The sequence below is a fragment of the Marinilabilia salmonicolor genome (assembly GCF_003003035.1).
GTDB classification, from domain to species: Bacteria; Bacteroidota; Bacteroidia; order Bacteroidales; family Marinilabiliaceae; genus Marinilabilia; species Marinilabilia salmonicolor_A.
In genome coordinates this window covers 1-57,671 of sequence record NZ_PVTS01000003.1, presented here as the reverse complement: position 1 = coordinate 57,671, position 57,671 = coordinate 1, and the positions used below count along the sequence as shown (strand labels likewise).

At 43.5% G+C, this 57,671-nt stretch carries 46 protein-coding genes (1 of these 46 running past the window's edge); 17 read left to right on the top strand and 29 right to left on the bottom strand.

From position 1 onward, the window contains the following. The 9 genes from BY457_RS03625 to BY457_RS03585 all read right to left on the bottom strand — a co-directional run. Positions 1 to 305: the 5' portion of an alpha-isopropylmalate synthase regulatory domain-containing protein gene (locus tag BY457_RS03625; RefSeq protein WP_106151975.1), read on the bottom strand. The gene continues 1,240 nt to the left of window position 1, outside the view; only the first 305 of its 1,545 coding nucleotides appear in the window; it begins with the start codon at positions 303 to 305; its stop codon lies off the left edge, out of view. A gap of 69 nt (positions 306 to 374) precedes the next feature. Beyond that, positions 375 to 968: a 3-isopropylmalate dehydratase small subunit gene (gene leuD, locus BY457_RS03620; RefSeq protein ID WP_106151974.1), complete on the bottom strand. Its 594-nt coding sequence runs from the start codon at positions 966 to 968 to the stop codon at positions 375 to 377. Positions 969 to 1,030: 62 nt separating this feature from the next. Beyond that, positions 1,031 to 2,431: a 3-isopropylmalate dehydratase large subunit gene (gene leuC / locus BY457_RS03615; protein WP_106151973.1), complete on the bottom strand. Its 1,401-nt coding sequence runs from the start codon at positions 2,429 to 2,431 to the stop codon at positions 1,031 to 1,033. 184 nt (positions 2,432 to 2,615) lie between these two features. Continuing rightward, positions 2,616 to 4,112, bottom strand: a complete 1,497-nt coding sequence (locus tag BY457_RS03610) for a 2-isopropylmalate synthase (RefSeq protein WP_106151972.1) — start codon at positions 4,110 to 4,112, stop codon at positions 2,616 to 2,618. Between the two features lie 161 nt (positions 4,113 to 4,273). Beyond that, the gene (gene ilvC / locus BY457_RS03605) at positions 4,274 to 5,326 is read right to left on the bottom strand and encodes a ketol-acid reductoisomerase (protein ID WP_106151971.1); all 1,053 of its coding nucleotides are present in this window, start codon (positions 5,324 to 5,326) and stop codon (positions 4,274 to 4,276) included. Between the two features lie 23 nt (positions 5,327 to 5,349). Continuing rightward, entirely contained in the window at positions 5,350 to 5,904 is a 555-nt protein-coding gene (ilvN, locus tag BY457_RS03600; RefSeq protein ID WP_106151970.1) for an acetolactate synthase small subunit, read from the bottom strand. Positions 5,905 to 5,984: 80 nt separating this feature from the next. Then, on the bottom strand, positions 5,985 to 7,697 hold the full coding sequence (ilvB, locus tag BY457_RS03595) for a biosynthetic-type acetolactate synthase large subunit (protein WP_106151969.1): 1,713 nt from the start codon (positions 7,695 to 7,697) through the stop codon (positions 5,985 to 5,987). Positions 7,698 to 7,862: 165 nt separating this feature from the next. Further along, positions 7,863 to 9,689 carry a dihydroxy-acid dehydratase gene (gene ilvD / locus BY457_RS03590; protein WP_106151968.1) on the bottom strand — a complete coding sequence of 609 codons (1,827 nt, stop codon included), beginning with the start codon at positions 9,687 to 9,689 and terminating at the stop codon, positions 7,863 to 7,865. A 705-nt stretch (positions 9,690 to 10,394) separates the two neighbouring features. Continuing rightward, complete coding sequence (locus BY457_RS03585; protein ID WP_106151967.1) at positions 10,395 to 11,126, bottom strand: hypothetical protein; 732 nt, start codon at positions 11,124 to 11,126, stop codon at positions 10,395 to 10,397. Positions 11,127 to 11,343: 217 nt separating this feature from the next. On the opposite strand from BY457_RS03585, the gene BY457_RS03580 reads away from it, so the two are divergent. Both BY457_RS03580 and BY457_RS03575 read left to right on the top strand, forming a co-directional pair. Then, positions 11,344 to 12,243 carry a diaminopimelate dehydrogenase gene (locus BY457_RS03580; protein ID WP_106151966.1) on the top strand — a complete coding sequence of 300 codons (900 nt, stop codon included), beginning with the start codon at positions 11,344 to 11,346 and terminating at the stop codon, positions 12,241 to 12,243. A 432-nt stretch (positions 12,244 to 12,675) separates the two neighbouring features. Continuing rightward, positions 12,676 to 13,494 carry a 2,3,4,5-tetrahydropyridine-2,6-dicarboxylate N-succinyltransferase gene (locus tag BY457_RS03575; protein WP_106151965.1) on the top strand — a complete coding sequence of 273 codons (819 nt, stop codon included), beginning with the start codon at positions 12,676 to 12,678 and terminating at the stop codon, positions 13,492 to 13,494. A gap of 335 nt (positions 13,495 to 13,829) precedes the next feature. Here the strand turns inward: BY457_RS03575 and BY457_RS03570 are convergent, their stop codons facing one another. The 3 genes from BY457_RS03570 to BY457_RS03560 form a co-directional block, all read right to left on the bottom strand. Further along, positions 13,830 to 15,029, bottom strand: coding sequence for an aspartyl protease family protein (locus tag BY457_RS03570; RefSeq protein WP_106151964.1), 1,200 nt, complete (start codon positions 15,027 to 15,029; stop codon positions 13,830 to 13,832). 70 nt (positions 15,030 to 15,099) lie between these two features. Beyond that, positions 15,100 to 15,228, bottom strand: a complete 129-nt coding sequence (locus BY457_RS19190; RefSeq protein ID WP_258176565.1) for a hypothetical protein — start codon at positions 15,226 to 15,228, stop codon at positions 15,100 to 15,102. A 308-nt stretch (positions 15,229 to 15,536) separates the two neighbouring features. Continuing rightward, complete coding sequence (locus tag BY457_RS03560; protein ID WP_106151962.1) at positions 15,537 to 15,893, bottom strand: hypothetical protein; 357 nt, start codon at positions 15,891 to 15,893, stop codon at positions 15,537 to 15,539. 404 nt (positions 15,894 to 16,297) lie between these two features. Here BY457_RS03560 and BY457_RS03555 point away from each other — a divergent pair, with 404 nt between their 5' ends. Together BY457_RS03555 and BY457_RS03550 are read left to right on the top strand one after the other, a co-directional pair. Continuing rightward, positions 16,298 to 16,867, top strand: a complete 570-nt coding sequence (locus BY457_RS03555) for an L-threonylcarbamoyladenylate synthase (RefSeq protein ID WP_106151961.1) — start codon at positions 16,298 to 16,300, stop codon at positions 16,865 to 16,867. A 162-nt stretch (positions 16,868 to 17,029) separates the two neighbouring features. Then, the gene (locus BY457_RS03550) at positions 17,030 to 17,452 is read left to right on the top strand and encodes an acyl-CoA thioesterase (protein WP_106151960.1); all 423 of its coding nucleotides are present in this window, start codon (positions 17,030 to 17,032) and stop codon (positions 17,450 to 17,452) included. 82 nt (positions 17,453 to 17,534) lie between these two features. Here the strand turns inward: BY457_RS03550 and BY457_RS03545 are convergent, their stop codons facing one another. The 3 genes from BY457_RS03545 to BY457_RS03535 form a co-directional block, all read right to left on the bottom strand. Continuing rightward, positions 17,535 to 18,209, bottom strand: coding sequence for a hypothetical protein (locus BY457_RS03545; RefSeq protein ID WP_106151959.1), 675 nt, complete (start codon positions 18,207 to 18,209; stop codon positions 17,535 to 17,537). Positions 18,210 to 18,412: 203 nt separating this feature from the next. After that, positions 18,413 to 18,943, bottom strand: a complete 531-nt coding sequence (gene rimM / locus BY457_RS03540; RefSeq protein ID WP_106151958.1) for a ribosome maturation factor RimM — start codon at positions 18,941 to 18,943, stop codon at positions 18,413 to 18,415. 137 nt (positions 18,944 to 19,080) lie between these two features. Next, positions 19,081 to 21,108, bottom strand: coding sequence for a transketolase family protein (locus BY457_RS03535; protein ID WP_106151957.1), 2,028 nt, complete (start codon positions 21,106 to 21,108; stop codon positions 19,081 to 19,083). A 498-nt stretch (positions 21,109 to 21,606) separates the two neighbouring features. Here BY457_RS03535 and BY457_RS03530 point away from each other — a divergent pair, with 498 nt between their 5' ends. The 6 genes from BY457_RS03530 (at position 21,607) to BY457_RS03500 (ending at position 28,692) form a co-directional block, all read left to right on the top strand. Further along, positions 21,607 to 22,728, top strand: coding sequence for a 4-phosphoerythronate dehydrogenase (locus tag BY457_RS03530; protein ID WP_106151956.1), 1,122 nt, complete (start codon positions 21,607 to 21,609; stop codon positions 22,726 to 22,728). A gap of 59 nt (positions 22,729 to 22,787) precedes the next feature. Further along, positions 22,788 to 24,242 (top strand): decarboxylating NADP(+)-dependent phosphogluconate dehydrogenase, encoded by a 1,455-nt coding sequence (gnd, locus tag BY457_RS03525; protein ID WP_106151955.1) that lies wholly within the window; start codon positions 22,788 to 22,790, stop codon positions 24,240 to 24,242. 299 nt (positions 24,243 to 24,541) lie between these two features. Next, the gene (locus tag BY457_RS03520) at positions 24,542 to 24,772 is read left to right on the top strand and encodes a metallophosphoesterase (RefSeq protein ID WP_106151954.1); all 231 of its coding nucleotides are present in this window, start codon (positions 24,542 to 24,544) and stop codon (positions 24,770 to 24,772) included. 284 nt (positions 24,773 to 25,056) lie between these two features. Further along, the gene (locus tag BY457_RS03515; protein WP_106151953.1) at positions 25,057 to 26,103 is read left to right on the top strand and encodes a glycosyltransferase family protein; all 1,047 of its coding nucleotides are present in this window, start codon (positions 25,057 to 25,059) and stop codon (positions 26,101 to 26,103) included. 400 nt (positions 26,104 to 26,503) lie between these two features. Then, a complete protein-coding gene (locus BY457_RS03505; RefSeq protein WP_106151952.1) occupies positions 26,504 to 27,982 on the top strand; it encodes a DUF5687 family protein in 1,479 nt (492 codons plus the stop codon). A gap of 11 nt (positions 27,983 to 27,993) precedes the next feature. After that, positions 27,994 to 28,692 (top strand): ABC transporter ATP-binding protein, encoded by a 699-nt coding sequence (locus BY457_RS03500; RefSeq protein WP_106151951.1) that lies wholly within the window; start codon positions 27,994 to 27,996, stop codon positions 28,690 to 28,692. A 357-nt stretch (positions 28,693 to 29,049) separates the two neighbouring features. Here BY457_RS03500 and BY457_RS03495 read toward each other — a convergent pair whose 3' ends face one another. From BY457_RS03495 to priA, 8 genes are all read right to left on the bottom strand, one after another. Next, positions 29,050 to 29,742 carry a zinc metallopeptidase gene (locus BY457_RS03495; RefSeq protein ID WP_106151950.1) on the bottom strand — a complete coding sequence of 231 codons (693 nt, stop codon included), beginning with the start codon at positions 29,740 to 29,742 and terminating at the stop codon, positions 29,050 to 29,052. A gap of 150 nt (positions 29,743 to 29,892) precedes the next feature. Further along, complete coding sequence (locus tag BY457_RS03490; protein ID WP_106151949.1) at positions 29,893 to 31,401, bottom strand: MBOAT family O-acyltransferase; 1,509 nt, start codon at positions 31,399 to 31,401, stop codon at positions 29,893 to 29,895. After that, complete coding sequence (locus BY457_RS03485; protein ID WP_106151948.1) at positions 31,398 to 32,804, bottom strand: hypothetical protein; 1,407 nt, start codon at positions 32,802 to 32,804, stop codon at positions 31,398 to 31,400. The genes BY457_RS03490 and BY457_RS03485 overlap by 4 nt, the downstream gene beginning before the upstream one ends. Positions 32,805 to 32,939: 135 nt before the next feature. Beyond that, a complete protein-coding gene (locus BY457_RS03480) occupies positions 32,940 to 34,502 on the bottom strand; it encodes a lytic transglycosylase domain-containing protein (protein WP_106151947.1) in 1,563 nt (520 codons plus the stop codon). Positions 34,503 to 34,629: 127 nt separating this feature from the next. Further along, the gene (locus BY457_RS03475; protein ID WP_219885131.1) at positions 34,630 to 35,337 is read right to left on the bottom strand and encodes a DUF5683 domain-containing protein; all 708 of its coding nucleotides are present in this window, start codon (positions 35,335 to 35,337) and stop codon (positions 34,630 to 34,632) included. Positions 35,338 to 35,354: 17 nt separating this feature from the next. Continuing rightward, a complete protein-coding gene (locus BY457_RS03470) occupies positions 35,355 to 36,239 on the bottom strand; it encodes a ParB/RepB/Spo0J family partition protein (protein WP_106151946.1) in 885 nt (294 codons plus the stop codon). A gap of 23 nt (positions 36,240 to 36,262) precedes the next feature. Beyond that, positions 36,263 to 37,063, bottom strand: coding sequence for a ParA family protein (locus BY457_RS03465; RefSeq protein ID WP_106151945.1), 801 nt, complete (start codon positions 37,061 to 37,063; stop codon positions 36,263 to 36,265). A gap of 373 nt (positions 37,064 to 37,436) precedes the next feature. Beyond that, complete coding sequence (gene priA, locus BY457_RS03460; protein WP_106151944.1) at positions 37,437 to 39,908, bottom strand: replication restart helicase PriA; 2,472 nt, start codon at positions 39,906 to 39,908, stop codon at positions 37,437 to 37,439. A 206-nt stretch (positions 39,909 to 40,114) separates the two neighbouring features. On the opposite strand from priA, the gene BY457_RS03455 reads away from it, so the two are divergent. The 3 genes from BY457_RS03455 (at position 40,115) to BY457_RS03445 (ending at position 43,507) form a co-directional block, all read left to right on the top strand. Continuing rightward, complete coding sequence (locus tag BY457_RS03455) at positions 40,115 to 40,774, top strand: 2-aminoethylphosphonate--pyruvate aminotransferase (protein ID WP_106152171.1); 660 nt, start codon at positions 40,115 to 40,117, stop codon at positions 40,772 to 40,774. A gap of 276 nt (positions 40,775 to 41,050) precedes the next feature. Next, complete coding sequence (locus BY457_RS03450; protein ID WP_106151943.1) at positions 41,051 to 42,406, top strand: UDP-N-acetylmuramate--L-alanine ligase; 1,356 nt, start codon at positions 41,051 to 41,053, stop codon at positions 42,404 to 42,406. Between the two features lie 78 nt (positions 42,407 to 42,484). Beyond that, positions 42,485 to 43,507 carry a DUF4097 family beta strand repeat-containing protein gene (locus BY457_RS03445; protein WP_106151942.1) on the top strand — a complete coding sequence of 341 codons (1,023 nt, stop codon included), beginning with the start codon at positions 42,485 to 42,487 and terminating at the stop codon, positions 43,505 to 43,507. Positions 43,508 to 43,578: 71 nt separating this feature from the next. Here BY457_RS03445 and BY457_RS03440 read toward each other — a convergent pair whose 3' ends face one another. Both BY457_RS03440 and BY457_RS03435 read right to left on the bottom strand, forming a co-directional pair. After that, positions 43,579 to 44,880, bottom strand: a complete 1,302-nt coding sequence (locus BY457_RS03440) for an acetyl-CoA hydrolase/transferase family protein (RefSeq protein WP_106151941.1) — start codon at positions 44,878 to 44,880, stop codon at positions 43,579 to 43,581. Positions 44,881 to 45,184: 304 nt separating this feature from the next. Further along, entirely contained in the window at positions 45,185 to 45,808 is a 624-nt protein-coding gene (locus tag BY457_RS03435; protein ID WP_106151940.1) for a 30S ribosomal protein S16, read from the bottom strand. Between the two features lie 507 nt (positions 45,809 to 46,315). Between BY457_RS03435 and dnaE the strand changes: the two genes are divergently transcribed. Both dnaE and trxA read left to right on the top strand, forming a co-directional pair. Further along, entirely contained in the window at positions 46,316 to 50,116 is a 3,801-nt protein-coding gene (dnaE, locus tag BY457_RS03430; RefSeq protein ID WP_106151939.1) for a DNA polymerase III subunit alpha, read from the top strand. Positions 50,117 to 50,298: 182 nt separating this feature from the next. Beyond that, entirely contained in the window at positions 50,299 to 50,616 is a 318-nt protein-coding gene (gene trxA, locus BY457_RS03425; protein ID WP_106151938.1) for a thioredoxin, read from the top strand. Between the two features lie 99 nt (positions 50,617 to 50,715). Here the strand turns inward: trxA and BY457_RS03420 are convergent, their stop codons facing one another. The 4 genes from BY457_RS03420 to BY457_RS03405 all read right to left on the bottom strand — a co-directional run bounded on the left by BY457_RS03420 (position 50,716) and on the right by BY457_RS03405 (position 54,988). Further along, on the bottom strand, positions 50,716 to 52,119 hold the full coding sequence (locus BY457_RS03420) for a NupC/NupG family nucleoside CNT transporter (protein WP_106151937.1): 1,404 nt from the start codon (positions 52,117 to 52,119) through the stop codon (positions 50,716 to 50,718). Positions 52,120 to 52,276: 157 nt separating this feature from the next. After that, positions 52,277 to 52,879 carry a bifunctional nuclease family protein gene (locus BY457_RS03415; protein WP_106151936.1) on the bottom strand — a complete coding sequence of 201 codons (603 nt, stop codon included), beginning with the start codon at positions 52,877 to 52,879 and terminating at the stop codon, positions 52,277 to 52,279. A gap of 103 nt (positions 52,880 to 52,982) precedes the next feature. Beyond that, on the bottom strand, positions 52,983 to 54,005 hold the full coding sequence (locus tag BY457_RS03410) for a hypothetical protein (RefSeq protein ID WP_106151935.1): 1,023 nt from the start codon (positions 54,003 to 54,005) through the stop codon (positions 52,983 to 52,985). Continuing rightward, entirely contained in the window at positions 54,002 to 54,988 is a 987-nt protein-coding gene (locus BY457_RS03405) for a lysylphosphatidylglycerol synthase transmembrane domain-containing protein (RefSeq protein WP_106151934.1), read from the bottom strand. Before BY457_RS03405 ends, BY457_RS03410 begins: the two co-directional genes overlap by 4 nt. Before the next feature lie 256 nt (positions 54,989 to 55,244). On the opposite strand from BY457_RS03405, the gene rsmA reads away from it, so the two are divergent. Together rsmA and mgtE are read left to right on the top strand one after the other, a co-directional pair. After that, on the top strand, positions 55,245 to 56,021 hold the full coding sequence (rsmA, locus tag BY457_RS03400) for a 16S rRNA (adenine(1518)-N(6)/adenine(1519)-N(6))-dimethyltransferase RsmA (RefSeq protein WP_106151933.1): 777 nt from the start codon (positions 55,245 to 55,247) through the stop codon (positions 56,019 to 56,021). A gap of 31 nt (positions 56,022 to 56,052) precedes the next feature. After that, positions 56,053 to 57,417, top strand: a complete 1,365-nt coding sequence (gene mgtE / locus BY457_RS03395) for a magnesium transporter (protein ID WP_106151932.1) — start codon at positions 56,053 to 56,055, stop codon at positions 57,415 to 57,417. Positions 57,418 to 57,671 lie beyond the last annotated feature (254 nt).

Below are 57,671 nucleotides of genomic sequence, written 5' to 3'. Positions count from 1 at the left end.
TTGGTAAGCAGGTTCAACACCCTGCCCCCGGCTTCCTGAATCCAGTCCAACGATATATTGTTGTCAACAAAGCCCAGGACCTCAATGCGGTCCAGACAATTGTGGGATTCTGCCCATTTGGTTAGTCGTTTGACAGCTTTCAATTCACCGTCAGAAACCCTGGCAGAGGCCACTTCAATGCGGTCAACCTTTACCTCCTCCAGCAACAATCGGGCTATGGCCAGTTTCTCGGCATCGTTGAACGACACCCCCGTTGTTTGTTCTCCATCCCTGAGGGTGGTATCCATCACTTCTATGGTTCTCATCGGCATTGGTTGGTAGCCCCGGCCGCTGAAAGAAAATCAGTGGCCGGGGATGGTTTGTATTCTGACTTTTTAGCTGTTTGCTTTTTCCCAGGTCTCGATTTCATTGCTGATATTCAGCAGGTAATCGATGTCGTCGAAGCCATTGAGCATACATTTCTTTTTATAAGGATTGATGTCGAATGACTCGCTGGGGCCGTTTGGCTGAAGTGTAATCTTCTGGTTTTCCAGATCAATTTCCACTTTTGTTGCAGGGTCTTTTTCAATGGCCTGAAACAATTCTTCCAGAAATTCTTTGGAAACCTGAACCGGCAACAATCCGTTGTTGAGTGAATTGTTTTTGAATATGTCGGCGAAGAAACTTGAGACCACAGCTTTAAAACCATAGCCTGCGATTGCCCATGCGGCGTGTTCGCGGCTTGATCCGCTACCAAAGTTCTGTCCTGCAACGAGAATCTTTCCGGAGTAGGTGGGGTCATTCAGTACAAAATCCTTTTTGGGGTTTCCGGACTTGTCATACCGCCAGTCGGCAAACAGGTTGTCGCCGAATCCTTCGCGGGTGGTGGCTTTCAGGAATCGGGCAGGTATTATCTGGTCTGTATCCACATTTTCGATGGGCACAGGCACGCAGGTCGATTCCAGTTTTACAAATTTATCTATTGGCATAATTTGTTCTCTTAAAAATGTTATCAATCTTTTACATCAGATCTGTTCCTGTGTTTTCGGACCTACAAAAAATCACGGGGATCAGTAATCTTTCCTGTAATGGCAGTTGCTGCAGCTGTCAGCGGACTGGCCAGCATGGTGCGGGCTCCGGGCCCCTGACGGCCTTCAAAATTCCGGTTAGAGGTGGAAACAGCATAGTTACCTTCCGGAATCTTATCATCGTTCATGGCCAGACAGGCAGAACATCCGGGCTGACGCATTTCAAATCCGGCTTCTTCCAGAATCTGCCGGATGCCTTCTTCCTCGGCCTGGGCTTCCACCTGGTGACTACCGGGAACAATCCATGCGGTAATATTATCAGCCTTTTTCTTTCCTTTAACGAAAGCTGCAAAAGCACGAAGGTCTTCTATACGACCGTTGGTGCAACTACCAATGAACACATAGTCCACTTTTTTGCCAATCATGGCATCACCCGGCTCAAAGTCCATGTATTGCATAGACTTCTTAAAGGTGGCTTGCGTAGATTTCTCAATCTCTTCGAAGGTCGGGATTGATTTGCTGATGCCAATGCCCATTCCAGGGTTGGTACCATAGGTAATCATCGGTTCAATGTCCGAAGCTTTGAAGACAAGTTCCTTGTCGAACGCTGCATCTGCGTCTGAAGGCAGCTGTCGCCACTCTTCAACTGCTTTGTCCCACTCAGCTCCTTTGGGTGCAAACTCACGACCTTTTATATATTCAAAAGTGGTTTCATCGGGAGCAATCATACCACCACGGGCACCCATCTCGATACTCATATTACAAATGGTCATTCTTGCCTCCATGGACAGGTTGCGGATGGCCGAACCTGCAAACTCCACAAAATATCCGGTGGCACCACCAGTGCCAATCTGAGAAATGATGTAGAGAACGATGTCTTTGGATACAACCCCTTTGCCCAATTCACCATCGATGTTGATGCGCATGGTTTTGGGTTTATTCTGGAGCAAAGTCTGAGTAGCCAGTACCATTTCCACTTCGCTGGTTCCTATTCCGAAGGCAATGCTTCCGAAAGCTCCGTGGGTGGAGGTGTGACTGTCTCCGCAGACAATGGTCATTCCGGGCTTGGTAATTCCCAGTTCGGGCCCTATTACGTGGACAATTCCGTTCCACTTGTGGTTCAATCCGTAAAGGGGCACACCAAATTCCTCGCAGTTCAGCGCCAGCTTGTTCACCTGAAAACGACTGAGTTCATCCTGAATGGGCTGATCTTGTTTAAGCGTTGGAATGTTGTGGTCTGCCGTTGCAACTGTTTTTTCAGGTTTTCTTACCTGTATGCCACGGTCTCTGAGGCCTGCAAAAGCCTGGGGACTGGTCACTTCATGTACAAAATGACGGTCGATGTATAAAACACTTGGTCCACCATCCACTTTGGTTACCACGTGCTTGTCCCATATCTTTTCGAATAATGTTTTTCCTGCCAAGGTATTGTTGTTTTAATGGTTACAAAATCAATTAATTTATATCACAATAGTTTGTTGAAATATTCCAAGGTTCTAAAAATTCTACTTTTTAAGACAATGCGAATATTTTTGATAAAATTCAGAATGTCAATGTTGTACGATTTTTCTAACCTCTAATCTCTAAAAATGTAACAATCTATTGCTATCAGGCAATTTTGCCGACTGCATCGAGGAATGCTTCCACAGATGCGGTTATGATATCGGTATGGGCAGCAAATCCGTAGAATATCTGGCCTTTGTGCTCTACCTGAACATGTACTTTACCTAAATCGTCGCTGCCTCGTGTGATTGCCTGAATCAGGAATTCTTCCAGACGAACTCTTCTTTTGATCAGAGCTTTTACTGCGGTAAATGCAGCGTCGATGGGTCCGTTTCCGGCTGCCGTTTCTGTAAATACATCACCATTGAAGCTGATACGCACTGTGGCAGTGGGGACTGTTGATTTTCCGCAGACAACCTGAAGCAGTTCAAGCTGCAGAGGCTTATTGGATTTGTCCTGCTCGCGTCCCGCCAGAATCTGGAGATCTTCATCTGTGATGTCCTTTTTCTTGTCGGCCAGTTCCAGAAACTTCTGATAAACATCGTCCAGTTCGGTGGGGTCAAAATCATATCCCAGTACCTGCAGACGATGTTTCAATGCTGCACGTCCGCTGCGGGCTGTCAGTACGATAGAAGATTCTTTGACGCCGACTTCTGCAGGATCAATGATTTCATAGTTTTCGCGATTTTTCAAAACCCCGTCCTGGTGAATACCGGATGAATGTGCAAAAGCATTGCGCCCCACGATAGCCTTGTTGGGTTGTACCGGCATGCGCATAAGTGCGGATACCAGGCGGCTGCTTTTGATGATTTCTTTACTGTTGATTCCGGTCTCCAGATCTAAGTCCTTGTGACTTTTGATGGCCATGGCGACCTCTTCGAGTGAGGTGTTTCCGGCTCTTTCGCCTATCCCGTTGATGGTTACCTCCACCTGACGGGCTCCGTTAAGAATTCCGGACATTGAGTTGGCAGTTGCCATTCCCAGGTCGTTGTGACAGTGAGTGGAGAGTATTGCTTTGTCCACATTGGGAACATTGTTCATCAGGAAGGCAATTTTTTCGCCATACTCATGAGGAAGACAATATCCGGTCGTATCCGGAATGTTGACAACTGTAGCTCCTGCTGCAATAACAGCCTCCACCACCCTTGCCAGGTATTCATTGTCGGTACGGCCTGCATCTTCGGCATAAAACTCCACATCGTCGATGAAGTTTCGGGCATATTTGACTGCCTCAACAGCTCGCTCAATAATTTCTTCGGGATTGGACTTTAGTTTGTAGTTGATGTGATAAAAAGAGGTTCCGATACCTGTGTGAATCCGTCCCTTCTTGGCGAATTTAAGGGCATCGGCAGCCACTTCAATGTCTTTTTTTACTGCGCGTGTCAGAGCGCAAATGGTTGGGGTGCTGACGGCTTTGGATATTTCGACGACGGAGTTGAAGTCTCCCGGACTGGAGACCGGAAATCCGGCTTCGATAATGTCCACTCCGAGTTTCTCCAGTTGCTTGGCCACCTCAATTTTTTCGATGGTATTCAGCTGGCAGCCCGGGACTTGTTCGCCATCCCGCAACGTGGTGTCGAAAATATAGACTTTATTGCTCATGGTTGATTGTTTTTTCAGTCCGGTGATTTCCCGGTTAATGAATGGTTCCGGAAATGGATTTCTCCGGTTTCCGGAACCATAATGATTAAAGTTTAGTCGGCATGAATGGTGAATGAGCCGGGAGATTGGGTTAAAGGGGGCTCATTCACGCATTCGTTGCACTATTTTTTCTGATTTTCGGGACGAAGCTGACGAACTGCAGCTCCTGCATTCCACATTTCAGATTCACGCAGCTCTTTGAGCTCTTCTTCGAGCTTTACCCGATAGTCGCTCTGGCTGTTGGCATCGATGGAGCGCTGAGCTTCGTTTCCTTTGGCTACTTCGCTGTAAAGCTCTTTGAATACCGGCATGGAAGCATCGCGGAATTTTTTCCACCAGTCGAGTGCTCCTCTTTGGGCTGTGGTGGAACAGTTGGCGTACATCCAGTCCATTCCGTTTTCAGCTACCAGTGGCATCAGGCTCTGAGTCAACTCTTCAACAGTTTCGTTAAAGGCTTCTGAAGGAGAGTGTCCGTTGGATCGCAGAACTTCATACTGAGCTGCAAAAATTCCCTGGATGGCTCCCATCAGCGTACCTCGTTCTCCTGTCAGGTCGCTGTACACCTCTTTCTGGAAAGTGGTTTCAAAAAGATAACCGCTTCCTACGCCAATACCTAAGGCCACTACACGGTCAAATGCTTTGCCGGTGGCGTCCTGGAAGATGGCGTAGCTGGAGTTCAGTCCGCGTCCTTCAAGGAACATGCGACGAAGGCTTGTGCCCGAACCTTTAGGTGCAACCAAAATCACGTCAACGTCTTTGGGAGGGATAATACCTGTACGCTCTTTGTAAGTCACACCAAATCCGTGTGAGAAATAGAGGGCCTTACCGGGCTTCAGGTACTTCTCAACAGTCGGCCAAACAGCAATCTGACCGGCATCGGAAAGAAGATACTGAATGATGGTTCCTTTGTCGAGGGCTTCCTCGATGGGGAAGAGGGTTTTTCCTGGTTCCCAGCCATCAGCAACGGCTTTGTCCCATGTTTTAGAGTCTTTACGCTGACCAACAATTACGTTAAAGCCATTGTCTTTGAGATTGAGGGCCTGTCCGGGTCCCTGTACACCATAACCGATAACGGCAATGGTTTCGTCTTTCAATACTTCCTGTGCTTTTGCCAATGGGAACTCTTCGCGGGTTACCACATTTTCTTCGGTTCCTCCAAAGTTAATTTTTGCCATGATTAATCTGTTGTTAACTGTTATTAGTTTAATTGAGTTTGATCTGTTTCAAGCTTCTTAAGGTAATTCTCTAAAAGCTCTTTCTTCGTTTTGGTAATTGCAATTCGTCCTGACCGCACAAATTGTGAAACGCCGTAAGGGTCGAGTTTTTCGAACAGCTCCTGGGTCTCTTCTTTGTGTCCGGTTTTTTCAATGACCGTAAATTCAGGGGTGATTTCCAGAATACGTGCGCCATATCGACGAACCAGTTTTTCTATTTCATTTCCGCCAAGCAATGAGCCGGTCGAAACTTTGTAAAGTGCGATCTCCTGATGGATGATTTCATCCGCTCTGAAAACAAACACTTTTAATACGTCGATGCGTTTCTCGATTTGTTTGGCCAGTTTTTCAATGTGATCTGCCGTAGCAAACACCACAATGGTAAATTTGTGAATGCCGGTGATGGCAGATTCGGAAGTGGTTAAGCTTTCGATATTGATATGTCGCCGGGTAAACACTGTGGTGATCTGGTTGAGCAGTCCCACATGGTTTTCGGAATATACGGAGAGTGTGAACTCTTCTTTATCTGGTGTCTTCATTTTCTTGATCTTTTATGTTGGTTTTTCCACAAACAAAAAGGGAACGTCTGATAAAGGTTCTACAGGGTTCCCTTGGCTTTCTACTCCAGGCGGATGTCAGATACTGAGGCACCTGCCGGAACCATAGGGAATACGTTTCCTTCTTTTTCAACCAAAACTTCCATCAGGAAAGGGCCTTCTGTTTCGGCCATTTGTTTGATGGCGCCATCCAATTGCTCCCGTTCGGTAACTTTAACCGCAGGTACATGGTATCCTTTTGCGATGGTCTGGAAGTCAGGATTAATTAATTCTGTGGAAGCATATCTCTTGTCGAAGAAGAGTTCCTGCCACTGACGTACCATTCCCAGAAAGTTGTTGTTCAAAAGAACAATTTTCACGGGAATTTTGGTTTGGAAAATGGTTCCCAGCTCCTGTATGGTCATTTGAAAACCGCCATCACCAACAAAAACGCAAACCGGGCGCTCAGGCGCTCCCAACTTGGCCCCCATTGCAGCCGGAAGACCGAAGCCCATGGTGCCCAAACCGCCTGAAGTGACTACACTTCTGCTTTGCCTGAACCGGAAGTAACGGGCTCCCATCATTTGGTGTTGACCTACATCCGTAACCATCACGGCATCATCATTAAATATAGAGGATACCTTTGAGATGACTTCTCCCATTCTCAGACCTTTGTCATCGGGGGCTGTTTCTTTTTCAATGATACGTTTGTATTCAATTCTGGAGCAGGCTTCAAATTCGGCCAGCCATTCAGAATGTTCATTTTTAGTGATTTTACCTGTAAGCAGGGGCAGTGATTTCTTAACATTTCCCAATACAGGAACATCTGCATGAACATTTTTGTTGATTTCTGCCGGGTCAATTTCCAGGTGGATAACCCTTGCATTGGTGGCATATTTGGTCAGGTCGCCTGTAACACGGTCATCAAAGCGCATTCCGATGGCAATAATCAGATCTGCTTCATTGGTTTTGATGTTTGGGCCGTAATTTCCATGCATTCCTAACATTCCCACATTGAGCGGGTGTTCGGTAGGCATTGCAGAAAGTCCCAGCAATGTCCATGCTGCCGGAATACCTGATTTCTCCAGAAATTCAAGTAATTCTTTTTCGGCATTTCCCAGTACAACGCCCTGACCAACCAAAGCCAGTGGTTTGCGGGAGAGGTTGATTAACTTGGCAGCCTCCTCTATTTGATGAAAATCGATGGGGCTCTCCGGAGAATAACTGCGGATTGCTTTGACCGGCTCATATTGATATTCCAGCTCATTTACCTGGGCATCTTTGGTGATGTCCACGACTACCGGCCCGGGACGTCCCGAACGGGCAATGTAGAATGCTCTTGCCATTGCTGCAGGAATATCCTCCGCTCTGCGAACCTGGTAATTCCATTTGGTAACAGGCTGTGTCACTCCAACAACATCTGTTTCCTGGAAAGCATCGGTACCAAGCAATGATGAGACTACTTGTCCGGTGATGACTACCAGCGGGGTTGAATCCATCATGGCATCTGCCAGTCCGGTAACTGTGTTGGTAGCTCCGGGGCCTGATGTTGCAAAGCAAACTCCCACTTTCCCGGTAACACGGGCGTAGCCCTGCGCGGCATGTACAGCACCCTGTTCATGGCGGGTAAGTACATGATGAAGCTGATCATGATAATTATAAAGAGCATCATAAATTGGCATGATCGCCCCGCCAGGATAACCGAAAATCATTGTGGTTCCTTCATTGATCAATGATTGCATCACTGCTTCAGATCCGCTCATCCTTTTTGTCTCCTTGGTTTTTTCTTCCTTCATTAGTAATTGAGATTGTGGTTCCATAACATTCATGGTTGCGTTTGAGAAAAATTGATTAAAAAAACCTGCTCTCCATATTTTTAGGGGGTACAAGGTTATGTTAGATTTCACTCGTTGTCAAGATGTTTAACAAATGGTGATCGCCAACTGACCTCCCAACCCTCTTTATATCATTCTTACTGCTCCTTTGTCTGCCGATGAGACCATTGATGCATATGCTTTGAGAGCTTTTGAAACCTGCCGCTCTCTCGGGCCCGGTTTAAAAGCCTTGTCTCCTTTGGCCATTTCTTTTTGTCTGCGCTCTTCCATTTCTGCTTCTGATATTTCAACATTGATGCTTCTGCCCGGAATATCAATTACGATCTTGTCGCCTGTCTCTACGAGTGCAATTTCTCCTCCGGCAGCAGCCTCGGGTGAAACATGGCCGATTGATAAGCCTGAAGTACCTCCGGAAAAACGACCGTCAGTAACCAGGGCACACTCTTTGCCCAGATGACGTGATTTTATGTATGAGGTGGGATAAAGCATCTCCTGCATTCCCGGACCTCCCTTAGGGCCTTCGTATTTTATGATCACCACATCACCCGCTTGAACCTCCCCGTCGAGGATGGCATCACAGGCACTGTCCTGAGACTCATAAACCTTTGCAGTGCCCTCGAAATGAAGTATGGATTCATCTACCCCTGCTGTTTTTACAATGCACCCTTTGGATGCAATATTGCCAAAGAGTACTGCCAGTCCGCCATCTTGAGAGTAAGCGTTTTCCACGCTCCGGATGCATCCATTTTTGCGATCCAGATCGAATTCTTCATAAATGGCATTTTGTGAGCCCAGTACCAGGTTTCGGAAACCTCCCGGTGCACTTTTGTACTTTTCTTTGGCTTTATCGGTAACCTCTTTGCTGAGCAAATCATACTCTTTGAGTGCATCGGCCAGTGATGGATAATCTATCCGGTGAACCGAAGTATCCAAAAGTTTGTGGCGGGCCAATTCTGCCAGTATCCCCAAAATTCCACCAGCGCGGTTTACATCTTGTATATGATAATGACTGTTTGGGGCAACTTTTGAGAGAACCGGGGTATGTCTTGACAGTTGGTCTATGTCTTGCATGGTGAAATCAACTCCGGCTTCGTGGGCAATTGCCAGCAGGTGAAGCACGGTGTTTGTGGATCCCCCCATAGCAATGTCCAGTGTCATGGCATTCATAAATGCCGGTTTTGTTGCGATAGATTTGGGTAATACTGAGTCATCTCCATCCCGGTAGTGACGGTAAGCCAGATTCACAATCTTGTTTGCGGCCTCTTCAAATAATTTTTTGCGATTGGCATGTGTGGCAACGATGGTTCCGTTTCCGGGGAGTGCCAGCCCAAGCGCCTCATTTAAGCAGTTCATAGAGTTGGCGGTAAACATCCCGCTGCAGGAACCGCAGGTGGGACATGCATTCTGTTCAACTGCCAGCACATCGCTGTCCGAAACATTGTCATCGGCTGCCATTACCATCGCGTCAATAAGATCCAGGGCCGTTCCATTGTTGTTGCCGGCTTCCATGGGGCCACCGGAAACAAATATGGTGGGGATGTTCAGTCGCATGGAAGCGATGAGCATACCGGGGGTTATTTTGTCACAGTTGCTGATGCAAATCATCGCATCGGCCCGGTGTGCATTTACCATATACTCTACGCTGTCGGCAATGAGATCGCGCGAAGGCAAGGAGTATAACATCCCGTCGTGTCCCATAGCTATACCGTCGTCCACAGCAATGGTATTAAATTCGGCAGCAAAGCAACCCTGTTTTTCCACGATTTGCTTAATTTCCTGGCCTATGTGATGTAAGTGAACGTGCCCCGGTACGAATTGGGTGAAAGAGTTAACAATGGCTACCAGTGGTTTGCCCATTTGTTCATCTTTCATGCCGTTTGCACGCCACAGGCTTCTTGCTCCTGCCATTCTTCGGCCTTGCGTGGTGGTATTACTTCTTAATGGTCGCTTCATAATAATTAAACTGTAATCTTCTGTATAAATTAAAAACCCCTCTCACGCAGAAGTGAGAGGGGTTTAAAAATCGGTTGCTTTATTTAGCTATACACCATTCTCACTTCTGCCTGGTTGTCCCACGAGAATAATAATATTGACGAGAATGAGTGATAGAAAAAGGTTCATATTCAAAGTTCAAATTCATTTGTTCTTTGCAAATGTATATATTTTGACAATACCATCAAGCATTTTGTAACAAAAAAATGAATTTTTCTTGCAATTTAATGAGAAATTGCCCGCTAAGACTGATGAAATCGTAGTTTTTGGAGGTGAAAAATTTGAACATTTTTTTGTTTCGGTGTTTTAAGGTGTTGCTTTTTGCTTGTAAGTGTTTGTCTGTAATGTGTATGATGTGTTTATTGATGGTCTTGAAAATATTGAACAATGCAGTTGCCCCTTTCTTTTCATTATGATCAATGGATTATTATTCTGTGAGAATTAATAAATATTCAGTTTTGGGTATGATGGGAAACAGCTGAAAGGAATGTTTTGTTCTACTTAGTGCCTGTCCATAAACTAAGCAAATTCTGTTTTTAGAGCTGTTTCTGGTCAGAAAGTGCCAATTGCCAGGCTTGCGAAGCCGCTAAAAACGGAGTTTACTTATCGTAAATGAGTATTTTGGCGGCAAGCTTAATGAGGCAAGTGGTGCTTTATGGACAGAAATTACTCATTTGTCATTTTGTATTCTTCCCAAAGTCTTAAAACTTTATTGCGAATCGTGAGCAGGTTGTCCTTTTCTGACATTTTCATTCTCTGATTACAGAAGATGATGAATGAATCCATTTCCTGATCTTTAATTTCAATCCAGTCATTGAGCATTCCTGATGCGATTACCTTCTCCCAGGCCGATTTTTGGTTCATACTGTTAAGCACCTTTTGTGATCTCCTTTGGCTTTTACCTTCTTTGCTGAAAACGGAGTGGGCCAATGTCAACGGACTCATTATCATCCCAACGGATGGTTTTGGAATGGATTTGTCCGGTTCTGCGTCCGGATCCACGTTAATTCCGAAGTTTCCCGGTAGATTGAGACGCATTTCGCGCTCTTCTGCCCTGACAACTATCTCTTTCAACAGATAACTGGCAGGAGAAAGAAAAATGCTGTCCGTTGCCTGTCGGTTGATAAAATCAGTGGCTTTCATGGTTCTGGGTTCAAACCCCATGGAGACGATTCTGATTGAGTCATCAGCAGGCAGAGAGATCCTGAATTGCCCGTTTGAATCTGAAGTGTAGGAGAGGTAGCTGTTAAAGCTGACCAGTTGCACGTAACCAAGCGATTTTTTGTTCTCTATATTATATAGTGTGCCTGATGCAATGATTGTATTTTTTTTCTGTCCTTGTAATGATTGTAAGCAAAGCAAAGAACATCCGGCAATTATAAGAACGATTATTTTCATAAAGAGGGTGTTTATGGGAGCAGGTTAACTCTTTTCAAAAAATGTGCCATCTGATAATTTGAGGGAGTAAATGCCAGGTAAAATTAAAAAAGCTAACAAAAATCAATGAAAACAAACCGGAATGTAAGCGTTTCTGGTTCTAAAACAATAATTTGAAATCCTCGCTAACAATTTGTATATTTGTACTTTGAAATAATATAAATCAAAATTAAACAGTATGAGTAAGATTCAAGTAGCAGTAGTTAGTTACGGAAATATTGGAAAATTTGCAGTAGAAGCAGTGAATGCAGCTCCTGATATGGAACTGGCCGGGGTGGTTCGTCGTTCCACAGGAAACAATCCTCCTGAGTTGGCTGATGTAAAGGTTGTTACCGACATCGCTGATCTTGGAAAGATTGATGTTGCAATCCTCTGCTCTCCTACCAGAAGTATTCCCGCAACGGCAAAAGCTATTATGGAGAAAGGCATCTGTACGGTTGATAGTTTTGATATTCACGGCGAGGAGATGTTGAAGTTGCGCAGGATGCTTGATGAAACCGGGAAAAAACATAATTCAAAAGCGATTATCTCTGCCGGATGGGATCCCGGAAGTGATTCTGTAGTGAGAACGCTGTTGAAAGCCATGGCTCCCAAAGGATTAACTTATACTAACTTTGGCCCCGGGATGAGTATGGGACACTCGGTTGCTGCTAAAGCAATAGATGGGGTGAAGGATGCTTTGTCTATGACCATTCCTACCGGTACAGGTATTCATCGTCGTATGGTATATGTTGAGCTGGAAGATGGAGCAAGCGTGGAGAAGGTTACCAAAGAAATAAAAGCAGACAGCTATTTCAGCAATGATGAAACGCATGTTCTTGCCGTTCCCAGTGTGGATGAACTGAAAGATATGGGACACGGTGTTTTGCTGGAACACAAAGGTGTTTCCGGAGAGACGCAAAATCAATTGTTTGAGTTTAAAATGAAAATTAACAATCCGGCGCTGACCTCTCAGATTCTAGTGTCGTGTGCACGTGCTGTTTTGAAGCAACAACCGGGTTCATATACCATGCCTGAGATTGCTCCTATTGACTACCTTACAGGAGATAAGGAAGACTTGCTTAAGCGACTGGTATAATTGATACCATCTGTTTTTAGCCTGGTTTATTCGTAAGTTTTTGTTGTGAGATGTTGAAATGCCAATAAATTAGGGCAACCGCAGATAAAATTGATGATGGAAATAGTAAACCATTTTCAAGTTACTTTTATTGAGGAGGCCTGAATTTAGCAGACAGTTGAACATCGTAACAGATAATTTATGAATAATCCAGGTTAAATAAACTTTTAGAGAGACAAGTGGTTTTTATAAAACACTTGTCTCTTTTACCTCCTTTACTTTAACCTGAATAATTAATAGCAGAATCAGGTTAGAGTCACCGTTCAAAACCTCGTTAGATAAGACTGATTTCACCTTACTTCAGGAGAACCTGATGCCGGGGGTGGTGTGTTTTTATCAGACAATTACAAGATTTTAGACGAATAAAATAATTCAATTAAAACTTAGAGTTTTATGACTGCAGCGATAAGAGAAATTGTTGAGAAGGCATGGGAAGACCGTGCATTGCTTGAAAAAGACGAAACGAAAAATGCAATCCGACAGGTGATTTCAAGCCTGGATGTGGGTGAGCTGAGAGTGGCTGAGCCGAAAGGGGACGATTGGCAGGTAAATGACTGGGTGAAGAAAGCTGTAATCTTGTACTTTCCGATGCAGGAGATGGAGACCATTGAGTTGGGGCCGTTTGAGTTTCATGATAAAATGGCACTGAAAAGAAATTATAAGGAGTTGGGTGTACGGGTGGTCCCTCACGCTGTGGCTCGTTATGGTGCTTTTATCGGTCGCGGTGCGGTAATGATGCCCTCGTACCTGAATATCGGAGCTTATGTGGATTCCGGTACTATGGTTGATACCTGGGCCACAGTGGGAAGTTGTGCACAGATTGGGAAGAATGTTCACCTTAGTGGTGGCGTAGGAATTGGTGGTGTATTGGAACCCATCCAGGCCGCGCCGGTTATTATTGAAGACAATGCTTTTATCGGGTCACGATGCATTGTTGTTGAGGGGTGCCGTGTCGGAAAAGAATCGGTTTTGGGAGCCAATGTGGTGCTTACCGGTTCCACCAAAATTATTGATGTGAGTGGTCCGGAGCCCAAAGAATATAAAGGCTACGTGCCTCCACGTTCGGTGGTAATTCCCGGAAGCTACACCAAAAAGTTCCCTGCAGGAGAGTATCAGGTTCCTGCCGCATTGATTATTGGTCAGCGAAAGGAATCAACTGATAAAAAGACATCATTGAATAATGCGTTGCGTGACTTTGGGGTTGTTGTGTAATTATTAGATGAAAATAATTGAGATACAAAATGAGGCCGGCTTTTTTGCCCGGCCTTTTTTGTTGATAACTCTCTTGTTCTTTTCTCTTTGCGAATTGGTTTTAGTTCATGGTGTCTGACAGGGAGACAGAAACAATTGATTATACCAGTATTTTTTTTGCTCTAAACATCAAAACATCCTAAATGTAGAATTGAGGAAGGATCTGTTTAGAAGGAAGAGATTTCCATACTTAAGATCCAATATTTTTTTTGCGAAACAACTAAGAATAACGCAAAAGTTTCATGCAATTTTTCAATAAAACAAAGCGATAGAGCGTTATCTTCATTTGATGTGCTTTATTCAGAAAATAGTTGCTTTTTATATAGTATTAATTCCGCGTGCTCTCCTTTTTCATTTTTTAAAGTCACTTGCATTTCTAACTGTTTTCTTGCCTTTTCAAATTCGGAATAAATTTTTGAAGAGGACACTCCAGTTAATTCTCTGTAATTAGAAGAGTTTATAGATAGAACCCGATTTCCGGGTCTTATTCCTTCCACCCATGCTGGAGAGTATTCCCAAACAAATTGCACAAACACTCCTTCCTGTTTCACTTCAATGCTAAATCCAAAGATTTCCCATATCAGGACATCATACATATCTTTTACTTGTTTTAGTAACATCCGTTTATTAGGAAAATCCATTATTACATCAAAATAATTAAAAAGCTGACTGCCCATGGAGGCTCCCTCATCATTGTTTGTCACGTAAGCGACAGGTTGTTTCACAACATAACCGGCAATCTCCATCGAATCCGTTTTTATTATTTCATAAACCGAGGTGTTGTCTGCTTTTTGCTTGCTAAGCAACATTGTTACCGCGCTGCCCCATCCCCTGCGGGTCATCCCATTAGGAATATGATTCTTTAATAATTCTGAAATTTCCAGAAAACCATCATCGCCTGTGTCCATCAGGCATGTAAACCTTGGTTTGGCAAAAGACGCAACGAAATAGGGGATTGAACGGGCCTGAAGATCCAGCCTGGCAGAAACAAATCCGGAGAAAACATCTTTCTTCTTTATATCAGGTAAAATATGAACGTACTCATTCGTGAATTTCCAGCCACAATTTTTCATTAAATCATGACCTATGATACCAAAAACATTATCAAAAATACCCATGCCAAGATCATAATTCTCAATAATATTAACCCGCACTTTGTTAAAACTAACACCATCAATAGAAAAATCAGCTTTTCCTATTTTAACAGAAGCATTCTCATAGCCATCGGTAATTTCTTTCTCCTTTCGACCGGCTATTCCTGTTTTACGGGCGATATCGTCAGTAACCATGGTTTCCGATCCTGTATCGATCAAAAACTTACCATCTACCAGACTGCCATTGATGCTTACATTGGTAGCAAAGTACTTGCCCCTCTCGATACTGACAGAAAGTGGGAAGACTTCATTATCAGGGGATAGAGGTAGATTAGCACAATGACCGCAATTTATTCCAAGGATTAGGAAAATAATCAGGGTTAAAAAGGGTTGTTTATTCATACTGATGTTATTAATGAACGGTTAAGAAATACATACTGAGGACAGAAAATAGTTCTGCCCTCGGTATTGATTAATTTACGCGGACTTTCGATTTAAACTTTCCACGTTCCTTATTCGTTACAGTTTTAAAATCCCATTTGCCATCCCCATCCAAATCGTACTTTTTTACAACTCTTTTACCTCCTTTGATGTTTCTCATAAAATCTTTACACAATTTTTTCATTTTTGCACCTACTATACTTTAAAACCTAACTTTACACTTCGTTTTGCCCGTCCGAGTATTAGTTGCCCGTTTTACATCCCACTTTCCATCCCCGTCGACATCTATTTTGACAACAATTCTCTGACCTCCTTTTAAAGAATTCATTTCAGTTACAGATAAAACCTCATAATTTTTCATCACAATTAAATTTAATCTCCGCCTACTCATACCTTTTTCGGCTTCCGGGACATTCATTTTCCGGCCGGGATAACTAAAATGCAGAGTAAAAATAGGGCAGCCCACTCCTAAAATTTTGGAGTGGTGTAATTTTTAGAAATTCTAAATAAAAAGGAATGTTTTTTCTTTCCCGGAAGATTAGGCAACTCACCACATGAAATATCTCCCCTGGTCTGATGAAGCCTTTCGCGGTCAATCACCTCAAACCCGCAAGTGAACCGCATGGGATTTTCATACTCGTATGTACAACGGTAATGGTTAAAATGAATCTCCGCACCAAGCTCTTTGGCAGTCTGTAACAATAAGAAAAGGGAACTTTGTGAGATTTCCAGTTTTTGGGCAAATTCTCCGGCATTGCCGGTACAGCGCATCCGGATGAGACGATCCAGTTGCTGAAGACGGGTCTGTTGTTTGTTAAAGCTCATAAATCAGGGTTTTGGGTAATAATCTATTAGGAAAAGCATTGTTTTCCTTTTATAATATTGTATGCAAGATATATATTTTCTCTTATACAATGTATTTTCGAAAAGCGAAAGTTTTTCCGATTTGCATCTTGGTTGTTGTCCGAATCTTAACATGAGGTGAGGACGGAATTGAAGGTGGTTTCACTACTTTGGGGCAGAAAAGTGTCACCACTGCCGTGGCTTAGCATTTGAGAAGTTGAGGTCCTTTTTACCATACTATCACCACTGCCGTGGCTCATCCATATTAACCTGATAATGGTGACAAACTGTGTTTTCTTGCTTCTGGGATTGGTTTATTCATGATAGTGGATTATCCTATAACCTTAAAAAACTTCTATATTTGCCCTTAACACAAGCATAAGTATATGAACTATCAGGAAGATTTAAAAAAAGCAGTTGAAGTACTTCAGCAAGGAGGATTAATTCTTTATCCCACCGATACATTTTGGGGAATAGGGTGTGATGCCACCAATGCAGAAGCTGTCAGGAAAGTTTATGAATTAAAGAAACAGGAAGATCGAAGTAGTATGACGATGCTTGTAGATAGTGATGTCAGGTTCAATTCTTATGTTGAGGAAGTTCCCGAAATAGCTTATGATCTGATTGAGCTGGCGGTAAAGCCTTTGACGGTTATTTTTTCCGGAGGAAAGAACTTGCCTGATAATTTGTTGAATGAGGATGGAAGCATTGGAATCCGTGTCACCAAGGAGCCTTTTTCGTGGGCATTGTGTCAGAAATTTCGTAAACCTGTAATTTGGACTTCAGCAAATGTTGAAGGAGAGGCTTCTCCAGGGGGTTTCGACGAAATCAGTGAAACGATTCTTGGGGGAGTGGATTACGTGGTTAATTACCGTCAGGATGAGGTGGAAAGTCCTGTCCCCTTCGGAATAATCAAACTTGAGGTGGACGGACAGGTTCAAATAATTAAGGAGTGAATTTGGCAAAATGAGATCTTTAACTTTTAAGATACAAGATTTAAGATGAATGCTATAAAAAGCTGATAATCTTATTGTTAAAACAAAAAGACTCACTGTGATTAGTGTTTTAATATTAATCAGTTACAGAAGTGTAAACGATCTATTTCGACAAAAAAACTAATGAAGAAAGAAGATTTTAAACATAGTGTACCTGTCCAAATGCGGTTCAGTGACGTGGATGGTTTTGGACATGTGAATAATGGCGTTTACAACGATTATTATGACATCGGGCGGATGTATTACATGCGTGATGTGCTGGGATGGCTTCCGGGAGATTCGCAGAGAGACAATCAACTGGTGGTGGTGAATACAAAAACCGATTTTATTGGACAGATTTTGTTGGGGCAATCCATTGAAGTACTCACCCGGGTGGTATCGCTTGGCAATAAAAGTCTGAAGATGATTCAGTGGGTTATTGAACAAGATGCAGAAGAACCACTCTCCGTTTGTGAGTCGGTGATGGCCGGTTTTCAGCGAAGTACAGGTACTTCTTTTGTGTTGCCTGATGAGTGGCGGAAGGCGATTGAAATTTACGAAGGTTAAGAAACAGTTTCTAACCTGGTCGATTCATGAGTTTTCGTAATAGATTATTTGTCATTACTTCGAGCTAAGTTCTCCTTTCCTTTTAAAGCAATATAACAGCCGGTTCGCCTGGTTGGAAACTATCCTTACTAACGGGAATGTTTGGTTGAGTAGCTACCTTAATGTGATTGTTTTTTAGCTCAAAAAGAGCTGTGACTGGTTTGTCATCTGAGGTGTTAGTGTCTTTCCATTCAACTTTGTCGCAATTGACTATTTTAAAATAGCTTTTTCCTTCCAGAATGTATTGTGGATTCCAGATCTTCAATGACTTTTCGTCCCTAAAAGAAATTTCTAACAAATTTTTATCTGGAGATTGGACAGATTCAATTTCATGATAGGAATTAAAGCCCGGGAATTTATAATTGCCCCAGACTCTCAATCTTGTTCCCTTGGGAAAAAGGTTTTCTTTCTTTTGAAATGCCGAGATAAATTGTAAAATATCGTATTTTTTGTGATTCGAATTTACGGAGGGTTCCAGGTTATCAAGATCAGGGGATGCAATTACCGATGTCATAAAGGAAATGATTCCCCGGCTAAGAGCTGTTCTGTAGATTTTGTATCCCAGAAAGAAGCCCGTAGCTATGATTATCGTGGCAAAAATGAGTGACAATATTGATTGCGATGTGCCAACAAGGAGAATTCCTATGCCACAAAAAAGGGAATTTGCTAAAAGAGCAAAAAGGCCTGCTATGAAACGGGTAAGGAAGTGGTTTTTCATAACTTAAGGGGTTAGTCTTAATACGTTTACTATCAACGGTGAAAAGGTTTTATGAAAACTCCTGTAATCAATAGTTCGTAAAATCTTTTGTAATTACATTAGTCTTAAAATTGCCTACAGATTGGGACGTCTGTTTGTGTTAATGGTCCTGTTGTCAATTCCAACGGATTGGGTTGGAACCTTCTACCGAAAGATCTACCGATTTATTCCTCATTTAAATCCAATAGTCCCTCCGGAATATCTAATTCAATAGTTTTCTTCTCCTCATCAATATTAACAATAAATTCTTCAGCCACAGGAATCAATAGCTCCCCTTTTTTGCCATTGATAATAAAAAGCGGATTACCCGAAATATCCTGAATGCTATCTATTATTCCCAGTTCGCCTTCGTTAATGTCGATGGCCTTAAATCCGTTAAAAGCATTAATGTTATTGGTGCTGGCTGAAGGGACTGAAACCTCCTGTGGTGAAATATAAATGTCCGTATTCATAAGTTTTCTGATCTCTTTTTCAGTCTTCAGTAAAGGCAACTTTACGAGTAACACGTCTTCTCCCTTGTATCGAAATTCACTGACACGAAAGGGAACCAACCCGTTGTCAATGTATAGAAAAATAAATGTGGGATCAAACTCCGATTCAGCAACTTCGGGAATCAGTCTGATGGCAGTTTCTCCTGAAACGCCATGGGGCTTGGCAAGTTTGCCGATGTATGTGAATTCTGACTTATCTAACATGAGGTAAATTTACAATTTTTGTCGGGTCCGGGAACTTTTAGGTTTCAATAATTCTGAAAATGAATCATGCAAAAATAACAAGACCTCCCCAAAATGAATTGAGGAGGCCTTGTTATTTATATAGATCAGAAAAAAAATTACAGTTTCAGGAAGTTACAAACCGCTTCGTAAACTGCCTTTCCGGTAAATCCAAATTCTTCGTCCAACACTTTGTAAGGAGCTGAATATCCAAAATGATCCAATCCGTTGGCCAGTCCGTTGGCACCTGTTAGTCCTTCAATGGTAACTGGCAGTCCGGCAGTCAGTCCATAGCGGGGTACGTCGGCAGGAAGAACTTCCTCCTGGTATTCTGCCGGCTGGTTGCGGAACAGTCCTTCTGAGATGGCAGATACCACCTGTATTTTGAGACCTTTCTCCTTGCGCAACATGGCAGCACCTTCTACCATGGTGGAAACTTCAGATCCGTTTCCAACCATTACCAGATCCAGTTTGCCTTGATCTTTTTCTACGATGTAGGCACCTTTTTTAGCCTTCAGTGCGTTTTCATAAGAACTTCCCGGAAGATTGGGTATGTTTTGGCGTGACAAAATCAATGCCGAAGGTGTGTCGGTATTTTCCATGGCCATTTGCCACGCAACAGTTGATTCGTTGGCATCAGCAGGGCGCATGACCAGCATACTGTTTTTGCCGTGGTGATTTTTCAGTTTTTCCAACAGTCTTATCTGAGCTTCCTGCTCAACAGGCTGGTGTGTAGGGCCGTCTTCACCAACTCGGAATGCGTCGTGTGTCCAAACGTATTTTACGGGCAGCTGCATGAGAGCGGCCAGGCGAACAGCAGGCTTCATATAATCAGAGAACACAAAGAAGGTTCCGCATACGGGGATGACACCTCCGTGAAGCGCCATACCGTTGGCAAGTGCCCCCATTGTTAATTCAGAAACGCCTGTGTGTACAAATTGACCTGAAAAATCACCCTTTACCATGGGCTGGGTTTTTTTCAGAAATCCGTCTGTTTTGTCAGAGTTGCTGAGGTCGGCAGACATTACAATCATGTTTTCCACGTGATCGGCAAAGTGCGCCAATACGGTTCCTGAAGATCCGCGTGAAGCAGCATCTGCCTTTTGCTCGATGGATGCATAATCCACATTAGGAGCATCTTTTGAGAAAAATTTGTGGAATTGCTCCGCAAGTTCGGGGTTGGCTTTTTCCCAGGTTTCCTGCTCGGCTTTTTTGCGATTGGCCTGAACCGCCTTTTCTTCCATGCATTTTTTGTAGTATTCTGCCACATCAGGGAAGATGGCAAATGGCTGATCTGAATCTCCGCCAAGATTTTCAATGGTTTTGCGGAAAGAAGCACCTGCGGCACCAAGAGGTTGTCCGTGGGTAGAAACTTTGCGCTCGAAAGATTCGCCTTCTTCAGTTAAAGCACCTTTTCCCATCACTGTTTTACCGATGATAAGGTAAGGCTGATCAGTTATGTTTTTAGATTCTTCCAGTGCTTCCCGGATTTGAGCGTGATCGTGACCATCAATGGTTTTAACCACCCATCCCCAGGCTTCATATTTTTTAGCAGTGTCTTCAACAGTTACCGCGTTGGTTTCTGTTGACAACTGGATGTCATTGGAGTCATAAAACATTACCAGGTTTCCAAGCCCCAGATAACCGGCCAGACGACCTGCTCCTTGTGAAATTTCTTCCTGAATACCTCCGTCAGAGATAAAGGTGTAAATGTTATGAGCACTCCAGAGTCCGAATTTTTGTGCCAGAAAACGTTCGGTAATAGCTGCACCTACTGCCATGGTATGACCTTGCCCCAAAGGACCGGAAGTGTTTTCTACCCCGCGGTCAAAGTCCACTTCAGGGTGTCCCGGAGTAGGACTTCCCCACTGACGGAAATTGGCCAGCTCCTCCATGGTGTAGGCTCCTGTCAATGCGAGTTGCGAATATAGCATAGGTGACATGTGTCCCGGATCCAAAAAAAAGCGGTCACGGAGAGCCCATCCTCTGTCTGTGGGATCGAACTCCATATATTCGGAAAAGAGGATGTGAATGAAGTCGGCGCCCCCCATGGCTCCACCTGGGTGTCCTGATTTGGCTTTTTCGACCATGGCAGCCGAAAGCACGCGTATGTTGTCTGCGGCTCTTTTTGCGATGTCTGTACTCATAGTATTGTTGATTTTTAGTTTTAAGACTCTATCTGTTCTGGTCTGTTCTTTGTTTGTTTGAGTTGCAAATATATAAAAACAACTTATTTTTTTGAGTTAAAAAACACTTAATCATTATTTTTCAATGACAAAAGTAAGGAAAATTTTTAGCACTGGAGAAATAAACGTAAAAAATACTTTTAAATTTCTGTGCTTTTTTGTATCTAATTGCAAAAGAGACGGGATCAGTATAAATTGTGCCTGTCCATAAACTAAGCGTTTTTCACGTGTTTGAATTAGAAAGTTAAAATTCAAGGCGTGTGAAAGAAACTAAACCGCAGTTCCGAAGTAGCTTTTATAAGGTTTTTTGAACAAAAACCAGCAAAAAGCACAATCGGGATGAAGATTTAGATTTTTAGCAACAACGCAGAAGTTGGACTTTATGGACAGGCACTGAACTGATACGCTTTTCACTATTTATTATTACATTGGTATCCGTAAATCAAATTCTGGAAAATTATGCTGATAGTTGCTGATGATAAAATTCCTTTTCTGAAAGGAGTGCTGGAACCCTATGCACGTGTGGTTTATATCCCGGGAATTGACATCGGGCCTGAAGATGTTAAGGAGGCAGACGGGCTTATCATTCGTACGCGGACAAAAGTTGACAAATCGTTGCTGGAGGGGAGCAATGTAAAGGCCGTGGTCTCCTCGACCATCGGGACCGATCATATGGATCTTCCCTGGTTGGAAGAGAATGGTATAGCGTGGGCCAATGCTCCGGGATGCAATTCGGGATCTGTAAAACAGTATGTCGCCTCTGTTTTTGCTGCTTTAGAGATGGATTATTTTCCTTTGAGAGGAAAAACACTTGGGGTCGTCGGTGTTGGAAATGTAGGCAGCAAAGTGGCTAAAGTCGGAGAGGCTTTCGGAATGAAGGTGTTGCTCAATGACCCTCCAAGAGCTGCTGTGGAAACTGATTTTCGGAATGTGGATCTGAATGTACTGTTGCAAATGTCGGATGTGGTTACATTCCACGTACCTCTTACCCGCGATGGTATGTATGCAACGGAATATTTACTTAATGACACAACACTTATGATGATGAAGCGGGGAAGTGTGCTGATTAACTCCTCTCGGGGTGAAGTGGTGGAACAACGCGTGCTGATGAAGGGGATCAGTTCGGGTTTAATTGACCGGGCTATTCTTGATGTGTGGGAGCATGAGCCTGATATTTCCGTTGAATTGCTTGAACGTTTGATGATTGGGACTCCGCATGTTGCCGGGTACTCGGTGGATGGTAAAGCCAACGGAACTGCTGCTGCCGTGCAGTTTATGAGCCGGCAGTTTGGCTTTGATCTGGATAACTGGCAGCCTTCAGAACTGCCGGTTCTTGATGATATGTCTTTGATAGTAAGTGATGTTGATGAGCGATTGAACCTTAAGCTGGCCAAAGCCGTTATTTCCACATACGATGTGAAAGACGATGCAATAAGACTGGTGGAAGATCCGGGGAATTTTGAAACCATCAGAGGTAATTATCCCGTTCGAAGGGAGTTTCCGGCCTGGACCATTAGCGGAGCCAAAGAAAATCCGGAGTTGAAAAAGTCATTGAGTCTTTTGGGGTTTAAGATACAATAGATCGATTTCAGGGGGTCTAAGTGAAAACGAAGCTTGTAAAATTAAAATAGAAAAAATAGATGACAAAGAAAGCAGACATCGGACTGATAGGTCTTGCCGTGATGGGCGAGAACCTGGTTTTAAATATGGAAAGTCACGGCTATACTGTTGCGGTTTACAATCGCAGTGTAGAGAAAGTTGACAAATTTGTGAACGGCCGGGGAAAAGGGAAGAACTTTATTGGTGCACACTCACTCGAGGAATTGGTGCAGAATATTGAACGCCCACGGAAAGTAATGATGCTCGTGAAAGCGGGTCAACCTGTGGATGATTTTATTGAAAAGCTTATTCCTTTGCTGGATGAGGGCGATGTGATTATCGATGGGGGAAACAGCCATTTTCCTGATACCATACGCCGAACTAAATATGTGGAGAGCAAAGGTTTATTGTATATCGGAACCGGAGTCTCCGGAGGTGAGGAAGGAGCCTTAAAGGGACCTTCAATGATGCCGGGCGGATCTCCCAAAGCATGGCCATTGGTCAAAGATATCTTTCAGAGTATTGCCGCCAAAGTGGATGATGGTACTCCCTGCTGCGACTGGGTTGGTGAAGATGGAGCCGGCCACTTTGTGAAGATGGTTCACAATGGCATCGAATATGGTGATATGCAGCTCATCAGTGAGGCTTATCACCTGATGCGTGACTATCTCAAACTCTCTCACGATGAGATGCACGATATCTTTGACCTCTGGAATCAGGGAGACCTGGACAGTTACCTGATAGAGATCACCAGGGATATTATGGGCTACCGCGATGAAAACGGTGAGCCACTGCTGGAGAAGATTTTGGATGCTGCCGGACAGAAAGGTACCGGAAAATGGACAGCGATCTCTTCACTCGAGGTAGGTGTCCCCCTGACGCTCATCGGAGAAGCGGTGTATTCACGAATTCTTTCATCACAAAAGGAGGAACGGTTGAGAGCGGCTCAAATTATAAAGGCCAAGGTGTCTCAACTCGATGAAGAGAAGGAGGAGTTTGTAAATGCCATTCACGATGCGTTGTTTGCTTCCAAGATTGTTTCTTATGCGCAGGGTTATGTACTGATGCGCGAAGCAGCCAAAGAGAACAACTGGAACCTAAATTATGGTGGAATCGCTCTCATGTGGAGAGGTGGTTGCATTATTCGTTCAGCATTCCTGGGAAAGATTAAGGATGCCTTCGATCACAATCCCGAACTGGAAAACCTGATTCTTGACAGTTATTTCCATGATAAATTGCAGGCTGCTCAGGAGGGATGGCGCAAAGTGGTGTCGGTTGCTGCACGCATTGGTATTCCTGTGCCAACGTTCTCTTCAGCGCTTGCCTATTTCGACGGATATCGAACGGCCAACCTGCCTGCCAATCTGCTTCAGGCTCAACGTGACTATTTTGGAGCCCATACCTATGAGCGGGTTGATAAAGATCGTGGTGAGTTTTTCCATACCAACTGGACCGGTCGTGGAGGCGATACGGCTTCTTCCACTTATCAGGTGTAAGCTTACTGTAGTGGCTTATCAAAAATGATATTTGAATCTTTGGTCCATAATAAGGATTAAATTTAAGCGAGCAGCATCCCCCGAAAGCAAAATTCTTTTATGCTTTCGGGGTTTTTTGTGAATGCCTTTATGATTTCTCCCTGCATCCACAAATCATTTTCAACAATTCCTGATCAATGAATCATAACTGCTCAGTTAAAGATTGAATGTTTTGTTTCTTAACAATTTGTTTTCCTATCGGTTACATTTAATTATTGCTGCATGATTAATCTTGCATCAGAAATCATTACAGAATTTTGATGCAAAAAGTAAAACACATCTCCAGGCGCAAAATGAAAGCATCGGTAATTTCCGATTTGCACCTTGGCACTTATGGGTGTAAAGCGCCACAAATACTGGATTATTTGCAGGGTATTGAACCCGAAACGCTTGTCCTTAACGGGGATATTGTGGACGGTTGGCAATTTACAAGATCCTATTTCCCGGCTTCTCATTTGAAGGTGGTGCGCCAAATTATCAAAAGAGCATGAGCGAAATCTATCTTGAGTTTCATTCAGCCAATAAGTTAACTCTATTTTGTGCGAATGAAACGAGCATGGCAACAATTGCCTCAAGAGAATATGTATAAGTTCCTGCATGCGAGTTCCATTAGACCTTAAAATTAATTTTTATACTGATGAAACGAGCATGATATTTTTTAAATATAAATCACAAGAGAACATGTTTAAAAAATATTATGCGAGAGCGAAGCGGTTCCATTCGTTCTCAAATTTTTAATTAGCTTTTTATTAGATAATTACAGAATTTTAAACGAATGAAAATATTATATGCTATACAAGGAACCGGGAACGGGCATGTGGCACGGGCGATAGATCTGGTTCCGGAATTCAGAAAATATGGTGAGGTTGATGTTTTGTTGAGCGGTCAGCACAGTGAACTGAATCTGCCTTTCGCCGTAAAATACCGTTTACAGGGCTTTGGCTTTTTTTTTGGACAAAATGGAGGGATAGACTTAAAAAAAACATGGCGTAAAAATTCGCTGAGCCGATTCTTTAGGGAAGTCATAAAGTTGCCTGTTCAGGAGTATGATTTGGTTATTTCTGATTTTGAACCGGTTTCAGCCTGGGCCTGCCGCATAACAGGGAAGCCATGTATGGGGATGAGTCATCAATCAGCGGTGATTGATGCTGAAGCACCTGTACCTGATGCGGGAGACTGGTGGGGAAGAGTGATTCTGAAACATTATGCTCCGGTTGCAGAGAATCTGGGATTTCATTTTCGCAGATTAAACGGGCATATTTTTACCCCGGTGATTAGAAAGTCGATCAGGGATATTGTTTGTGTAAATCAGGGACATTATACCGTTTATCTCCCTGCCTATTCCGATTTGACCATCATCAGTGTTTTGTCAGAAATAAGAGACGTGAAGTGGCAGGTGTTTTCGAAAAACTCAAAGGCTCGCTACTCTTTTAATAATATTATTGTCCGACCAGTGGAGAGTGATGCCTTTGTGAAAAGTTTGGCCAACAGCGTTGGGGTCCTTTGTAACGCCGGGTTTGAAACTCCCTCGGAAGCATTGTACTTGCGTAAGAAATTGTGTGTGATTCCTATGAAACATCAGTATGAACAGGCTTGCAATGCTGCTATGCTCAGTGAAATGGGCGTGACTGTTTTGCAAAACCTGTCATCCGGTGTAGTTCCTCACTTGCAAAACTGGGTTACAAGTTCTAAAGTTATTCCCGTTAATTATCCTGACAATGTATTGCTTGTAGTGGAAAAAATGATGGAGATGGCCCAAGCACGAGAGATGGTCAGTCAAAAAAGATTGATACCCCGGTTGGTTGGTGTTATGGGCGGATGAAATTATCCGCCCAATGAAGAGGATCTTAATTAGTGCCTGTCCATAAAGTCACGTTTGTTTCCCCGAAGGATCGGGGCAGGCTGTTGCGCCATTCCCGAAAAGTACTCATCCCGATTGTGCTTTTTGTTCAAAAACCTTACAAAAGCTAATTCGGGCCTCCGCATTTTCGGGAATGCCAAGCCTTGCAAACGCAACTTTCTGAACCGACACAGCTCCAATTACCATTTTTCCTGACTTTATAGACGGACTCTAATTAAGGTAGTTTCTGTTTAAACAACATGGAGAGATGAGGGGATTTTTTAGGTTTGATCTCATAGAATTCATTAAATTCAGGTAAATCTCTAATAACTATTGTTTTCCCTGATTTGATTTTATATTTTTATGGTCAAAATCCTATCCCATGAGTCAGATCATAAATTCGTTAAATCGAAAATCTTTTTATCGCTCCACCTATTGGCAAAAGAGTGTTGCCAAAAAAATACTGGTTGGTTTTTTTGTCTTTTACCTCTCGATTAGTTTGTTGATAATGGGATTTACCCTGCCTGAAATTCTTCAGGCTTACTTCCCGGAGCAAGAGGTGATAAGTGCCTTCAACCAGAATTTGTTATATTTTTTTATCTTCAGTGCCATACTTCGGCAACTTTTCCAGGAAATTCCGGTTGTAAACAGCATTCCGCTGCTTGTACTGCCTTTTAAGAAGAAGAAGATCGCCCGACACCTGGTCAATAAATCTTTCTTTCATTTCTTTAATTTTCTTCCCCTTTTATTTCTGGTCCCTTTTGCTTTTGATACCGTATTGGAGGAATATTCAGTAGGCAATACCCTGGGGTGGCTGATAAATCTTGTAGGGCTTATCTTAATAGATCACATGATTGGCATTTGGCTGAAAAGATTCTCTTTCTACAAAGAAAAAATGTCCGCCATAATTTCAGGGGTGGGTGTTGGTCTGTTTGTCGTTTCCTTTTTTAGTATCATTCCCGTCTCCATTTGGATTGGTCACTATTTCGATGCTGTTTTAGGATATCCCGTGCTGGCTGCAGTTCCGCTTATTTTTATCGTATTGTTGTACCGCTTCAATATAAAAGAGATTGCCAAAGGAATGTATTTGGATAGTCGGTTGATGCCGGTTGAAAAGGATGTGAGTTTGCATGCTTTTTCCTGGACGGATAAGTTTGGATCCATTGGTAAATATCTCTCTCTTGAACTAAAGATGATTACCCGTAACAAGAGGACCAGAAGTGCTTTTATGAGTGTCGTTTTTTTGCTTTTATATGGTTTTATTGTTTACGGTAATTCGAGTATGGCAAATCACGACGTTTCTCTGATTTTTATAGGGATATTGATTACCGGTAGTTTTAGTGTTAGCTACGGCCAGTTTACCCCGGCCTGGCACTCAAAATATTTTCCCTTTTTGATGACTCGGGATTTTGGACTCAAAAATATGCTGAATGCCCAGTATTTCCTTTTTATTGCCTCTACACTTATTGCCTTTATCTTTTCCACCATTTACTTGATATATGGTGCCAAAGTGTTATTCTTTAATTTTTTGAGTGCCATCTTCAATATTGGAATTACCAGTCATATTGTATTGTGGATGGGTTCATTCAGTAGTAAACCTATTGATTTATCTCAAAGTTCATTTTTTAATTATCAGGGCACCGGAGCTTCCGTTTGGATGATGGCGTTCGTCATTATTCTTGGGCCAATACTCTATTTTGGTCTGTTAAGTCTGCTGCTTCAGGATATCTGGAGTTATTTGATTTTTGGACTGACCGGCATTGGTGGCATTGTATTTCACGAATCCATCATGAGGAAAATTCTGATTCGATATAAAAAAAATAAACACCGGATGCTTTATAGTTATCGCCAAACCTCTTAACCTTACATGATATGATCACATTAAAAAATGCAGAAAAGAAATACAATGGAAATGTTGTATTAGCTATTGATAATCTCACTTTTCAGCGAGGAGAAATTGTGGGTGTTGTGGGTAATAACGGAGCCGGAAAAACAACCATGTTTTCGGCCATTCTGGATTTAATTCAACTGTCTGACGGATACATCGAAAACAATCAGCAACGTGTAAATCAATCTGAAGAATGGAAAAAATATACCAGCTCTTATCTGGATGAAAAATTTCTTATTGACTACCTCACACCCGATGAGTATTTTAACCTGGTAGGAAGCTTAAAAGGATATTCCTCCGAGGATGTTCAGGAGTTTATATCCGGCTTTAGAGCGTTTTTTAATGGCGAAATAGACAATAAACGAAAATATATCCGGAACCTCTCAAAAGGCAATCAACAGAAAATAGGGATTGTGGCCTCATTGATTGGCAATCCACAAATTGTTCTGTTGGATGAGCCCTTTAGTAACCTGGATCCTACTTCTCAATACCGGTTGCGTCAGATTATTAACGATTTTCAGCAACAAAATAACTGCACCTTCCTGATTTCCAGTCACGATTTAAATCATGTGGCTGAGGTGTGTAGCCGCATTGTCATTCTGGAAAAAGGGAAAGTGGTGGATGATGTGAAAACAAGTGACGAAACGATGATGAGACTGGAGAGTTATTTTGCTATTTTTTAAGTATTACCCCCCAAAAACAGACTTCTTAAATTTCTTAAATTTGAATGTTTAAGGTCCTCGTTTTATAGGTTAATGGTGGTTCTGGCAGTTACTCTAATCGTGCTAAGACCTCTTCTTTCTGAACCGATGAAATCCAATTGATCAAGTTAACTTTCCTTGTTTTATTTTCTGCAAATGGAAAGATCTAAGCTTTGCTTTATTACTATTTCAGAGGATAATGTTTTTTTAACTCTTTCTGAATACGCTATAAATCATCCTTTTTTGTTCCTTTCTGCGGAGTTAATAATCTGTCGTAAAAACAAAAACTCCGAAATCAAAAATAGACTTCGGAGCTTTTAATGAGGTATGAATTATTTTTTAATCCCGGTTTCCCAAAAATATCATCACATAATAAGCCAAAGTGGCCAGAGCTGAAAGTGCAGCCACCACATAGGTGTAGGCAGCCCATTTCAGGGCATCGCGAGCCTGATTGTGGTTTCGTCCACTGGTAATATTGGCTGAATGCAACCAGGCCAGAGCACGCTGGGTGGCGTTGATCTCCACCGGCAGAGTAATGAATGCAAAGGCAGTGAAAACTGCGTAACAGGCAATGATGATTTGCAAAGCAAGGTCGAAAGAGACAACTGTTGGCAGCATAAAAGCTCCCAGAAACATCATGATGAACACGGCGTTCAGTATTTTGGAACTGACATTTTGAACCGGAACCAGGGCGGAGCGTAACTTCAGTGGTGCATAGCTGCGGGCATGTTGAACAGCATGTCCACACTCATGAGCAGCGACTGATGCTGCTGCTACATTGCGCCCATGATACACATTCTCACTTAGGTTGACGGTTTTGTTTGCCGGATTGTAATGGTCCGATAAATGCCCGCGCGATGGCAATACTTTTACGTCATAAATGCCATTGTCGTGAAGCATCTTCTCGGCTACCTCGCGTCCAGACAAATTACTGTCAAGCGGGGTCTTCGAATATTTTTTGAAACGGCTCTTCAACTGAGCGCTGACAATCCAGCTGGCAATCAGGAAAAACAGAAATATTACTAATAGCATAGTTTAAAGTTTTAGACTATAAAGATAGGAGATTCTTATCAAAAAGAGTGCCATGGGATTGAGTTGAGCGTTTTAGGTTGAGGCGTGCAGGCTAGCTTCTCACGTCTCAGCCTCAACCTCAGCCTTAACCTCAGCCTTCCGGTTCTTTATTTAAAATCTGAAATAAATAAACGGCACTACTTCGGTTGTTCTGAATCGCAGCAGAAGGGCAACCGCCAGCGCCACCAGTGCCACTTTGGCAGTCCAATGCAAGGTAATGAACCAACCTCTCAGGTTCTCTTTTAGCTTCGCCGGAAGCCAATGAAGTATGAACCCAAGTGTAATAAGTAAGTAGGACCAGATATTGGATTGTAGAGCGGGCCATATCAAATCGGCATGAAATGCAGAAAAAATACGTTTGGTCATTTCTCTGGCTACGATGAGGTTATTGGCCCGGAAAAGGATCCATCCGGCTACTACAAAATGAAATGTAATGAAGAAACCTGTTGGTTTTGCTAACCATTGGGGCAGATGGCGGGTCAGTGGTTTGAATATTTTGTCAATTACCAGGCCCAGACCATGCCAGATACCCCATAATACAAAGCGCCAGGAGGCTCCGTGCCACAAGCCTCCAAGTGTCATGGTGATCATCAGGTTGAGATGGGTGCGGAACTTACTTTTGCGGTTGCCACCCAACGGAATGTATAGATAATCACGTAACCAACTGGAGAGAGAAATGTGCCATCGATGCCAGAATTCGCTTATAGACAAAGCTTTGTATGGGCTGTTGAAGTTGAGGGGAAGCCTAAATCCAAGAAGTAGTGCCAATCCTATGGCTACATCGGTATAGCCGCTGAAGTCGCAGTAAATCTGGAGGGTATAACCATAAATGGCGCTAAGCACCTCGAAACCGGAATAGAGAAACGGGCTTTCAAAGATTCTGTCCACCAGATTGACGGCGATGTAATCAGAAAAAACAATTTTCTTTAACAGGCCTGAGAGGATAAGAAATGTGGCATGCCACGCTTGTTTTTCCGTCAGGGAGAACTGACGATAGAGCTGAGGGACAAAATCGCGTGCCCTGACGATGGGCCCGGCAACCAGTTGCGGGAAAAAAGAGACGTAAAAACCGAAGTCGAGGATGTTGTGTACAGGGGCCAACTGACGACGATAAACATCCATGGTGTAGCTGATGGTCTGGAAGGTGAAAAAAGATATTCCAACCGGAAGTACGATGTCATCCACCTCGAAAGAACTCCCGAATACTGCATTGGAGAAGATTGCCAACCAGTCTTTTGTTTCCACAGCCTGACCTGTAATGTCTCCCCATACATCAGCAACAAACCAGGCATATTTGAAATATCCCAGCATGCCGAGGTTGACAATCAGGCTGAGTATCAGTAGTAACTTACGTTTCCAGTGACGGGTAAAATGTTCCAGCCCCAGACCGATGAAGAAATCTGTTAGCGTGGAAATGACCAGCAGGAAAAAGAAATATCCTCCTGCTTTATAATAGAAAAACAAACTTGCCAGAAACAGAAATCCGATGCGCGCAATCCTTTGCCTGGATATCAGGGCATGACCTAAAAGGACTATGCCAAAGAAAATCCAGAACAGGGCCGAGGTAAACATGAATGGTTCCCCGGCTTCATAACTCCATATTTGCGCGAGTTCATTCATGGAGCTACAGGTTTTTGCAGGTGATTCCGAAGAGAGTCCAGTGCTATCCAGATTTGGTCGCCCACAACCCTTGCTCCCCGTCCACTAAAATGCATCAGATCCGACAACATCAGCGAGGGTGTTTCGTTGGCCCAGTCAATGGCTCCCCGGGTTCCTCCCATGGCTTTATGGAGGTCGAAGAAGGCCATGTCGCAAGCCAGGGTTGCTGCTTTCTGAGCCTCGCTGATGAGTCGGGCATGTTCCATTGCGATTTGTTTCCCATCTTTGGATTCGGCTGCCGCCTGAACTCCGATAACCAGTACAGGCACCCCGGGCAATAGTTCTTTCAGAAGCTGCAATTCCTTCAGAAAGTGGATGCGATAGAAGTTGTAATTGTCTGTTTTGGTAGGCAGTACGTTGGTGCCAAACTGGAGGATAACGAAACCGGTATTCAATTGTTGAGCCATTTCCCGAACCATTTTATGATCGGATATTCTAAGGCCGGGCCAGGGGCGACCTCGCATAGCCAGGTTGTCCACCGCAACACCTCCCGTATTGTCGAGGGTGATGCCATGGATTACAGGACTTGTAGTTCCGGAGAAATAAAACCTGATATTTCTAGGAAAGACAGAATCCTGAAAACTTAACAACTGAAGGATATCCGTTCTCCTGGCGAGAGTATCATATCGGGAATGATCATCTATTTCGGATTTGATGTACAATGGTGCATCGGGGGCGGAGAGAAGGAGCCGGATATTGGGGAATTTTCTTAGTCGCTGAGATTTCCATGCTATTGGTTGAATGGTAAAGGTGGCAGCAGAGTCGGAAAACCAGGTTGCTTTTCCCGAAATTCCATACCGGACCGGAACCGGGGCCCTCTTTTTCTTGTAGCTGTAGGAGAGAGTCCAGTTGTCGGAATGAGAAACGGATACGTTGGCATTTATTTGAAGCGGGTCAATAGGCATGACAAATCCCGGGCCTGAGCCGCCATACAACTGTTGAAAATGCTTTCTTAGGATGGCTGTTATTCTGTCTGCCTCTATCTGGCTGTCCCCGATGTGCAGCACTCTGACCACCTGCCTCAGACTGTCGGCAGTTTGAGCTTTTTGACAAAAGGATCTGTACAATTCCTGAAAAAGAGGTGGAGCCGTCAATACAGAATCGGAAACAATAATTGGTTTGTTGATTCTCGGAAGAGTGTCTTTTGGAGGCAAAGAGTCCGGTAACGTTATTGTAACATTTGTGTCTGTTTGCTCGGCCTCGGTAATTAGTAATCCTGAGACTGAATCATTATTCTGAGGTTCCAGGATATTGCTCAGCGTGTTGGTAACCGGGAAGTTGACACGTCCCAGCCACTGGTCGAAAAGAACGACCAGGAGTGAGATCAGCAGAAAATATAAAAATATCTTTATCGGACGTATCATCCGGAGTCTGGTTAGTTCTAAGGCTTGAGCATTTCCTCGACAAGGGAATGATGTCAGCACCACAAGTCAGGTCATTTTGAACCGGTCTGTAGAAGACCCAGAAGATCCTTGAGCGGTGATATTGACATCAGTATCTCAAGACTTAGGCTTTATTTTAAGTCGTTGCCCGGGTTTTATTTTCTGGGCATTGGTAATATTGTTTAAACGAAGAATGTCCGAATCGGTTACACCCGGATATTCGCGGGCGATAGACCAAACGCTGTCTCCCCGGCCAACAGTGTGGTAGATGTAATCGCCATCATTGCCGGTATCCGCCAGTTGGTTGGCGGTTGAGGCTGATGCCGTATAGCCGCTTTTTTGTTGGGCAATTCTCTGGTAATGATCTACTTTGTCTTTGTCCACGTATATAACCAGTTTTTGACCTACCCGGATAACATTTCTTCTGATGTTGTTCCAATATCTCAGGCTTGAGGAGTAAACATCAAACCAATCGGCAATGAGACCTACCACATCTCCTGATTTCACTGTGTAGTAAATCTTTTCTTTTCCCGGAGGAGGTGAGAAAGAGCTTGTTGATGTGTTTCCCGGCTTTATGACCAGTTGGTTTTCCGGGAAATATTTTTCTCTGTTATAGCTAAGGACAGAATCTTCGAGGGAGGCAAACTGGGTTGAGAGATTAAATGCCAGTCGGAGCGGATAACTGTCTTTTTGCGCTGGAATGATGTCTTTACGGTATTGCGGATTTAGGTGTCTGATCACATCTATGGGCACTTGCAAAATGTCAGAAACCTGCGAAAAATGGAGTGGTTTTGATATCATCACCGTGTCGGATGCAACAGGCAGATTGGCTGCTACAGGTCTGAGGTTATGTTCCCGGTGGTAGGTAAATACATAGGTTGCTGCAATGAAGGCAGGTACATAGCCCCTGGTCTCCCGGGGCAGCAGATAAAATATTTCCCAGAAATTTCTTTTTCCCCCGCTTCGACGAATGGCTCTGTTAACATTTCCGGGGCCACAGTTGTAAGCGGCAATTACCAACTGCCAATCACCATAAATATTGTACAGGTCGTCCAGGAACTCAACTGCGGCCTGTGTTGATTTATGGGGATCCCGACGTTCGTCCACATACGAATTGACTTCCAATCCGTATTGTTTTCCTGTATAATACATAAACTGCCATAACCCGGAGGCTCCTGCCCGCGAAAATGCCCTTGGATTTAGTGCAGATTCAATAATCGGGAGGTATTTTAGCTCCAACGGAAGTCCTTTGGCATCAAGGGCTGCTTCAAAAATCGGAAAATAATAATCCGACAACCCCAGCATGGTTTCAACCTGTTCACGGCGTTTGTTGGTGTATAAGTTGATATAGGCCTTTACGTGGCTGTTGTAGTTGAGTTTAAATGGTGAAATGATATTCTCCAGTCGTTTTATGTAAACGGAGTCCGACAAATCTGCCTGTTCCACCAGGTCGCTGTTGTATATGGTATCCATTACCAGTCCCGGATTGGAATTCATATACCAGATTCCGACCAGACTGTCGAGTGATTCTGCAAATTGTTCGATGGTTGCTTCGGTGGTAACGGTGAGGGTGGTGTCGCTGTCAATGGTTTGAGGGGTGGACGACTCTGCCGTTGCCGAAATCAGAATGCCGACTGTAGCAGATATCAGTTTGAAGCTGTGAAACAGTTTCTTAATCATGTTTATTCCCTTTTAGATGTGTCTTTTATGCAATGTAGTACTATGCGGCATCAGAAATGGCCGGTTCTGTCCGCGGATGATACCTCCTACGCTAATGGCTTGATTAGGTTTCAGTCAGGTGTGTTTTTCAGAACTGTAAGGCCAGTTGAATGCCAAAACTGTTCCCTTTGACGGGATCATGTTCCAATATGACCGGCTGAATTTTCATGGAAAGATCATCGCTTACATCAAAGTTGTAGAAATGGGCATCCACAGTGGCATCTATCATATTCAGAACATAAATGGCAGCCATGCCTATATAACTCAGGTCGCGGTATCGTTTGTAATAGTCGCGTTTCTTTTCCAGTGCATTTCGGAACCAGCTGGATAAATTAGGGTTTGCCTCTATCTCTTCCATGGTAAGCGTTACCGGAAGCACTTCCAGGTATGATGTATTGCCCGGGTCTTGTATGAGGAAATCGCGGTAAGCGTTTTTATATTTCTGATAATTGGTGGAGTTGAAATGAATTGCATACCCCAATCCGCCTATGGCTCCGTAAACAATAGGGAGCTTCCAGTATTTTTTATTGTAAATCTGGCCCAGACCAGGGAAAATAGCTGAATAGAAAGTGGCTTTGTGTGGAGAGTGGATTTTTTCCTCTTTTTTATCCGGAAGAATATCCCGCATCGACTCTCCACGTTGAAAGTCCCCTGTGTCTGTTTGGCTGACAGCTGTTTGAGTCGTGTCAGCAACTTGTCTGAGCTGGGCTTTTGCTCCGTGAAATGCGGGCAGGAACAGCAACACAATAGCAATTGTGATTGGGGCTCCGGCTTCACGCAACAACTTTAAATCCATCCTCACCTTGTTGTGCGTTATTGGTTTTTTGCTTTGTCCAACTCATTGATAATCTTTTCCAGTTCTTCATCCGAACGGAAAGGGATGACTATCTTGCCTTTCCCGTTGTTTCCACGGGAAAATTGAATGTTGGTTTTGAAGAAGTTGGACAGTTGTTGGCGTAACTGCTCATATTCAGCAGGAAGCTCTTCTTTTTTCTTCTCTTTTTTCTTTGACTCTTCGCCTTGGGCAAGTTCCCGCACCATCTCTTCAACCTTTCGAACACTCAAGTCGTTTTTCACTGTCTGGTTGAAAATTTTGATGCGCGCTTTTTGGTCATCCAGATTGATGAGTGCCCTGGCGTGTCCCATGGTAATTTGTTTCTCACGCAGGCCTAATTGTATTTCTGCCGGAAGTTTCAGCAGTCTTAGGTAGTTTGATATTGTGGAGCGTTTTTTTCCGACTCTTTCCGACATACTCTCCTGAGTGAGATCACACTCATCCATCAAACGCTGATAACTGATGGCAACTTCGATGGGGTCGAGATCTTCACGCTGAATGTTTTCAACCAATGCCATTTCCAGCATGGTGTCATCTTCAGCCATTCGTACGTAGGCAGGCACGGTCTCCAGACCGGATAATTTGGCAGCTCTGAAGCGACGTTCTCCGGCAATCAGCTGAAATTTATTACCTGCTTTACGAAGTGTAAGTGGCTGAATAATGCCAATCTCCTTTATGGATGCTGCCAGTTCATTGAGTTTCTCTTCGTCGAAGCGGGAACGGGGTTGCCAGGGGTTTCCTTCAATTTTATCTACAGGAATTTCATTGATTGCGGCCTCGGGTTTCGGGGCGCTTTGCCCATAATCTTCCGAGTTGTCAATCAATGCTCCCAGTCCTCTTCCCAATGCGTTTTTTCTTGCCATCTTATTGTATTGTAGTTGCTCTGTTATTTGGCTGATTTTTTCTTGCTGTCGATTTTGGTCATGTTATTCTTTTGTAACAATTCCCGGGCCAGATTCAAATAATTCATGGCGCCTTTTGAAGATGCATCGTACATAACCACTGCTTTACCGTAACTGGGAGCCTCACTCAGCTTGATGTTACGGGTAATAAGGGTTTCAAATACCATGTCCTGAAAATGCTTCTGCACCTCTTCTACAACCTGATTTGAAAGACGCAGGCGTGAATCGTACATGGTCAGCAGGAAACCTTCAATTTCCAAGTCGGGGTTTAATCTGTTTTGGATGATTTTGATGGTGTTCAATAGTTTACCCAGTCCTTCCAGTGCAAAATATTCACATTGCACGGGTATTATTATTGAATCGGCTGCCGTCAGGGCATTAACAGTTATAAGACCCAGTGAAGGAGAGCAGTCAATCAGTACAAAATCAAACTGATCCTGAATTTTGTTGATGACACCTTTCAGCACCTTTTCACGATCGGGCATATTGAGCATTTCAATTTCAGCTCCTACCAGATCTATGTGTGAAGGTAACAGATATAAGTGTTCAATCTCACCTTTTTGAATTGCAGTCTGAGGATCTGCCCCATCCACAATGCATTCATAAATGCTTGTTTCAACTTCACGTAAATCGTACCCCAGTCCCGATGTGGCGTTTGCCTGTGGATCAGCATCAATGACGAGTACGTTGTATTCGAGTACTGCAAGACTTGCAGCCAGGTTAATGGCTGTCGTGGTTTTTCCAACACCGCCTTTTTGGTTTGCTAAAGCAATAATTTTAGCCATATAAATCAAAATTTATCTGTGTACAGAAAGCGGGAATATACCCATTTTTTGGCAACAGCCAAAGTTATACTTTTATTGAAAAAATACCGCCCAAATGGGCATATATTTGTTTAATAAACAGGTATTAAGCTAATTTAAAGGGGGTTGCGGGTCATCCCGCAAAGTTATAAAAATCCTTTAATCTTTTTGGTGGTAAGTTGGAGATCTGGTCATTGAGAGGGCCTTGCCTGAAGCAATCTCAAATTGTAAAAACGTTATTATAAATCATCGTCAACGGTGTATGTAGAATGCTGTAGAACAGCCCTTGATGCTTTTGAAGATAAATTTTATACCGGTGGATATAGGGGGAGTTGAGTTTAGTTAATCCATTGGGCTAAAGAGGATCCACATCGGTCTGGATGGTGACATATTTCCATTGCGGCTGGCTGAGGATGGCATTGGTGGCATCATTCATGAGCTGTTTTACATAAGACGGAGCGTGGCCTTTCTCAAACTTCAGAATTATTCGTGTAAGGTACAGATTTTGTACCCGGGCAACCGGTGGTTCTTGCGGGCCCAGGACACGGTCGCGGAATATGGCCCGAAGCCTGGCAGCCAGTTCGTCTGCGGCTTTTTCCACCACTCCCTTGTTTTTATGTCTGAGTGTGAGGTTGATAAGTCGGTAATAGGGCGGGTATTTGTAAAGTTGTCGTTCCTCTATCTGTGTCCGGTACATGGTCTGGTAGTCATTTTCCACTACATAGCCTATAATTGGATGATCCGGCGATGAGGTTTGCAGAACAACTGTGCCCCGCTTGTTTTTTCTTCCTGCACGCCCGCTTACCTGGGCCATCATCTGAAAGCCACGCTCAAAAGCTCTGAAGTCAGGAATATTGAGCATATTGTCTGCATTCAGTATCCCTACCACGCTTACATTGTCAAAGTCGAGTCCCTTGGTAATCATTTGGGTCCCGATGAGGATGTCCACCTTTCCATCTTCAAAGTCGGAGATGATTTTCTGATAAGATTTTTTTGACCTTGTGGTATCCAGATCCATACGGGATACGCGGGATTCCGGAAACATCAGTTTTATTTCTTCTTCAATTTTTTCGGTGCCAAATCCCTGTGTGGAAAGGGCAGGGCTGCCACATGCATTGCAGGTAGAGGGTGTTGTCACTGTGTGTCCGCAGTAATGACAAACCAACTGATTCATTTTTTTGTGGTAAGTCATACTCACATCGCAATAATTGCATTTGGGAACCCATGAGCAGACATTGCACTCCAGAAAAGGTGAGAATCCCCGCCGGTTTTGGAAAAGGATGACCTGTTGTTTGTCGTCCAGACTTTGCTGAATATGTTCCAGCAGAAGAGGGGTGAAATGCGACTTCATTTGTTTTTTACGCCGGGCTTCACGGGTGTCAGCCACCAGTATCCTCGGAAGTTGAATGTCTTCATGGCGGGTTTTGAGCTCAACAAGAGCATATTTCCCTTTTTGGGCGTTGTAATAGCTCTCTATGGCAGGGGTTGCTGTTCCCAGCAGTACTTTTGCTTTGTGTTTGTGTGCAAGCATAATTCCCGCATCGCGCGCATGGTAGCGGGGAGCGGGGTCAAACTGTTTGAAGGAATGCTCGTGTTCCTCATCCACAATTACCAGCCCCAGATTGTTGAAGGGTAGGAAAATGGAAGATCGTACACCCAGTATGACTTGGTAATTTTGGTTTTCCAGTAAGTCACGATAAATTTCCACACGTTCTTCGCTGCTGAATTTTGAATGGTAAATTCCCAGTTTGTTGCCGAAATGGCGTTTCAGCCGGGTGGTAATTTGTGTGGTAAGTGCAATTTCCGGAAGCAGATAAAGTACCTGTTCTCCGCGACTCAGATGCTTCTCGATGAGATGAATGTAAATCTCCGTTTTCCCGCTGGAGGTAACCCCGTGAAAAAGAACCACTGTCTGTTGTTCGAAAGCTTTTTCGATTTCCTCGTAAGCTTTATGCTGAGCCGGTGAAAAGGAACTCTTTTGTTGTATTTTGTCTTTTGAGAGATCCAGTCGCCCAATTTCCATCGGAAACTGTTCAAAAATATCTTTTTTGATGAGCTCGTTCAGAGCGGCAGTGGCACTGCTGTTTTCTTCCAACAGCTCTTTTCGGGCAACGGACTGCCCCTTCAAAGCATTGCCTGCACCTCCTGCTTTTTGGATGAGCGTCATCAATAAATTAAGCTGTCGTGGGGCTTTCTCTAAAACATTGAATGCCTCGTGGAGTTTTTGCTCGGTTCGGTAAGGCTCTGCAATTCGCAGATGATTTTCTGTTTTTGCTTTGTAGCTCTCTTTTAGTCTTTCACTTACAAATACCGCTCCTTCTTCCATGAGTTTATGCAACAGAGGCATGCTGCTCTTTTGTCCCAGGAAAGTATTGATCTCCTGTACTGTGCAGACCTTTTTTTCGGAAAGGAACAGAAGTGTTTTGGTTGCTTTTTCGGGAAGATCATCCAATTGAATATAATCAGGGTTGTAATAGACCCGTGTTTCACTTTCCAGTTTTAGTCCCGAGGGCAATGCTGCCTTGTAAACCTCACCCAGTGTGCATTGGTAATATTCGGCCATCCACTCCCAAAAGGCAAGTTGGGCTGACGTTACAATAGGGCTTGATTCGAGAATAGAGAGAATAGGTTTTGTTTCGTAATCTTTGGGCTTGTTCTGGTGGACCGAGAAAACTATTCCCGAATACTGTTTCTTTTTACCAAAGGGAACAACCACTCTGATTCCCGGTTCAGGAATTTCAGCCATCTCGGGCGGAACACAATAAGTGAACAACCGTGGCAGCGGTACAGGCAGTATTACATCAACAAACGTTTCGGGAACAGTCATCTTTTTTTCTTTTGACGCCGTAAAGTTATTAAAAGAGTTCTTGATGCCATAGAAAAATAATTTCCCTTGCGGATACGTGTTTATCTTTGTATGATTGTCAAATAGATATAAGGGGTTTTAAGGGTTTGGTAATGTACTTTTAATTTACAGTTAATAACTGCATGATTTCTTTGTTGCAGAATTTTTTTCTTGCTAAAACCTTTACTATGAGCGTTGTTGATTTTTCTAAAGAGGGGAGAATACCTGAGCATCTCAATCAGAGTGTTATAAATATGTGGACGCATATGCCCATTCATCCTGAACAGTTTTATCGGACCGGATTTGAAACCATATTTTTTGAAACAAACCGTAATCTTGCATTGAGATGTGTTTTGTCTTCCGTTGTTCCGGCTGAAAAGGAAATAATAGTGGCAGGGACCGGTAATTTGTCAGCTGTTACAGAAGCTGCTTCTTTTTTCGATATTCCTCATATTGTTTTTCACTCTCCGGTGGAAGAGTTGACATTGATGGAAACTCTTGTGTCTGTACAGATTAATGTTTCTCACATTGTGTTGGTTATGGATGGAGATGATTCTGATATTGATCAGTACATCAGGCATCTTCGTCCGTTACTTGATGTGAAGAAGATCGAATTGATTATCTACTGTACTTCTTCCGTAGATAAAATTCATGACAGAACCAATGGAGCTGTGGATTATTTTATTGGGGGATGGGATGAGTTACCAGACAAATCCTTTGCCGTGGCCCGTCGCAACCGGTTGGTCCAAACTGAAGGAAACTCGAGGTCTTCAGATTTTGATCTTTACGCTTCCTGGCAGTGGCGGCTCAAAGAACGGGGGGCCAATATCCTCCCAATGGAGATGTAATAGATTGTTGTATTTTATTTGAATGGCGTTTTCGGGATATCTGAGAACGCTATTTTTGTATAAAGTCTTTTTATCCGGTATTTATAAAATCCTGCATATTCAGTTCTAAGTCATGCAATTTTCATTTTATGGTTGCTTTATGAAAAAATGATTAATTTTCCCTTTTATTTTCCCTGCTTTATTGACTTCGTCAATTTTCGATTCATGAATTATCGGAAGAGATTATTTGTAAATAATGCAGGTTAGATTAATTGGTTACGAAATAATAAATAACGAATGAGAGTTCATTTTATAGCGATAGGAGGAAGCGCAATGCACAACCTTGCCATTGCCCTTCACAAAAAAGGATTTCATGTTACAGGCTCGGATGATAAGATTTTTGAACCCAGTAAATCCAGGTTGCAGAATCATGGGCTGCTTCCTGTCAAGGAAGGATGGTCGCCCGACACTATTTCGGAAGATCTGGATGCCGTGATCCTTGGCATGCATGCCAGATCTGATAATCCGGAGTTGTTGAAAGCTCAAAAACTTAATCTTAAGGTTTATTCATATCCCGAGTATTTGTATGAGCAAACAAAAAACAAGAAGCGGGTGGTGATTGCCGGCAGTCATGGCAAAACAACCATCACCTCCATGCTTTTGCACGTGCTTAAAGAGACGGGGCGAAAGTTTGACTTTATGGTAGGTGCTCACATAAAGGGCTTTGATACAATGGTAGAGCTTTCGGATGAGTCGGATATTGCTGTTTTTGAGGGAGATGAATACCTTTCCTCCCCCATTGATCTTCGTCCAAAGTTTTTGTGGTACAAACCCCGGATAGCATTGGTTACAGGTGTTGCATGGGACCATGTCAATGTGTTTCCCACCGAAGAGGAATACAATCATCAGTTTGAACTTTTTGCACAAACACTTGAGCCGGGAGGCAGCTTTATTTTTTATCAGCAGGATCCGGTGCTTCAGGCAATTGCCCACAGGCACCCGGAGCTTAATGCTTTATCATACAATGAGGTGGAAACGGAGTCTTTTAACGGAGAAACCCTTGTTGTTTGTGATGAAAGGAACTATGTGTTAAAGATCTTCGGGCATCATAATTTTCAGAATCTGGCCGGAGCTTTACTGGTGGCAAAAGATCTTGGTGTTACAGAAAAAGATTTCTGGGAATCGATGCAGTATTTTGAAGGGGCTGCCAGGAGACTGCAGGTGCTTTCTGAAAATGAGAATGCTTCTGTTTTTTATGATTTTGCACATGCTCCTTCAAAAGTAAAAGCAACGGTGGCTGCTGTTAAAGATCAGTACCCACACCGGCAGTTGCTGGCGGTGGTTGAGTTGCACACATTCAGTAGCCTTAACAGGGAGTTTTTACCGCAATACGAGGGTGCGATGGAGAATGCCGACGAAGCGGTTGTTTTCTTCGATCCTGAGGTTGTTGCGCATAAAAAGCTGGAGGAAGTTACCATTAAAGATGTGGAACATGCATTTGCAAAAAAAGGGTTGAAAGTGTTTACAGATGGTGATAAATTGCATCAGTTTCTTGCCGGCAAAAGATTGGAAAATTCAAATCTGCTGCTGATGACCTCCGGCAATTTGGCAGGGATTGATGTGAATGCTCTTGCAGAAGAAGTTTTAAGTTAATATTGTAACTATTTTCATGGGAGAGGCGTCACATTTAGGTGTTAACAGTTTTTACTCATCTAATCTAATTATGAAATTATGAAACACTTCTTGTCTCTTTCCATCTTTCTTCTCCTGCTTGCAGGGTGCCAGTTGGCAGTCGCTCAGCAATTGGCAGACCAGGTGGATGAACGTTTTTCGGGAGTTCAGGCCATTCAGGTTAAAGGTGTATTTTGTGATGTCTCCGTTAATGCAGGGACTTCTGATGAGGTCCATCTGACCGGGGAAATCAGAGTGACTCGCAGTATTGAAGATTATGCAATTAAAACTTTGCGGGAAGGTAATTTGCTTAAAGTTTGGGTGGAACATCCTACCATGATGAGGGGTATTGCTAAAGGACTTTTGTCTTTTGATGCCCCGGAAGACGTGATGCTTACCATAGAAAATGTATCGGGGGATGTGGAAGTTCTTAACATAGGGAGTGATGATATGTCGCTTGCTTCTGTTTCAGGGGACATCCGGGTTTCCGGAGCAGGTTCTGGTTGCCGGCTGAAATCGGTTTCGGGGGAGATTGAGGCCTCCCTTATAAGTGGTCAGTTGAAAGCGAATTCAGTAAGTGGAGATGTTCGTGTATCAGATGTTAAGGGAGGTTTTACCGGAAATAGCACCTCTGGGAATATTTCCGCGAAAATGGTCGAAGGAGTTGTTTCTCTCGGATCCACTTCCGGAGATTTTGTATTGGAAAGTTTGATGAGCGGAGCTTCGGCAAAAACAACCTCAGGGAGCATTCGCGTAAATATACTTAAAGGGGATTTGCAGTGTGAGACTGTATCCGGAAGTGTTACATTAATGGATGTTACCGGTAGTTTGAAAATTTCTTCCACCAGTGGAGATCAGGCGGGCACCGGTATAATGCTTACCGGGGATAGTCATTTTCGCTCTGTTTCGGGAGACGTAGAAATGGATGTCTTAAATGAGATAGAGTCTTTAAGTTTCAGATTGAAATCAAATTCCGGGAGGTTGATGGCAGGTAACTCTTCGGCTGACGACAAGCTGGAAATTTCCGGAGGAGAGATCTTTGTCAATGGTTCGAGCACTTCGGGCAACCAGATTTTTAAATAGGAAAATTTTCATATAAAATAAAAGCCGGTGACAGATCATGTCCCCGGCTTTTATTATATGATTACGGTTTCTTATTTGGAAACAAAGTGGTAATGAGATCCGAAACGATCGAAAGCTGCTTTTTCCAGCATCTCACGATGGTCGGGATGTGCCACAGAAGTGATGAGTCGGGCTCTTTCCTGCAAGGTTTTTCCGTAAAGGTTCACTGCGCCATATTCGGTAACTAACCAGTGCATATTGGCACGGGTGGTAACTACGCCTGAACCTTCCATTAGTACGGGAGCAATCTTCGAAACGCCTTTTCCGGTAACTGAAGGCATGGCAATGATGGGTTTTCCACCTTCGGAATATCCTGCACCACGGATGAAGTCAATCTGACCGCCTACTCCGGAGTAGTGAGTGGTTCCGATAGAATCGGCACATACCTGACCGGTAATATCCACAGAAAGAGCAGAATTAATCGCAGTCACTTTCTTTTGCTTGCGTATTACATTAACACTGTTGGTGTGTTGCACATCCATCATGGCTACCTGCGGGTTGTCGTTTACAAAGTCGTAAAGTTCCTGCGACCCCATGAGGAATGAAGCTACCATCAGCCCTTTGTCCAATTGCTTTTTCTTTCCGTTAACCACTCCCTTTTCTACCAGGGGAAGAATTCCGTCAGAGAACATTTCGGTGTGTACGCCAAGATCTTTGTGGTTGCCCAGTTCTGCTAAAACAGCATTGGGGATACCACCAATTCCCATTTGCAAACAAGCGCCGTCTTCTACCAATTCTGCCACGTTGTGGCCAATGGCACGTTCAATATCCGAAAGAGGTGCATTGTTGTGGATAAAGAGCGGTTCATCATGCTCAACAAAATAGTCGATATCGCGCATGTTGATCTGTGCATCACCCCAGGTACGTGGTACGTACTTGTTGATTTGTGCAATAACAATATCGGCGCATTCCACTGCAGCCAGTGTTGCATCTACCGAAGTTCCCAGAGAAACATATCCGTGACGGTCAGGAGTGGATACCTGAATCATGGCCACATTGACTTTTAGATAACCTTCGCGTATGAGTTTCTGCGTTTCGCTCAGGAATACAGGAATGTAATCGGCATATCCTGCCTGAGTTACCTTGCGTACGTTGCCACCTACAAAGAATGATTCAAGTTGAAAAATGCCTTCCAGCTCGGGGTCTGCATAAGGAGCAGGACCTTCGGTATGGATGTGCTGAATTTTTACATCTTTGAATTCGCCTTTCTTGCCACGCTCAACCATTGCATTGATGAGAGCATGAGGAGTAACAGCCACACTACTCATGTGGATGCGGTCTCCCGATTTGATTACTTTAACTGCCTCTTCGGCGGTTACTGTTTTATACTGCATGTCGAAACAATTTTTATAAAGTGTTGTTTTAATTTATTCCTGAAAATCGCTGCAAAAGTAGTCTTTTTACTTTACTTTTCCTGTTACCACACAGCATTGTAACCTGTTTTAGAGCATATTTAAAATCATTACAAAGAAATAGAGATTTATTTCTTTATTGATTTCAGCGGGTTGAAGAAGATATTTGATGTGATGTTATTTTTGCTTAAAAATAATTAATGGAGGTTTTTGGGGATAGATAGAAACAAAAAAAGCCACCCTTTTTGGGGCAGCTTTTATTTTGTCATGAATGAAACCAGAAGGTTTACTCTTCTTTTTTAGTCTCTTCGTCAGAGGCTTCAGCTTTGGGCTCTTCAGCTTCTTCAGCTTTGGTTTCCTCAGCGGGAGTTTCTTCTGCGGCTTCTTCAGTAGCTTCGTCAGTGTCAGCAGCTTCTTCTTCTTTTGTTTCAGCTTCAGCTTCGGCAGCCAACTCGGCATTTCTCTTGGCCAGTTTTTCTGCTCTTTCAGCATTTACTTTGGCCTCCTGCTCGAGACGGGCTTTCCGATCTTTCTCTGATTCAGAAGAAAGCTGGTCTTTTTTAGCCTGAATCTTAGCTTCTTTCTCTTCCATCCATTTTTGGAAGCGACGTTCAGCTTCGGCTTCATCAAAAGCACCTTTTTTTACACCTTCGAGCAAGTGTTTTTTCATGAGTACCCCTTGGTAACTCAGGATTGCACGGGTTGTGTCAGTAGGTTGGGCGCCTTTGCCAAGCCATGTTAAGGCTTTATCGAAATCGAGTTCGATCGTAGCAGGATTTGTGTTGGGATTGTATGATCCAATCCGCTCGATGTATTTACCATCTCGTGGCGCCCTGCTATCTGCTACCACAATGTGGTAGTAAGCATACCTTTTTCGTCCGTGTCTCGCTAATCTGATTTTTACGGGCATGTTTCTAAATAATTATAATTAAACAACCTACTTTTTTGAGACTGCAAATATAAGGCGATTTATTTATTTACGAAACATCCTTCAACTTTATTTTTAGAACATTCCCTGAAATCTGCTTTGGAATTGATTTGGGTTGTAATTGCGTGTTTGTTAATTGCTTGTCCTGGTATGTTCTTTTGGAATCTCTCCTGTTTATTGCTCAATCTCATCGATTCTTAAATAAAACTGTGAAAGGCCCGATATCCTATAAATGCCAACTTAATTAATTTTTTAAGTTGAAATGAGTGTTTTTGATAAAATTTAGAATGTCAATGTTATACGATTTTTTCTAATCTCTAAAATCTAACGATCTATTGTCAAGGGTTCCTTTAAAATAGAAAAGTCCCATAAAACAAATACCATTTATCCATCGTTTAGTAATTTTCATCAAGCGGTGGACCGATTAGTTTTTTTCCCGATGAATTTGGATAATTTTGTAGGTTCATCGAAACCGTTCACAAACGCACTATGGATTTAATACCTTTTACACACTTACACGTTCACTCCCAATACTCTATACTTGATGGCGCTGCCAGCGTTAACGACTTGGTAACTAAGGCTAAGAACGACGGGATGAAAGCTCTGGCACTTACCGATCATGGAACCATGTTTGGCATTAAGGAGTTTTTTGATGCCTGCAAGAAAAATGATGTCAAGCCCATTCTTGGATGTGAGACTTACGTTGCAGCCCGGACCATTCACGATAAAACAGACAGCAAGCTCGACGGTCGGGGCGACCACCTTATATTGCTGGCCAAAAACCGGACAGGGTATCGTAATTTGCTGAAACTGATCTCTATTGCCAATGTGGAGGGGTTTTACTATAAGCCCCGGATTGACAAAAACTTATTGGAACAGCATAGTGAAGGACTGATTGTGACTTCTGCCTGTATCGGGGGGGAAGTTCCCCAGAAAATTATGGCAGGAGACCTGGAGGGAGCGAAAGAGAGTGTTTTATGGTTTAAGCGTGTGTTTGGAGATGATTATTACCTGGAACTGCAAAGACATCCTGCTGAGGATCCTAAGTCGCGTCATGATGTTTATGACAATCAGGTGTTGGTAAATGAAAAATTGCTGGAGTTTTCCAAAGAGCTGGGCGTGAAGGTAATTGCTGCCAATGATGTGCACTTTACCAATGCTGCTGATGCTGAAGCGCACGACCTATTAATCTGCCTGAATACCGGAAAGGATTTTGATGACGAAAACCGGATGCGTTATACCCGGCAGGAGTGGTTTAAAACCACAGCTGAAATGAACGATCTGTTTAAGGATGTTCCCGAAGCCTTGCAAAATACAGCCGAAATTGCCGATAAGGTGGAGGTCTATGAGTTGAACTCTGCCCCCATTATGCCTTTCTTTGCCATTCCTACTGATTTTGGGACTTTCGAAGGTTACAAGGAACAGTTTCCGGAAGAGAACCTCCGGGAGGAGTTCGGCGATCGTTATGATGCGCTGGGAGGCGATTATGAACATTTGATACGGGTGAAGCTGGAATCCGATTACCTCACACACCTCGCGTATGAAGGTGCCAAAGATCCGGTTCGATATGGAGATCCCATTCCCGATGATGTGAAGGAGCGGCTCGATTTTGAGTTGAATACCATCAAAACAATGGGTTTTCCCGGATACTTTTTGATTGTGCAGGACTTTATAAATGCGGCTCGCGAAATGGGTGTTCTGGTAGGGCCGGGCCGTGGCTCGGCAGCCGGTGCCGCGGTTTCTTATTGCGTGGGAATTACCAATATTGATCCCATAAAGCACGATTTGCTGTTTGAACGTTTTCTTAATCCGGACCGTATTTCCATGCCTGATGTGGACATCGACTTTGACGATGACGGACGCCAGCTGGTACTCGACTGGGTGACAGAAAAGTATGGCCGCGATAAGGTGGCTCATATCTGTACCTTTGGAACCATGGCTGCACGTTTGGCTATTCGTGACGTGGGGAGGGTGTTGAAACTGCCTCTGCCGGATACCGATAAACTGGCCAAATTGATTCCGGAAAGACCCGGCACCAAACTGGCCAATGCATACCAGGAAGTGCTGGACCGGGAAAAGGGGACAGGAAGTATCGATGGGGCGATTTCAAAAATTGAAGCTGATCTGAGAGCCGCTCGTAATGCCGGAAATGGGAAGCTTGAAGGAAAGCTCGAAGTATATAAGATTTTTGCAGAGCGCATCCGCGAGGCACGATCACGGGGTGAGGAGAGGGTCTTGAAAACGATGGAGCTGGCCTGCCGTCTGGAAGGGTCGGTGCGCCAGACCGGTGTTCATGCCTGTGGCGTGCTGATTGGGCGCGATCCGCTGGAGCAGCATATTCCGCTCATCCCTACCAAGGAAGAGAATTTGATGACCACTCAATACGACGGACGATATGTGGAAGCTATCGGGCTGTTGAAGATGGATTTTCTGGGTCTGAAAACGCTTTCCATCATTAAGGAAACACTCGAAAATATAAAACTCTCCAAGGGAATTGATGTGGATGTGGAAACACTGCCCCCCGATGATAAGGAGACGTTCGAACTCTTCGCCCGGGGAGATACGACAGCTATTTTCCAGTTTGAATCGCCCGGAATGAAAAAACATTTGCGCGCACTTGAGCCAAACCGATTCGAGGATCTGGTGGCAATGAATGCCTTGTATCGACCGGGGCCAATGGAATACATTCCGGATTATATCGATCGTAAGCACGGGCGCAAGGAGATCAATTACGATCATCCGATGATGGAGTCCTATCTGAAGGATACCTATGGAATTACGGTTTTTCAGGAGCAGGTGATGCTTTTGTCGCGGGCCCTGGGTGGATTTACCCGTGGTGAATCTGATTCCCTGCGTAAGGCGATGGGGAAAAAGCTCCTGGATATGATGGCCAAGCTGAAGGACAAGTTCCATGATGGCTGTCTGAAGAATGAAGAGTTTGTGGAAGGGTGCAAACAGGTAAATAAAAATCCTGAAGAGCTGATTGAAAAAATCTGGAAAGACTGGGAGGCCTTTGCCAGTTATGCATTTAACAAGTCACACTCTGTTTGTTATGCGTATGTGGCATATCAGACTGGATACCTGAAAGCACACTATCCTGCCGAGTTTATGTCCGGGGTTTTGAGTCGCAACCTTACTGACATTACCAAGATTACCACCTTTATGGAGGAGTGCCGGAGAATGGGACTCGAAGTGCTTGGGCCGGATGTGAATGAGAGTTTCCGGAAGTTTACCGTAAATGCTCAGGGAGCTATTCGTTTTGGAATGGCAGGAATTAAGGGTGTTGGTGCAGGAGCTGTGGAAGAGGTAATCCGTAAACGTGAAGAGGGAGGACCCTTTAAGGGAATTTTCGATTTTGTGGAAAGAGTGAATCTTCAGACTGTGAATAAAAAGAACTTTGAAGGACTGGCGGCTTCAGGCGCTTTTGATAACCTGGATGAGTTTAACCGGGCACAGTATTTTGCAATTTCAGATGGGGAGGATGGCACCTTTATTGAGCGTCTGCTGCGCTATGGCAACCGCTACCAGGCCGATAAGGCCAGTAACCAGGTGTCATTGTTTGGGGCTGCTGATATGACCGGGGCGGTTAAAAAACCCACCCCACCCAATGTTCCGGAATTTACCAGTATTGAGAAACTTGGAAGGGAGAAGGAGCTGATTGGTATTTATCTTTCTGCTCATCCGCTGGATCGTTATAAGCTGGAGCTGAAGCACTATTGTAATATGTCTCTTAGCGACCTTGATGACCTGACGCTGATTAATGGGAGAAGTTTTATAGTGGGTGGAATGGTAACAGGTATCCGCAGGGGAGTTACCCGAATGAAAGAGAACCCCTTTGCCATTATTACCATTGAAGATTATTCCGGTTCACACGAATTTCCACTTTTTGGGCGTGATTATACCGATTACAGTAAATATCATAATGTACCTGAGGATGGCAGTATATTTCTGCTTGTAAAAGGTAAAGTACAACCTAAAAAATACAGACCTGAAGAACTGGAAGCCAAAATCAATTCTATTTCATTTTTGAATGAGGTGCTGGAAACCCAGGTGCAAAGTTTGTCGCTGAATATCGCATTGGATAAGATTACCGATGATCTGGTGAACGAACTGGCCAATGTGATGCTTGAAAACAGAGGTCATGTTTCGTTGCGGTTTAATGTTTTTGATCCGGCCAATGAGAATTATCGTGTCCAGATGCTTTCCAGATCGGCCCGAATTGATTTATCGCACAAGGATGTTCTTCAGTTTTTTGATGAGCATCCGGAGTTACAAATAAAGCTTGGATAGAGGCATTCATCAGAGTTGATGTATTGGATTACTCCGGGTAGTAATATGTAAATGGAATTCCAAAAAAGTTTTATCTTTGAACAAGAGCAATAAATGTCTGTTAATAGTTTATTGCTTTCTGACGGGGAAATCCCCTTTTAGAGTGAGTTTATTTTATTGATATAATTAAAAAAGAATAAGTTATGACTGTTGAAGTAACAGATGCCAATTTTGAAGAAATGGTATTGAAATCAGACAAACCTGTGTTGGTTGATTTTTGGGCAGAGTGGTGCGGTCCCTGCCGAATGGTGGCACCTATTGTTGCCGAGCTGGCCGAAGAGTACAAGGATAAGGCGGTACTGGCCAAGATGGATGTGGACTCAAATCCGGATACTTCTGTGAAGTTTGGAATCAGAAATATTCCAACCATTTTGTTCTTTAAAGGTGGTGAGGTTGTTGATAAGCAGGTTGGTGCTGTGCCAAAAGCTGCGCTTGCATCTAAACTTGATGCCATTATATAGTAAGAAGAGTGTTAAAAAAATAGAGCGGGTCGGTTCAATCAGTGAACCGACCCGCTTTTTTGTTGTCTTTGACTCTATAAACCAATTTCTATATACAGGTCACCCAAGAATCATTCCCACCACCGTTGCTGACAGTAAAGATGCCAGAGTACCTGCCAGCAGGGCCCGTACACCCAACTGAGAGAGCAGCACCCGCTTTCCGGGGGCCAGAGCTCCGATACCTCCGATCTGAATGCCGATGGAAGCAAAGTTGGCAAAGCCGCAAAGAACGTAAGTGGCCATGATTACAGATTTTTCGTGCATAAAAGCTCCTGCTTCTTTGAGTTCTCCCAGACTTACATACCCGATAAACTCGGTCATAATGAGCTTTTCTCCCAGCACACGTCCTACCAGGTCGATGTCCTGACTGCCTACGCCCAGGACCCACATCAGCGGGGCAAATATGTATCCCAGGATGAATTCGAGTGACAAACCGCTGTATTGTCCGTCAGTGGCAGCAGCAATTACTGTGTTAAGGGTGGTCCAGTCTCCGATTTTCAGCAGAATGAAATTCATCATGGCAATGAGTGCAATGAAGACCAGCAACATCCCGGCCACGTTCACCGCCAGTTTAATGCCTTCAGTGGTTCCATTGGAAATTGCATCCAATACGTTTTTCCCGATTTTGTCTTTGGGCACTTCCACCTCTTTACTAATCTTTTCGGTTTGGGGAACAAGCATTTTGGAGATGATGATAACTCCCGGCGCTGCCATAATGGATGCGGCCAGCAGGTGTTTGGCATAAATAAGTTCCTGTATCGGGTCTCCTCCGCCCAGCACCTTGATGTAAACCGCCAGAACTCCTCCTGCCAGGGTGGCCATACCGCCAGACATAACGAGCATTATTTCCGAACGGTTCATCTTTTCCAGATAGGCCTTAATCATTAAAGGGCTTTCCGTTTGTCCCAGAAAGATATTACCTGCCACAGAAAGACTCTCTGCTCCTGATATTTTAAGTAGTTTGGTCATCCCTTTTGCCAGCCAGAAAACGACTCGCTGAATGATCCCGAAATAAAACAAAATACTCGTTAGACCTGAGAAAAAGATGATGGTTGGCAATATGGTAATGGCAAAGTTGAGTAAGGGTTGCTCTATTTCTCCGCTTACCAGACTCTTGAAAAGGAACTTTGCTCCGGCATCAGAGAAACCAAGAATTTTTACAAATATTTTTCCTAAAACATCGAATATCGATTGCACAAAGGGAACATAAAGAATGGCCAGTGCCAGGATCAGCTGGATGATTAGTCCGGTTCCCACCACCCGCCATGATATGGCTTTGCGGTTGGTGCTGAATACCCAGGCAATAAACATGATGAATGCCATTCCCAGCATCCCTCTGAAAAGGCTTTCTATACCAAAGCCTCCTCCGGTGGCTACCACCGGATTATTATTGGCCATTAATGCTGCCGGCGAAGCAAAAAGCAGTATAATGACAGGCAAAAACCTCAGAATAGTTTTCTTCATTTCGTTTGGTGTCTTTTTTATTTGGTTATGTATGTGCTGCCCTGGTAACCGGGATTTAGGTTTGGCTTAACGATCCGGTTGTTTCAGGCATTTGGGGATTTATCTTAGTAAAACAGGCCGGTAAAGGCCTGTGAATATTTTCTGCTGATTAAAAAAACTATTTCTCGCGCCGTTGTATTTCATCACGAATTTCTGAGGCTTTTTCATAGTTTTCATGCTCAATGGCCTCGTTTAAAAGGTTGTTGAGTTCTTCTATGCTTTTGTTTTTTAGTGGGTTGGACGTTTTTTGTGAGGGCGATTTTTGCTCTTTCTCCGGTGTGGGATTTGCTTCATCCTGATCGCCAAAGTCAAGGACTATTCCTGCTTTTTGCATGATCTCTTCGTAGGTAAAGATGGGACAGTTGAATCTGAGGGCCAGAGATACGGCATCTGAGGTTCGGGAATCAATTCGGACAATCTCGTCATTGTATAAACAAACCAGTTCCGAATAGAAAATACCCTCTTCCAGTTTGTAAATGACTACTTCAAGAATGTTAACTTTAAAAGCACGTGCAAAGTTCAAAAACAGATCGTGTGTAAGTGGCCGGGGAGGCTCCAGCCCTTCGAGTTTTATGGCAATGGATTGCGCCTCAACAGCACCTATAATGATGGGAATTCTTCGCTCGCCTTCTTCTTCTGCCAATACCAAAGCGTAAGCTCCTGATTGTGTTTGTGAGTAAGAAAGCCCTAATATGTTTAGTTTGATTTTTGTTTTGTCCATAAATATTCTGATTTCATACTTCCCGGTATTTCATCGTTATACCTCCTTGTTTTGCTGGTACTCGATTGATTAAGTCCGGTAAAAGGCTGTTGCTCCTGATGCGTCATCCGGATAGTAAACAAATATAGAAAATTGTTTTGAGAATATTAGTCTTTGAATGGAACGGGCTAAAAAAACCGGATCGTTTGGAAAAAATACCAAAGACCGGTATTAGGGAGGGAATAGCAAGGTTGAAGAACCACAAGGCCAATGAGGACATTACAATTCCCGGTTCAGCAATGTTGGTGCTTCCCAGAATGATAATTGCAAGTGTGGCCCGGATACTCAGGTCGCCTGCTCCCGCCGAGGGGAGAAACGACAGGGCCCCGTAGAAAATAAAAATGGCGTATAATCCGCCGCGGATATCAGTGAGCCCGAAGAAGTTTAGCAATATGAGGAATTGCAAAGAGAAAACGGAATATCTGACTGCCGTAAGCAAAAAAATGTGTGCGAGGGTGTTCCACCGGGTTTGTTTTAGTATGAAGAGTCTGTCTTTTGCTAAATCCAGAAACTTCCTGAAAAATCCGGTTTTTCTGATGATCAGCCAAAATGTTAATCCAATGATCAAAACCAACAGGATTGTTGATAAAGTGGTGGACCGGGATGCTGCGTTGATAAATAGAGACACTGGGCCGTCGTCATACCGGGCCGTCCAAACCAGGGCCCATACAGTCGCCAGAAGAATAACGAGGTTTTGAATAATACTTCCCATTAGGGACAAGACAATCACTTTGGTTTTTTCCCCGGACGGGTAAAATATTGCCTTGCCAATGGAATCTCCTGTTCGTGCAGGTGTCATCATGCCCAGCTGAATACCTTTTACCACCTGAATAAATGCTTCTTTGAGTCGGATGGATTGTACAGGACGTACCAGAATCTGCCACTTTCGTGTTTCTAACGCCAGATTCAGACTCATTAGCAAAAACTGGACGGATAACAGGGCAGGAAGGTGATGCCGGTTTGTATGCAGGTAATCAAGAAATGTGTTCCACTCACCAAAAGACCACAGTTTATAGCCTACCCATATCAGGGCAACAGCTGATAGCATTACCAGTATTTGCCTGATATTTATTTTTCCGAAAATCATGGCTGCTCGCTCTTGTTGACCAGAGGGATGGCTACCAGTGATAAAAGTCCGGTAATGATAATCATGCCGTTGAGCGAGCCATGGACCAACAATGCAAAGGCTGCTGCCTGTGGAGCGCCAACACCAAAAAAGAGCAATGTGGAGATGACCATGAAATGATATGGGCCTATGCCTCCCTGCACCGGAGCCACCATCCCGAAGCTTCCCAGTACAAAAACGGCCAGACCTGCCCCCGGCCCCAGCTCCCGGGTAAAAGGAAATCCGAAAAAGCAAACGTAAATCATCAGGAAATAAAGCACAAAGATCAGAAGGGTGTGGATGAAAAAGAGCGGTTTGTTCTTTACATTTCGATAAGAGAAAAGACCTTCTTTGAATTTCAGCCACAATCCTTTCAGCTTAAAATACATCTGACTGTTGAGAATGTTCTGTCTGAAAACAATAATGGCTCCTGCTGCAAAAAGAACAATCAATCCGAACCACCAGGAGGAGAAAAAATTGACGATTCCTGATATATCCATTTTGTTATTTACAAAATCGACAAAAACATTGTACTGCACGGCAATCATTAGAGCAAGCGCAAGCAGCAGCATGATGAGATCCAGAACACGCTCCGTGACGACGGTACCCACCAGTCTCGAAAAGGAGACCTGTTCATATTTGCTGAGGACACCACAACGGGAGATTTCGCCCATTCGGGGAATGGCCAGGTTGGCCAGGTATCCGATCATGACAGCCAGGAAAGTGTTGACAACTCCCGGGCGTTTGTCCACCGGCTCAATGAGCATTTGCCACCGGATGGTCCGGCTAATGTGACTTAATAAACCCAATATCAGAGAAAGAATAATCCATCCGTATCCCACGTCATTTTTTATGATTCTGAGCAGCTCATCAGGATTCATATCTCTGTAAAGCCACCAGAGAATTACAATTCCTATCGATAAAAACAGAAGGATACGCAATCCTTTATGTATGGATTTATTCATTTTTCTTGGTTGTCACATCGCGATTAGGAATGGAAAAGGCGTTGTTTATGAAAGAGATGAAACCGTGCAATTGGACCTGTCGAAATGAAAAAAATGACTTGTCAGAGAAACACGACATAAAATAAATGGTGGTCAATAATCGTCTCCTGCATAAAAATTTTACCTTTGCCACGTAAAACAATTTACAATTTTACAAAATACGGCCCTTTTTGCCAAAAGTTTTGTTTTTTATCAAAGTTGTTTGTTATCATGGAAGATGAGGAGAGTCAAACCCAAAAAATATTTAGGCCAGCATTTTCTCAACGATCAGCATATTGCCATGCAGATTGTGGAGTCGTTGCCCGTCCCACCTCATAAGGTGCTGGAAATCGGGCCCGGCATGGGTGTGCTTACCGAACATCTTTCAAAAATCCGTGATATTAATCTTTGGTTGGTAGAACTCGATACTGAATCTGTGGACTATCTGAATGTTCACTATCCGGCTCTTTCTTCAAAAATTATTTCTGCTGATTTCCTGAAAATGAATTTATCGGAATATTTCTCCGGTGAATTTTCGATTATTGGCAATTTCCCTTACAATATCTCCAGTCAGATATTCTTTAAAGTGCTGGAGCATCGCAATCAGGTTAAGTACATTACAGGGATGGTGCAGCGGGAAGTAGGGAAAAGACTTACCTCCGGACCCGGAAATAAAGATTATGGTATTCTGAGTGTGCTGATGCAGGCCTGGTATCATCCTGAATATCTGTTTACCGTTGATGAACATGTTTTCACACCGCCTCCTAAAGTGAAATCAGCAGTAATTCGTTTTACACGCAATGATGTCTCGGATATCGGCTGTGATGAAAAACTGTTTTTAAGAGTGGTGAAAACTGCCTTTAATCAACGAAGAAAAACACTCCGTAACAGCATTAAATCTTTTGGCGTTCAGGCTACTGATGAGCGAACGCAGGAACTGCTTCAAAAACGACCCGAACAACTAAGTGTTGCGGAGTTTGTTGAACTTACGAATATAGTCGCTGCATCGTTGTAGATGTATTGTTGAACTTCAAAAACTAAGGGGTATGGCCAATTTTGAACTGACCAGAGAATTTGTGGATGAACTGAAGTTGCTGATTGAAAATCAGGACAACGAATCGGTATCCCGCGTTCTGGAAGAGTTACACCCCGCCGACATTGCTGAGCTCTATGAGGAGCTCAATATGGACGAGGCAAAGTATATCTATTTTCTGCTCGATGATGACAAGGCAGCGGATATGATTATTGAACTGGACGAAAATGATCGTCTAAAGTTCCTTAAAGCGTTGCCAAGTGAGGTGATTGCCCGAAGATTCATCGATAAGATGGATTCGGATGATGCCGCCGACGTTATTTCCGAGTTTGATACCGAAAGACAGCAGGAGGTACTCTCCTACATTGAAGATGTCAATGTGGCCGGAGATATTGTGGACCTGCTGAATTACGATGAAGATTCTGCGGGTGGTCTGATGGCCAAAGAGCTCATCAAGGTTAAAGAAAACTGGTCTATTCCCACGTGTTTGCGTAGTATGCGGCAACAGGCTGTAAATGTGGATGAGGTTTATTATGTCTATGTGGTTGACAATAACGGGGTACTCAAAGGGACCCTTTCTTTGAAGAAAATGCTGCTTAGTCCGGTGGACAGGCATGTGAAAGATATTTACTATTCAGACGTTATCTCGGTTGGGGTAGATGCCACTTCGGAGGAGGTTAGTAACATCATGACCAAATATGACCTTGTAGCATTGCCGGTCGTTGACCCTGTGGGGCGCCTTGTTGGGCGAATTACTGTGGATGATGTGATGGATGTGATGCGTGAAGAAGCTGAGAAGGATTATGCGTTAGCTTCCGGTATTACCGGCGATGTGGAATCATCAGACAGTGTATGGTTGCTTACACGTGCGCGGATTCCCTGGTTGCTCATTGGTTTACTTGGCGGATTGTTTGGATCGAGGGTGGTTGGTAGTTTCGAAGGGGTGTTGGATATATACCCGCAGCTTGCCTTTTTCATGCCGTTGATAGCGGCGATGGGAGGTAACGTGGGGATTCAATCGTCGGCCATTGTGGTGCAATCCATTGCTGCGGGAACCATGGGTCTGGATTCTCCTTTTCGGCGCCTCTTCAAGGAATTCAGTGTTGCTTTTTTGAATGCCTCCGTACTTTCTGTCCTTGCATTTGCCTACAACTATCTTATTGGTTCGCCTGATGCGCTTACGCTAACCGTTTCAGGAGCTATGTTCTCGGTAGTAATTTTTGCCTCGTTATTTGGAGCGCTGGTTCCTTTATTGCTGAATAGAATTAAGATTGACCCGGCTGTTGCTACCGGTCCGTTTGTTACAACGCTGAACGATATCATCGGTATGGGTATTTATCTTACCATTGGGACATTTTTTTATCAAATGCTGGTGTGATAATAGACCGTTAGGTTTTTTGATATAGTATATCAAAGGCAGAAGTTTGAGAGGCAGAAGGCAGAAGAAAAAATATTGACTCAAAACCTTAGGAATAGACAATCTATATAATAAAAGTGGGGAGTGGTTTTCGTTCAACTGAAAACTACTCCCCTCTTTCCTGAGTTCCGCACTTTTTTTCATGTAAAAAACTTAACTTTCATTAAATCAAATTTTTAATGTATTTTTAGGTGTAAATTTGGGTGTCCCAGAGG

Excerpts from the sequence above, each read along its gene's own strand:
- BY457_RS03480 (WP_106151947.1), bottom strand. The coding sequence starts at position 34,502 with ATGATTAAGAAACTGTTTCACAGCTTCAAACTGATATCTGCTACAGTC.
- ilvD (WP_106151968.1), bottom strand. The coding sequence starts at position 9,689 with ATGAAGCGACCATTAAGAAGTAATACCACCACGCAAGGCCGAAGAATG.
- BY457_RS03550 (WP_106151960.1), top strand. The coding sequence starts at position 17,030 with ATGAAGAAAGAAGATTTTAAACATAGTGTACCTGTCCAAATGCGGTTC.
- BY457_RS03570 (WP_106151964.1), bottom strand. The coding sequence starts at position 15,029 with ATGAATAAACAACCCTTTTTAACCCTGATTATTTTCCTAATCCTTGGA.
- BY457_RS03515 (WP_106151953.1), top strand. The coding sequence starts at position 25,057 with ATGAAAATATTATATGCTATACAAGGAACCGGGAACGGGCATGTGGCA.
- BY457_RS03555 (WP_106151961.1), top strand. The coding sequence starts at position 16,298 with ATGAACTATCAGGAAGATTTAAAAAAAGCAGTTGAAGTACTTCAGCAA.
- BY457_RS03545 (WP_106151959.1), bottom strand. The coding sequence starts at position 18,209 with ATGAAAAACCACTTCCTTACCCGTTTCATAGCAGGCCTTTTTGCTCTT.
- BY457_RS03495 (WP_106151950.1), bottom strand. The coding sequence starts at position 29,742 with ATGCTATTAGTAATATTTCTGTTTTTCCTGATTGCCAGCTGGATTGTC.
- priA (WP_106151944.1), bottom strand. The coding sequence starts at position 39,908 with ATGACTGTTCCCGAAACGTTTGTTGATGTAATACTGCCTGTACCGCTG.
- BY457_RS03405 (WP_106151934.1), bottom strand. The coding sequence starts at position 54,988 with ATGAATAAATCCATACATAAAGGATTGCGTATCCTTCTGTTTTTATCG.
- BY457_RS03575 (WP_106151965.1), top strand. The coding sequence starts at position 12,676 with ATGACTGCAGCGATAAGAGAAATTGTTGAGAAGGCATGGGAAGACCGT.
- gnd (WP_106151955.1), top strand. The coding sequence starts at position 22,788 with ATGACAAAGAAAGCAGACATCGGACTGATAGGTCTTGCCGTGATGGGC.
- BY457_RS03455 (WP_106152171.1), top strand. The coding sequence starts at position 40,115 with ATGAGCGTTGTTGATTTTTCTAAAGAGGGGAGAATACCTGAGCATCTC.
- BY457_RS03520 (WP_106151954.1), top strand. The coding sequence starts at position 24,542 with ATGCAAAAAGTAAAACACATCTCCAGGCGCAAAATGAAAGCATCGGTA.
- BY457_RS03535 (WP_106151957.1), bottom strand. The coding sequence starts at position 21,108 with ATGAGTACAGACATCGCAAAAAGAGCCGCAGACAACATACGCGTGCTT.
- trxA (WP_106151938.1), top strand. The coding sequence starts at position 50,299 with ATGACTGTTGAAGTAACAGATGCCAATTTTGAAGAAATGGTATTGAAA.
- BY457_RS03610 (WP_106151972.1), bottom strand. The coding sequence starts at position 4,112 with ATGAGCAATAAAGTCTATATTTTCGACACCACGTTGCGGGATGGCGAA.
- BY457_RS03585 (WP_106151967.1), bottom strand. The coding sequence starts at position 11,126 with ATGAAAATAATCGTTCTTATAATTGCCGGATGTTCTTTGCTTTGCTTA.
- BY457_RS03505 (WP_106151952.1), top strand. The coding sequence starts at position 26,504 with ATGAGTCAGATCATAAATTCGTTAAATCGAAAATCTTTTTATCGCTCC.
- BY457_RS03445 (WP_106151942.1), top strand. The coding sequence starts at position 42,485 with ATGAAACACTTCTTGTCTCTTTCCATCTTTCTTCTCCTGCTTGCAGGG.
- ilvN (WP_106151970.1), bottom strand. The coding sequence starts at position 5,904 with ATGAAGACACCAGATAAAGAAGAGTTCACACTCTCCGTATATTCCGAA.
- BY457_RS03560 (WP_106151962.1), bottom strand. The coding sequence starts at position 15,893 with ATGAGCTTTAACAAACAACAGACCCGTCTTCAGCAACTGGATCGTCTC.
- leuD (WP_106151974.1), bottom strand. The coding sequence starts at position 968 with ATGCCAATAGATAAATTTGTAAAACTGGAATCGACCTGCGTGCCTGTG.
- BY457_RS03420 (WP_106151937.1), bottom strand. The coding sequence starts at position 52,119 with ATGAAGAAAACTATTCTGAGGTTTTTGCCTGTCATTATACTGCTTTTT.
- BY457_RS03450 (WP_106151943.1), top strand. The coding sequence starts at position 41,051 with ATGAGAGTTCATTTTATAGCGATAGGAGGAAGCGCAATGCACAACCTT.
- BY457_RS03435 (WP_106151940.1), bottom strand. The coding sequence starts at position 45,808 with ATGCCCGTAAAAATCAGATTAGCGAGACACGGACGAAAAAGGTATGCT.
- BY457_RS03485 (WP_106151948.1), bottom strand. The coding sequence starts at position 32,804 with ATGATACGTCCGATAAAGATATTTTTATATTTTCTGCTGATCTCACTC.
- rsmA (WP_106151933.1), top strand. The coding sequence starts at position 55,245 with ATGAGGAGAGTCAAACCCAAAAAATATTTAGGCCAGCATTTTCTCAAC.
- rimM (WP_106151958.1), bottom strand. The coding sequence starts at position 18,943 with ATGTTAGATAAGTCAGAATTCACATACATCGGCAAACTTGCCAAGCCC.
- BY457_RS03410 (WP_106151935.1), bottom strand. The coding sequence starts at position 54,005 with ATGATTTTCGGAAAAATAAATATCAGGCAAATACTGGTAATGCTATCA.
- BY457_RS03490 (WP_106151949.1), bottom strand. The coding sequence starts at position 31,401 with ATGAATGAACTCGCGCAAATATGGAGTTATGAAGCCGGGGAACCATTC.
- BY457_RS03470 (WP_106151946.1), bottom strand. The coding sequence starts at position 36,239 with ATGGCAAGAAAAAACGCATTGGGAAGAGGACTGGGAGCATTGATTGAC.
- ilvB (WP_106151969.1), bottom strand. The coding sequence starts at position 7,697 with ATGAAGGAAGAAAAAACCAAGGAGACAAAAAGGATGAGCGGATCTGAA.
- BY457_RS03500 (WP_106151951.1), top strand. The coding sequence starts at position 27,994 with ATGATCACATTAAAAAATGCAGAAAAGAAATACAATGGAAATGTTGTA.
- BY457_RS03465 (WP_106151945.1), bottom strand. The coding sequence starts at position 37,063 with ATGGCTAAAATTATTGCTTTAGCAAACCAAAAAGGCGGTGTTGGAAAA.
- BY457_RS03475 (WP_219885131.1), bottom strand. The coding sequence starts at position 35,337 with ATGGATTTAAAGTTGTTGCGTGAAGCCGGAGCCCCAATCACAATTGCT.
- BY457_RS19190 (WP_258176565.1), bottom strand. The coding sequence starts at position 15,228 with ATGAGAAACATCAAAGGAGGTAAAAGAGTTGTAAAAAAGTACGATTTG.
- BY457_RS03415 (WP_106151936.1), bottom strand. The coding sequence starts at position 52,879 with ATGGACAAAACAAAAATCAAACTAAACATATTAGGGCTTTCTTACTCA.
- BY457_RS03580 (WP_106151966.1), top strand. The coding sequence starts at position 11,344 with ATGAGTAAGATTCAAGTAGCAGTAGTTAGTTACGGAAATATTGGAAAA.
- dnaE (WP_106151939.1), top strand. The coding sequence starts at position 46,316 with ATGGATTTAATACCTTTTACACACTTACACGTTCACTCCCAATACTCT.
- ilvC (WP_106151971.1), bottom strand. The coding sequence starts at position 5,326 with ATGGCAAAAATTAACTTTGGAGGAACCGAAGAAAATGTGGTAACCCGC.
- BY457_RS03530 (WP_106151956.1), top strand. The coding sequence starts at position 21,607 with ATGCTGATAGTTGCTGATGATAAAATTCCTTTTCTGAAAGGAGTGCTG.
- mgtE (WP_106151932.1), top strand. The coding sequence starts at position 56,053 with ATGGCCAATTTTGAACTGACCAGAGAATTTGTGGATGAACTGAAGTTG.
- BY457_RS03440 (WP_106151941.1), bottom strand. The coding sequence starts at position 44,880 with ATGCAGTATAAAACAGTAACCGCCGAAGAGGCAGTTAAAGTAATCAAA.